The organism is Lysinibacillus sp. AR18-8 (assembly GCF_001705465.1).
GTDB classification, from domain to species: domain Bacteria; phylum Bacillota; class Bacilli; order Bacillales_A; family Planococcaceae; genus Lysinibacillus; species Lysinibacillus capsici.
Map to the genome: position 1 here is coordinate 173014 of NZ_MDGU01000051.1, position 40580 is coordinate 213593.

At 36.5% G+C, this 40580-nt stretch carries 37 protein-coding genes (1 of these 37 running past the window's edge); 10 read left to right on the plus strand and 27 right to left on the minus strand.

The window, feature by feature from the left end:
• The 4 genes from BFM98_RS21605 to BFM98_RS21620 all read right to left on the minus strand — a co-directional run.
• On the minus strand, positions 1–1150 hold the 5' portion of the coding sequence (locus BFM98_RS21605; RefSeq protein WP_048395247.1) for a YycH family regulatory protein. 176 nt of this gene lie to the left of the window's left edge; 1150 of the gene's 1326 nt are visible here — the first part of the coding sequence; it begins with the start codon at positions 1148–1150; the stop codon falls past the left edge of the window.
• A complete protein-coding gene (gene walK, locus BFM98_RS21610) occupies positions 1147–3012 on the minus strand; it encodes a cell wall metabolism sensor histidine kinase WalK (protein WP_048395245.1) in 1866 nt (621 codons plus the stop codon). Before walK ends, BFM98_RS21605 begins: the two co-directional genes overlap by 4 nt.
• Before the next feature lie 5 nt (positions 3013–3017).
• On the minus strand, positions 3018–3731 hold the full coding sequence (gene yycF / locus BFM98_RS21615; protein ID WP_036077923.1) for a response regulator YycF: 714 nt from the start codon (positions 3729–3731) through the stop codon (positions 3018–3020).
• A 214-nt stretch (positions 3732–3945) separates the two neighbouring features.
• Entirely contained in the window at positions 3946–5406 is a 1461-nt protein-coding gene (locus BFM98_RS21620) for a peptidoglycan DD-metalloendopeptidase family protein (protein WP_066038354.1), read from the minus strand.
• Positions 5407–5807: 401 nt separating this feature from the next.
• Here BFM98_RS21620 and BFM98_RS21625 point away from each other — a divergent pair, with 401 nt between their 5' ends.
• Positions 5808–6647, plus strand: a complete 840-nt coding sequence (locus BFM98_RS21625; RefSeq protein ID WP_227744975.1) for a YitT family protein — start codon at positions 5808–5810, stop codon at positions 6645–6647.
• Positions 6648–6691: 44 nt separating this feature from the next.
• Here BFM98_RS21625 and BFM98_RS21630 read toward each other — a convergent pair whose 3' ends face one another.
• The 8 genes from BFM98_RS21630 to rpsF form a co-directional block, all read right to left on the minus strand.
• Positions 6692–7981 carry an adenylosuccinate synthase gene (locus BFM98_RS21630; RefSeq protein ID WP_004233375.1) on the minus strand — a complete coding sequence of 430 codons (1290 nt, stop codon included), beginning with the start codon at positions 7979–7981 and terminating at the stop codon, positions 6692–6694.
• Between the two features lie 244 nt (positions 7982–8225).
• Positions 8226–9587, minus strand: coding sequence for a replicative DNA helicase (dnaB, locus tag BFM98_RS21635; protein ID WP_004233370.1), 1362 nt, complete (start codon positions 9585–9587; stop codon positions 8226–8228).
• 13 nt (positions 9588–9600) lie between these two features.
• Entirely contained in the window at positions 9601–10047 is a 447-nt protein-coding gene (rplI, locus tag BFM98_RS21640; protein ID WP_004233368.1) for a 50S ribosomal protein L9, read from the minus strand.
• Positions 10047–12017, minus strand: a complete 1971-nt coding sequence (locus BFM98_RS21645) for a DHH family phosphoesterase (protein WP_004233367.1) — start codon at positions 12015–12017, stop codon at positions 10047–10049. Before BFM98_RS21645 ends, rplI begins: the two co-directional genes overlap by 1 nt.
• 13 nt (positions 12018–12030) lie before the next feature.
• Positions 12031–12972: a YybS family protein gene (locus BFM98_RS21650; protein WP_066038355.1), complete on the minus strand. Its 942-nt coding sequence runs from the start codon at positions 12970–12972 to the stop codon at positions 12031–12033.
• 250 nt (positions 12973–13222) lie between these two features.
• A complete protein-coding gene (rpsR, locus tag BFM98_RS21655) occupies positions 13223–13459 on the minus strand; it encodes a 30S ribosomal protein S18 (RefSeq protein ID WP_012296211.1) in 237 nt (78 codons plus the stop codon).
• Positions 13460–13499: 40 nt separating this feature from the next.
• Positions 13500–14066 (minus strand): single-stranded DNA-binding protein, encoded by a 567-nt coding sequence (gene ssb / locus BFM98_RS21660; protein ID WP_054548816.1) that lies wholly within the window; start codon positions 14064–14066, stop codon positions 13500–13502.
• A gap of 43 nt (positions 14067–14109) precedes the next feature.
• Positions 14110–14397, minus strand: coding sequence for a 30S ribosomal protein S6 (rpsF, locus tag BFM98_RS21665; protein WP_016992320.1), 288 nt, complete (start codon positions 14395–14397; stop codon positions 14110–14112).
• Positions 14398–14573: 176 nt separating this feature from the next.
• Here rpsF and BFM98_RS21670 point away from each other — a divergent pair, with 176 nt between their 5' ends.
• Positions 14574–15143: a DUF3267 domain-containing protein gene (locus tag BFM98_RS21670; protein WP_054548815.1), complete on the plus strand. Its 570-nt coding sequence runs from the start codon at positions 14574–14576 to the stop codon at positions 15141–15143.
• Between the two features lie 67 nt (positions 15144–15210).
• Here the strand turns inward: BFM98_RS21670 and BFM98_RS21675 are convergent, their stop codons facing one another.
• From BFM98_RS21675 to BFM98_RS21690, 4 genes are all read right to left on the minus strand, one after another.
• A complete protein-coding gene (locus tag BFM98_RS21675; RefSeq protein ID WP_066038356.1) occupies positions 15211–16251 on the minus strand; it encodes an acyl-CoA dehydrogenase family protein in 1041 nt (346 codons plus the stop codon).
• Positions 16252–16336: 85 nt separating this feature from the next.
• Complete coding sequence (ychF, locus tag BFM98_RS21680; RefSeq protein ID WP_016994923.1) at positions 16337–17437, minus strand: redox-regulated ATPase YchF; 1101 nt, start codon at positions 17435–17437, stop codon at positions 16337–16339.
• A 97-nt stretch (positions 17438–17534) separates the two neighbouring features.
• Positions 17535–17735, minus strand: a complete 201-nt coding sequence (locus BFM98_RS21685) for a DUF951 domain-containing protein (RefSeq protein ID WP_048395226.1) — start codon at positions 17733–17735, stop codon at positions 17535–17537.
• A gap of 1 nt (position 17736) precedes the next feature.
• The gene (locus tag BFM98_RS21690) at positions 17737–18609 is read right to left on the minus strand and encodes a mechanosensitive ion channel family protein (RefSeq protein ID WP_054548813.1); all 873 of its coding nucleotides are present in this window, start codon (positions 18607–18609) and stop codon (positions 17737–17739) included.
• 91 nt (positions 18610–18700) lie between these two features.
• Here BFM98_RS21690 and yyaC point away from each other — a divergent pair, with 91 nt between their 5' ends.
• Positions 18701–19333 (plus strand): spore protease YyaC, encoded by a 633-nt coding sequence (gene yyaC, locus BFM98_RS21695; RefSeq protein ID WP_048395222.1) that lies wholly within the window; start codon positions 18701–18703, stop codon positions 19331–19333.
• Here yyaC and BFM98_RS21700 read toward each other — a convergent pair.
• The 11 genes from BFM98_RS21700 to rpmH form a co-directional block, all read right to left on the minus strand.
• Positions 19253–19966, minus strand: a complete 714-nt coding sequence (locus BFM98_RS21700; RefSeq protein ID WP_048395220.1) for a DUF554 domain-containing protein — start codon at positions 19964–19966, stop codon at positions 19253–19255. The two genes, yyaC and BFM98_RS21700, sit on opposite strands and share 81 nt — an antisense overlap.
• 78 nt (positions 19967–20044) lie before the next feature.
• Complete coding sequence (locus BFM98_RS21705; RefSeq protein WP_066038357.1) at positions 20045–20893, minus strand: ParB/RepB/Spo0J family partition protein; 849 nt, start codon at positions 20891–20893, stop codon at positions 20045–20047.
• Entirely contained in the window at positions 20886–21647 is a 762-nt protein-coding gene (locus tag BFM98_RS21710) for a ParA family protein (protein WP_048395216.1), read from the minus strand. Before BFM98_RS21710 ends, BFM98_RS21705 begins: the two co-directional genes overlap by 8 nt.
• 223 nt (positions 21648–21870) lie before the next feature.
• Positions 21871–22770: a nucleoid occlusion protein gene (gene noc, locus BFM98_RS21715; RefSeq protein ID WP_048395215.1), complete on the minus strand. Its 900-nt coding sequence runs from the start codon at positions 22768–22770 to the stop codon at positions 21871–21873.
• A 179-nt stretch (positions 22771–22949) separates the two neighbouring features.
• Positions 22950–23666, minus strand: coding sequence for a 16S rRNA (guanine(527)-N(7))-methyltransferase RsmG (rsmG, locus tag BFM98_RS21720; protein ID WP_066038358.1), 717 nt, complete (start codon positions 23664–23666; stop codon positions 22950–22952).
• Between the two features lie 115 nt (positions 23667–23781).
• Entirely contained in the window at positions 23782–25674 is a 1893-nt protein-coding gene (mnmG, locus tag BFM98_RS21725; protein WP_048395211.1) for a tRNA uridine-5-carboxymethylaminomethyl(34) synthesis enzyme MnmG, read from the minus strand.
• Between the two features lie 27 nt (positions 25675–25701).
• Complete coding sequence (gene mnmE / locus BFM98_RS21730; protein ID WP_066038359.1) at positions 25702–27087, minus strand: tRNA uridine-5-carboxymethylaminomethyl(34) synthesis GTPase MnmE; 1386 nt, start codon at positions 27085–27087, stop codon at positions 25702–25704.
• Between the two features lie 249 nt (positions 27088–27336).
• Positions 27337–28137 (minus strand): RNA-binding cell elongation regulator Jag/EloR, encoded by an 801-nt coding sequence (gene jag / locus BFM98_RS21735; protein ID WP_066038360.1) that lies wholly within the window; start codon positions 28135–28137, stop codon positions 27337–27339.
• On the minus strand, positions 28134–28904 hold the full coding sequence (gene yidC, locus BFM98_RS21740; protein WP_025115704.1) for a membrane protein insertase YidC: 771 nt from the start codon (positions 28902–28904) through the stop codon (positions 28134–28136). The genes jag and yidC overlap by 4 nt, the downstream gene beginning before the upstream one ends.
• Positions 28905–29276: 372 nt before the next feature.
• Positions 29277–29621: a ribonuclease P protein component gene (rnpA, locus tag BFM98_RS21745; RefSeq protein ID WP_048395204.1), complete on the minus strand. Its 345-nt coding sequence runs from the start codon at positions 29619–29621 to the stop codon at positions 29277–29279.
• A gap of 100 nt (positions 29622–29721) precedes the next feature.
• Positions 29722–29856, minus strand: a complete 135-nt coding sequence (gene rpmH / locus BFM98_RS21750; RefSeq protein ID WP_004233310.1) for a 50S ribosomal protein L34 — start codon at positions 29854–29856, stop codon at positions 29722–29724.
• A gap of 547 nt (positions 29857–30403) precedes the next feature.
• Between rpmH and dnaA the strand changes: the two genes are divergently transcribed.
• From dnaA to BFM98_RS21785, 7 genes are all read left to right on the plus strand, one after another.
• Positions 30404–31798 (plus strand): chromosomal replication initiator protein DnaA, encoded by a 1395-nt coding sequence (dnaA, locus tag BFM98_RS21755; protein ID WP_369700628.1) that lies wholly within the window; start codon positions 30404–30406, stop codon positions 31796–31798.
• A 169-nt stretch (positions 31799–31967) separates the two neighbouring features.
• Positions 31968–33104, plus strand: coding sequence for a DNA polymerase III subunit beta (gene dnaN, locus BFM98_RS21760; RefSeq protein WP_004233305.1), 1137 nt, complete (start codon positions 31968–31970; stop codon positions 33102–33104).
• 113 nt (positions 33105–33217) lie between these two features.
• Complete coding sequence (yaaA, locus tag BFM98_RS21765) at positions 33218–33442, plus strand: S4 domain-containing protein YaaA (RefSeq protein WP_054548810.1); 225 nt, start codon at positions 33218–33220, stop codon at positions 33440–33442.
• A 3-nt stretch (positions 33443–33445) separates the two neighbouring features.
• Positions 33446–34561, plus strand: coding sequence for a DNA replication/repair protein RecF (gene recF / locus BFM98_RS21770; RefSeq protein ID WP_048395200.1), 1116 nt, complete (start codon positions 33446–33448; stop codon positions 34559–34561).
• A 93-nt stretch (positions 34562–34654) separates the two neighbouring features.
• The gene (gene gyrB / locus BFM98_RS21775) at positions 34655–36589 is read left to right on the plus strand and encodes a DNA topoisomerase (ATP-hydrolyzing) subunit B (protein ID WP_048395198.1); all 1935 of its coding nucleotides are present in this window, start codon (positions 34655–34657) and stop codon (positions 36587–36589) included.
• Between the two features lie 25 nt (positions 36590–36614).
• Entirely contained in the window at positions 36615–39080 is a 2466-nt protein-coding gene (gyrA, locus tag BFM98_RS21780; RefSeq protein WP_066038361.1) for a DNA gyrase subunit A, read from the plus strand.
• Between the two features lie 141 nt (positions 39081–39221).
• Positions 39222–40304 (plus strand): HD-GYP domain-containing protein, encoded by a 1083-nt coding sequence (locus tag BFM98_RS21785; RefSeq protein ID WP_054548809.1) that lies wholly within the window; start codon positions 39222–39224, stop codon positions 40302–40304.
• The last annotated feature ends 276 nt before the right edge of the window (positions 40305–40580 follow it).

Here is a 40580-nt window from a genome sequence, read left to right on the forward strand (position 1 = left end):
TTTTTAATCTCTCTGCGATCTCCGCACCTGATGCTAACTCTTTGATTTCTTTCTCCAATGATATATCCATATCCAATGAGAAGTATGGACGCTTATAATGGAAAATTCGACTATCTCCCCAAATCGTTGTCATTCGTGTAATGACATGATTGCTATAGACAGGGAAACCTTGCAAATACATTTGATAATCTATTTGATTTTTATTGGTATTGGATGAAGCATAGCGGAAATCTGCGGTAAATCCTCCATGCTCATTAATAAATTCAAAGCTATCCTTTAAAAGCTTGGATGGCTCGACTCTAATACTACTTTCTGCAGCAGGATAAACATAGTTTAATGATTTAAGATTTGTTTCTAAGGTCATTAACGACATACCATCTGTATATTTTTCAGAGGATGCACTTTCCACATTCCGCTGCACAATATTTGGATCTGGGAATAATACATTTTTAAATAGTTCTGGCGTAATATCCTCAATAAAATACGTATATTTTACAGATTCAATATTACTGTTCGCCAAATAAAGAGATGTATAGCCTTCTCTTTCTACTTCTTTAAAAACCTCATATTTTTTGGCAGGCTCTATGACTTCCTGTATAAATTGATTCATGTTTGGCACACTGACATGTGAGCGGAATAATGATTGGTTATTACCACTAATGTAATACAACATCAATTCTTTACTATTGTAATTACTCCAATCTATAATCATACGATTGAACGTTGTTTCTGGTAATTCCTTATCAGTGAACTGAAAGGTTGTGTTAAAAGCTGAAAAAGGAATCTCTCCTGTAAAAAATATTGTCATTCGATGATCTGCGCCAATAATTTGATTCACATAGTTTGCAGAAAGATTATTGTTTACAGACACCAAATCTAAAACATTCCAGCCTTTAAATACTTTCATCATGTCTTTCATAGCTGCATTAGAAACTGTGCCTGTAAACTCTTCTTCAGATCGGAAAATAGCCTTGTATGGTCGAATAATATCCTCCATATCCTTTTGAGGCTTAATTAAAATTTCCTCGCCCTCTGTTTTTTCAATATATTTATAATCAGGTGTATAGGTCCAAATTAAAAAAGTTAAAATCACACTCAGCATAACAAGTAGAAATAATACAACAGATTTAACTGGCTCTATATATTTCATTCCCACTCACCTGCCTCACCAAATTCATCTGCATCATATGGTAATGTGAAGAAAATTGTTGTACCCTGTCCTTCTTCACTTTCAGCCCAAATCTTACCGCCGTGTGCTTCAATCATTTCCCGCGCAATAGCTAGTCCCAAGCCTGTTCCTCCCATAGAACGAGCGCGTGCACGATCCACACGATAGAAGCGATCAAAAATACGGCCAACATTTTCTTTAGGAATGCCCATGCCATCATCTGAAATCATGACTTTCAACATGTCATCCTGTCCCGTAAAGCCAAAGCGAATATTGCCACCATCTGGAGAATATTTAATAGCATTGGAAATGATATTATCAATAACTTGTGTGATTTTATCCGTATCAATTTCTACATAAAAGGAGGTTTCAGGGAATAATCGTTCAAAATGTACCTTGTCAGACTTAGACATTTCAAATCGGTCTATAATGCGGTTAAAGAATGAATTAAATAAGACAATATCTTTATTCAACTCGTAATCTGAACTATCCATTCTTGATAACTGCAGTAAATCATTTACTAGACGAATCATACGCTCTGTTTCGGTTTGTGTCACATTTAAAAACGTAGGAGCAATATTTTCATCTTTCCATGCACCATCTGCAAGTGCCTCTAAATAACTACGCATTGTTGTTAATGGCGTTCTTAACTCATGTGATACATTCGATACGAATTCTCGACGATCCATTTCAATCTTTTCTTGCTCTGTTATATCGTGCAAAACAGTAATCAGACCATTAATAAAGCCTGTTTCTTTTTGAATAACAGAGAAATTAGCACGAAGTATATAGGGAGCATCTGCTGTACTGAAGTTTAAATTCACGGCATCATTCATATGAATTAAGTCTTCAAAACTATATTCCTGATCAATCCCCAATACAGAGGCGATAGGACGCCCTAATGTAATATCCCTTGAAATATGCAGTAATTCCAATGCAGGGTCATTGATGAGAATAATACGTCCCTTACGATCTGTTGCAATTACACCATCTGTCATATTACTCAGAACTGAATCTAGCTTTCGACGTTCAGCTTCTGTGGTCGATTGTGCTTCCTGCAAACGGTTGGTTAGATGATTAAAGGTAATGGCTAGCTGGCCGATTTCATCTGTACCATATACACGTACCTTTCGAGAATAGTTCCCCTTCGCCATTGCCTGAGCCTGCTTTCGCATATCAGCAATAGGCTGTGTAATCGTTCTTGCCACAAGAATACCTAAGAAGATGGTAATGACCAAGGACATTGCCGTACCACCAAGGAAAATCTGATTAATATCATTCATTTGTTCAAAAACTGATTCAATATTGGCTTCAATATAGAGTACACCAATGATTTCATCATCTGGTCCTGCACCCGCACGAATGGGATTCGCTAAAACCCACACACGATTTCTCGTCTTATTGTCCAGCTTAATAATATCAAACAGTGTTTCGGCAGATATCGCTCGACGTACAAGATCAGTATTAGAGCGCTGACCTATTAAATTCTGGTTTTCAAGCTCAGATGTTGCAAGTATTCTTTGTCTATCGTCAATGACACGAATTTCTAAAATATCACCATTTGAAACATCCCTTAAACCAGTAGAAAACTCCATAACAATTGACTTTAGGCTCTCCTCTAGTTTAGGCATGCTTTCATCGCGTTCCTTTAAAATTTCCTCACGAAGACTATATTGCATCAAGTCAACTCGCTGAAAAATGGAATCTTGGAAGTTGCTCTTCAAATTTCTTTCTAATTCACGAGCGAAATAGATACCGATAATTTGTAAAGCAAGCAATATTAATAAAATATAAATCAGCACTAGTTTGACATGAATGGATTTAAAGAAGCTCACTTTCTGCATTCCTATTACTCCTGTTCAGGATTTCGTAAATAATAACCTACACCACGTCGTGTGACAATCCAAGCGGGATGACTAGGATTATCCTCAATTTTTTCACGTAAACGGCGAATTGTTACATCAACAGTTCGTACATCACCAAAGTAATCATAGCCCCATACTGTTTGTAGGAGGTGCTCCCGTGTCATTACTTGTCCAATATGTTTCCCTAAATAATGAAGTAACTCAAATTCTCGATGTGTCAATTCAATTGCTTCATCACGCTTCATTACTAAATAAGCATCTGGTTGAATAACAAGCGAACCTACGACAATCTCATTCGACTCCTCCTCAGCCTCTTCTGCTGCTGGAGCGACTACTTGTAAACGGCGCATATTGGCCTTTACACGTGCAATCAGCTCTCTTGTACTAAATGGCTTTGTGACATAGTCATCTGCACCCATCTCTAATCCTAATACTTTATCAATTTCAGAGCCTTTAGCTGTTAGCATAATAATCGGAAAATCATATTTTTTACGTACTTCTCTACAAACTTCCATTCCATCACGCTTTGGCAGCATAATATCTAAAAGCATTAAATCTGGTTGCTCTTCCTCTACTTTCTTTAATGCCTCATCACCATCATAAGCACAAATAACTTTATAGCCTTCTTTTATTAAATTAAATTGCAAAATATCTGCGATTGGTTTCTCATCATCAACAACTAAAATTGTTTTATTCATACATACTCTCCCTTTCGCTTCTTATCTATTCTTAAACAATGTGTATTTGTAAATTCACTACTCTTAACTCTATCATGCTTTCGGATTCTATGCATTAATCGATATTCAATCCCTCTAATACTGTGACAAAAAGCGATGTAATTCAACAATTATTTCTCGGGAAATAATAGAAAAAGACAGTCCATTATTCGGACTGCCTTCTATTCAACATGTTTTATCGGCCTACATAAGATAACGGATTTTCTAATGAACCGTTCTTTTCAACTTCAAAGTGCAAATGTGTACCTGTCGAATTTCCAGTGGAACCCATAATACCAATCACAGAACCTTTTTCCACTACTTGTCCGACTTCAACATTAATTGAAGATAAATGTCCATAAAGTGTTGTAAAACCATTATTGTGATTAATAACAATCCGATTACCATAGGTGCCAGAAGTGCCAGCAGCAACAACTACACCATTATCAGCAGCTAAAATATTATAGTTACTTGGTCGAGCGATATCAATACCACGATGGAAGGCTCCCCAACGTTCACCCATACCACTTGAAATATAGCCCCCGACTGCTGGCCATGCAAATTCTCCAGTTCCACGTGAAGAAATAACCTTTGTACCAACTACTTCAATTTCATCTACTGGCTGTTGAAGTATTTTTTCCTCTAAGGCAACTTTTGATGTCTGTGTACCATTTTCAGATGTTAATGCATAAGTTGTTTCTTTTTTTCCATTAACACCTTCTTGCTTGATGACCTTTTCACCTTTATACATTGTAGGATCTTCTTCAATTACTTTTTTAAACGGAATGACTTCCGCAACTTTCTTTTCCTTTTTTACTTCAAGTGTCACAAATGGCTTTGCCACAGTAACATTTAATTCTTGTCCAATTTGTAAAACTGTATCTACTGTGATATCCGGATTTAGAGCTAGTAGTTCACTTGTTGTTAAATTATGTTTTTTAGCAACTGACCCTAACACGTCTCCTGATTCAATTTTATATGTTTCTTGCTCAAGATAGCCTGTCATTAAAAACTTCACGGCTTGCTCAGGTGATAATATATCAGTGGGTGTCACTTTTTGTGATAACCCTGAAACTCCTTGTTTAAAGGAAACATTTAGAAGTCTAGACTCACCATCTTTTAATTCTGGTAGATTATTGCTAGCTTGGCGTTTTGATAAGTTATCTAATTCTTGCTGAGAAACATATTGTAGCTTTAACATTTGAACAGTTTTCTCATAAGCTTCCGTATTCTTTAGTGATACTACTGGTTTGTGATTTACTAATAATGTAAAGGCATCTGATTTGGCCACTAAAGATTGCTTAAGTTTTGATAATGTTTCTGCATCTTTTGTTTCATTTGTAAATACTTGTTCTGGGATTATTTTAACAGCTGAGCTAGCATCAATGGATAAACCTTTGAATTGCTGACTTGCCACTTTTTCTTTTGATGCAATTATTTCTTGAATTGCTTTCTCATCAGATACTGCACCAATATATTCATTCCCCACATATACGTGGTAAATTTTATTTAAGTTTTCTTTGTTATATTCCTTAGCAAATCCCATGTTAATCGTTAGGCTTGTCATTAAAACTACAATGATTGAAGCCTTTTTAAAAGAAGAAAAATTGTAGGTGAATCTATTGTTTTCTTCTTTTCTTTTCCAAAACGAATTCATCAATAAAGCCCCTTCCAACTTTACCCTACTGTAGGATGATTTACCCACAAGGATTTTTTGCACCCCTATAATGTACCATAAAGAAAATGACGTTTGAACGATTTCACTCTTTTGTAATGTAAATGTATTATTTATCTACTTATTGTTACATAGAATATATTTTATATAGTTTATAAATACTGTAATTTTATTCATATATTGGTTCTTAAAATTCAATTTAACTATCATTTGTATACTATTCTCAAATTTTTTCAAGTGAATTTTGACTTAATACTTTTTACTTTTTTAATATTCCGATAAAATATATATAGAAGGTACACTATTTGATTGGAGCGATTAAATTGAGTGATTCACAAACCTCTGAGATCACAACAAAAGTGTTGAGACCTCAGAAAAATAGCATGCGTAAAGTTTTTGCAAGAATTATTATGGTTTCGCTAGGCGCGATTATAATGGCATTGGGCTTGGAACTGTTTTTAGTACCCAACCACATTATGGATGGTGGCATCGTAGGTGTTTCCATTATCACATCTCATTTGTTAAAATTACCCCTTGGTATTTTCATCTTCATTTTAAACTTACCTTTTATTTTTTTAGGCTATAAACAAATTGGTAAAACCTTTGCATTGTCCACAGGTCTAGGTATTACCGTACTCTCATTTTCAACACTCGCCTTACATAATATCCATCCATTTACGGAAGACACATTATTGGCAACAGTCTTTGGAGGAATGATTTTAGGAGTTGGTGTCGGAATTGTCATTCGTTATGGAGGTTCATTGGATGGAACTGAAATATTAGCTATTTTAGCTAATAGCAAAACACCTTTTTCAGTTGGAGAAATCATCATGTTCTTCAATATCATTATTTTTACGGTGGCAGGATTTATTTTTAATTGGGAGCAAGCCATGTACTCCATCATTGCATACTATATTGCCTATAAAATGATTGATATTGTTATTCAAGGATTGGAAGAATCTAAATCGGTTTATATCATAAGTGATGACATCGATGAAATTGGACAAACGATTATGGATCGACTTGGTCGTGGTGTTACTTTCCTTCACGGAGAGGGAGCTTATACGGGGAATGACAAGAAAGTCATATTTACCGTTATTACTCGTTTAGAAGAATCTAAATTGAAAACAATCGTCGCTGAAATAGATGACAATGCTTTTCTAGCCATCGGTAATATCGCTGAGGTAAAAGGTGGTCGCTTTAAGAAGAAAGATATTCACTAAAAGAGGGCATGCCGCATTTGGCACGCCCTTTTCATTTTATTTTATTATGCTTCCCAAACGTCCACTAACACGTTTGTTTGCTCACGTGCAGGTCCAACAGAGAAAGTAGCAATTTGAATGCCCGTTAGTTCGCTGATACGCTCCACATAGCGGCGTGCATTTTCAGGTAGCTCTTCTAAAGTTCTGCAGCTTGTTACATCCTCTGACCAGCCTGGAAGCTCCTCATAAATCGGCTCACATTGTTCAATAATATGAAGGTTTGCTGGATACTCTGTGATTGTTTCACCTTTATAGTTATAGGCTGTACAAATTTTTACTGTTTCTAAGCCCGATAAAACATCGATAGAGTTAAGAGCAAGATGAGTAATGCCACTTACACGGCGTGAGTGACGAACAACGACTGTGTCGAACCAGCCTACACGACGTGGACGACCTGTTGTTGTACCATATTCGCGACCAACCTCACGAATTTGTTGGCCTACTTCATCGAACAACTCCGTTGGGAATGGTCCATCTCCTACTCGAGATGTATAGGCCTTAGATACACCAATAACGCTTGTTACGCGTGATGGCCCAACACCTGCACCAATCGCTACTCCCCCAGCAACAGGATTTGAAGATGTTACATATGGATACGTACCTTGATCGACATCAAGTAAAATTCCTTGTGCACCTTCGAATAGCACTTTACCGCCCTCATCTAGGACATCGTTCAAAATTTTAGACGTGTCCGTAACATACTTAGCAATTTCTTGTCCGTAACCATAGTATTCCTCGAAAATTTCTTCGAATGTTACGCCTTCAACTTCATAGAATTTCTCAAATAACTTATTTTTAATGGCTAAATTATGACGTAGTTTTTCCTCAAAGATTTCCTTATCAAGTAAGTCAGCCATACGAATCCCAATACGTGCTACTTTATCTTGATAACAAGGTCCAATACCTTTACAAGTTGTGCCGATTTTATTGTCTCCACGACTTTCTTCATCCGCAATATCTTGTTTAATATGATAAGGCAAAATCACATGTGCACGATTAGAAATACGTAGATTATCTGTATTAATACCACGCTCTTGTAAACCTTTAAGCTCTGTTACTAATGATTTTGGATTCACAACTAATCCATTACCAATTACTGAAGTTTTATCTTTATAGAAGATCCCTGATGGAATTAAATGTAATTTATAAGTTTCACCATCAATTTTAATGGTATGTCCTGCATTATCTCCACCGGCAAAACGAGCGATGGCATCGGCTTTGTGCGAAAGGAAATCTGTAATTTTACCTTTTCCTTCGTCTCCCCACTGTGTTCCTACAACTACTACTGATGTCATAATCAGCACCTCCGTTAGATACCTTTGTATCTCAATTTTCAAGCCTCAATTATTGTAACAATGATAGAAACAACTCGTCAATAAAAAATAGCGAAAAAACACGAACATAAAATCAAAAAATCTGATTCAACGTTCGTGTTTAATAACAGAATGGTATGAATATTATCGAACATTCAGATTAATTTATTCTAAGGGTAATATTTCATTACTAATAGGCAACTTATCTGAATGACGAGTAACTTGACTAATCACGTGGCGGTGGAGGTGGCATTTGTGACCAATCCACATTAATGAATTTATTGAATTCTTTTTTAAAGGCCAATGTAACAGTTCCTGTTGGACCATTACGTTGTTTCGCAATGATAATTTCGATCATATTTTTATTCTCAGATTCTTTATCGTAATAATCATCACGGTATAAAAACGCAACAATATCAGCATCTTGCTCAATACTTCCCGATTCACGTAAATCACTCATCATTGGCCGTTTATCTTGTCGTTGCTCAACACCACGAGATAACTGTGATAACGCAATAACAGGTACCTTTAATTCACGGGCTAATCCCTTTAAGGAACGGGAAATCTCTGATACCTCTTGCTGACGGTTTTCTCCTGGCTTGCCGCTCCCCTGAATCAACTGTAAATAATCAATTAAGATCATTCCTAGTCCATTCTCCTGAGCTAAACGACGACATTTTGCACGGATTTCATTGATACGTACACCTGGAGTATCATCAATAAAAATCCCTGAATTCGATAAACTACCCATTGCCATAGTTAGTTTACCCCAATCTTCTGTAGTTAAAGCACCTGTACGTAAAACTTGTGCATCTATATTTCCTTCTGCACAAAGCATACGCATGACCAGTTGCTCTGCACCCATCTCTAAAGAAAAGATTGCAACATTTTCACGAGCTTGTACAGCAACACTTTGCGCAACATTCAATGCAAAGGCTGTTTTCCCTACAGATGGACGAGCAGCAACAATGATTAAATCGTTGCGTTGAAAGCCTGCAGTAATGTTATCTAAATCACGGAAGCCAGTCGGGATACCTGTTACTTCTCCCTTTTGTGATTGCAGTTGCTCAATATTATCGAAAGTTTCCACTAGCACATCTTTAACATGCTTAAAGTCACCTGCATTCTTTCGATTGGCAACCTCCATCATTTTCTTCTCTGCCTCGCCTAATAATGCCTCTACTTCGTCTTCACGTGTATAGCCGTCCTCGACAATTTTCGTAGCCACTCGAATCAATCGACGTAAGAGGGCCTTTTCCTCAACGATTTTGGCATAATGAGCGACATTGGCAGCTGTAGGGACAGCATTGGCGAGCTCTAGTAAATAAGAAAGCCCGCCAACGTCCTCAATCTCTTTTTTAGCTGATAATTCTTCTGTAACTGTTACAACATCTATCGCTTTTCCTTGATCACTCAAGCGCAACATCGTTTCGAAAATTTTCTTATGGGCATTTAAATAAAAATCATCTGCCAATAAAATTTCTGATGCTGTTATTAATGCCTGTGGCTCAAGGAAGATAGCACCGATAACCGATTGCTCCGCCTCCCGGTTATGCGGTGGAACGCGGTCCATCATCGGTTCACTCATGGATTGTCGCTCCTTATTCTTCCGTTACATGTACTTTTAACGTTGCTGATACTTCATGATGTAGTTTTACAGGAACATTTGTAAAGCCAAGTGAACGAATCCCATCAGGTAAAGTCATTTTACGTTTGTCAATTTTAATACCGTGCACTTTTTGTAATGCATCAGCAATTTGCTTTGTAGATACTGAGCCAAATAAGCGGCCACCATCACCTGATTTTGCTTTTAGCTCAACTGTTAGTGCTTCTACTTTTTCCTTTAATGCTTGTGCTTCAGCTAATTCGGCAGCAGCATTTTTGGCCTCTAATTTCTTTTGCCCCTCTATTTGGCTTAAAGCTTGCGCATTTGCTTCCGCTGCATAGCCATTCTTGATTAAGAAATTTTGTGCATAGCCATCAGCTACGTTTTTAATTTCACCTTTTTTTCCTTTTCCTTTAACGTCTTTTAAAAATACTACTTTCATTAGTCAGAACTCCCTTCAAAGACCTCATTTATGGCCTCTTCTAAATGTTTTTTCACACCATCGATGGATTTAGCATCTATTTGGCAGGCAGCATTCGTTAAATGTCCACCGCCGCCAAGCCTCTCCATAATTAGCTGTACATTGACCTCGCCAAGTGATCGTGCACTTATACCAATTTTGCCATCTGCCCGATGTGCAATGACAAAGGATGCACTAACATCCTTCATCGTTAGTAAAATATCGGCTGTTTGCGCAATTAAGACAGAGTCATACACTTTTGATTCCTCACCTACAGCAACAGCTACTCCTGGTTTTACGAACTTAACTGTTTGCACAATTTTGGAGCGCTCTATATATGTGTCCACGTCCTCCTTCAAGAGACGTTGGACCAATACTGTATCGGCACCATTTGTTCGTAAGTAAGAAGCTGCTTCAAATGTACGTGCTCCTGTTCGAAGTGTAAAGCTTTTGGTATCAACGATAATACCCGCTAGTAATGCAGTAGCTTCTAGCATATTAATTTTTGCACGTTTCGGCTGATATTCTAGTAACTCTGTCACTAGCTCTGCTGTGGACGACGCATATGGCTCCATATAAACGAGTGTAGGATTTTCAATAAAGTCCTCACTTCGACGATGATGGTCGATTACAACCACCTTTTCAGCTAATTTCAATAGGTGTGCATCAATTACTAAATTAGGCTTATGTGTATCAACAATAACGAGCAACGATTTCTCAGTCATTTTACCAGCGGCTTCCTCTGGTGTAAGGAAATTTTCATAGAAATCTGATTTACTCTCTATTTCATTCATTAATCGTGTAACGCTACCATTTAATTCATCAAAATTGATAATGACATAGCCCTTTACATCATTCATTTGTGCCATTTTACGTACACCTACAGAAGCACCAATGGAGTCCATGTCAGGATTTTTATGTCCCATAACAAACACTTGGTCACTGTCTTGAATTAAATCGCGTAATGCATGTGAGATAACGCGCGCTCTAACACGTGTACGTTTTTCGACTGGATTTGTTTTTCCACCATAGAATTTAAGTTTTCCAGTAGGTTGCTTTATCGCCACTTGGTCTCCACCCCGTCCTAATACAAGATCAAGACTGGACTGTGCCAACTCACCAAGCTCCACTAATGAGGATGATCCAGCTCCTACACCAATACTTAATGTTAATGATAAATTCTTTTGAGCTGTTTTTTCTCGAATGGTATCTAATATAGCAAATTTTTTCTTTTCTAGCTCCGTTAAAATGGATTCATTTAATACTGCTAAGAAACGATCTGATGATATTCGTTTGACAAATACACCATGCTCTGCAGCCCATTCATTGACAATTGAAGTAACCATTGTGTTGGTTAAACTACGTGGTTGATCGTCCATGGCTTGCGTGATTTCATCGTAATTATCGACAAACAATATAGCGATTACTGTACGGTCTGCATAGTATTGCTTTTCAATGGCAATCTGTTCAGTTATATCAAAGAAATACAGTAGTCGTTCCTCTTTTTTATAATAAACACGATATTTCCGATCACGTAGTGTAATCGTCGCCTCATTAGTCTCCTCGGTCTTCATTAATACATAGATGTCATCAGATATATTTACAATACCTTCTCCAACTAATGATTCCATATTTAAAATGCCTTGCATATATGGATTAGACCATTCGATTTCATACTGCTCATTAACCAGCAGTATCCCAATTGGCATTTCAAGCAGTGCCTCTTCCCCTACTTTTTTCATACGGAAGGAGATAGATTCAATGTGCTTTTCTGTTTCCTCAAAAGCTATCTTCTCTACTTTCCATGTGTAGGCCATCAGTAAAACAAAACCTACACCATAACCGATGCCTATCCCGATATTCCAAATACATAGAAGCACGAACGTCACAGTTCCAAATATGGAAAGAACAAAAAGCGGATAGCGAATTGGTCGTTTTCTAAATGTCCCCATTACAATCAGCCCCTTATTCTTTAGTCTTCCCCTTTACAAGTGAACGTACGTCAAAACCTAAATCAACAATACCGAGTAAGATCATAAAGGATGATAATGGAATTGCTAATAAAGTTGCTACCCATTTAACTCCATTTGGCATCCCCTTTTTAGAGATAAAATAATGGATAAAAGATATTCCTTGTAAAATCAGTAACAACCATAAAATATAAGAAACATTTAATACAATAATATCTAGCGTAGAGCCAGCCTCAGGACGCATGAATAAATTAATACATAAAACGATCATGTAATACCATAAAATAGAGCGTGGTAATCTCATATTTTGGAATGGAGCAAATTTTGGAACATCTACCCCTAGTCGTTTTAGAGCTGGTAAATTGACTGTAATGATAATAAATGCAGCAAAAAATGCTGAGATTGTTATCGTTGCAGGCATAGTCAGTTCAATTGTTTTAAACATTGCCTCAAGCTGCTCTGGATTAATGGCTACTTGGCCTGTTACATTCTTCGCAAATTCATTAGATTGCTCATAATTTTTACGTGCCATCTCTAAACTCATGCTTATGAAGTCAATCCCTGAAAGCTTTACATAAGCAACATAAACAATTGCCATCGAAAGGAGATTAGCAATCCCCGTTGACATAAATAAATAAAGCTTACTCTTCTTCAAATAAATGGCGTTACCCATAACGACACCTACTAGCCCTAAAATAAAGGCAAATGGCAGCATGGATATTCCACTCGTTATAGTGGTTAGGATACAGCCTACTATTGCTACGAGTATTGATGTGGAACGCTTGTAATTTGCGCTATACCAAGCAATCGGTAGTGGAGCGAATAATAAAGCTACTATAAAGATGAATGGTACATATGCAGAAATTAGCATCAAAATTGTAAAAAGTGCAACCATCATTGAGCCTTGTACAAGCGCTTTTGTTTGATTATTCGGCATTGAAAACCTTCCTTTTTTTCAGTCAAACTTACTACCCTTTATTGTACCATTTTTTCATAGTATTGAACAAAAATCACTTAGATCACTATGTACATTGTCATTATTTTTTCAATTTTAATTCGAACTTTTACCTAACTAGTTGATAATTTTCCTTTTAACCATAACAAAAAACCAGCATACCCGATACGAATATCGTAATATGCTGGTAGTTAAAATTGATGTAAGGTCAGTTACCTTAACGTCATCAATCTTATTTATCTTCTGCTACGAATGGAAGTAATCCCATGATACGAGATACTTTGATAGCTGAAGTTAATTTACGTTGGTACTTAGCGCTAGTGCCAGTTACGCGACGTGGTAAAATTTTACCGCGCTCAGAGATGAATTTTTTTAATAAATCTACATCTTTATAGTCGATATGCGTAATGTTATTAGCAGTGAAGTAGCAAACTTTACGGCGTTTGCGGCCTCCGCGACGTGGTGCCATAGTGTGTCTCCTCCTTATCTTTTTTTATCATTTAGAAGCATTAGAATGGAAGATCATCCTCAGATACTTCTATTGGCCCTTTGCTATTCGCAAATGGATCCTCATCTACACGTGTATAATTCGGCTGATTCATAGGTGGTTGATTTTGCTGATACGAATCGCCGCCATAGGAACCCTGCCCTGGCATAGCGCCACTAAACTGTTGTTGTGGTTGACCACCGCCATATGACGGTTGGTTATTACCGTAAGTTTGTCCACCATATTGAGGAGCAGGAGCACCGCTACCATTACGGGGTTCTAAAAACTGTACGCTATCCGCCACGACATCTGTTGTGTATACTCGCTTACCATCTTGTCCTTCATAACTGCCTGTCTGGATACGACCTTCTACCCCAATTAAACTTCCTTTTCGCATGAAGTTCGCTAGGTTTTCAGCCTGTTTACGCCAAGCAACACAGCTAATGAAATCAGCTTCGCGTTCACCTTGTTGATTTGAGAATGCACGGTTTACAGCTACTGTAAATCTTGTAGACGCAACTCCATTCGGTGTATAACGTAGCTCAGGATCTTTTGTTAGTCTTCCAACTAATACGACACGGTTAATCATCAGAATACAACCTCCTTTTCAGCGTTTTGTAAAAAATTAATTATTAAGCTTCTTCGCGAACTGCAATGTGGCGAATGATGTCTTCGCTGATGTTAGCAAGACGTGTATACTCGTTGATTGCATCTGAAGTAGCGTTTACTTTTACGATTTGGTAGTAACCTTCGCGGAAGTCTTGAATTTCATAAGCTAAGCGGCGTTTGCCCCACTCTTTTGATTCGATGACTTCTGCACCGTTAGAAGTTAACATTTCGTTGAAACGTTCAACTAAAGCTTTCTTCGCTTCGTCTTCAATGTTCGGACGTACGATGTACATTAATTCGTATTTTCTCATCTGTTTACACCTCCTTATGGACTTAGGCTCTCCTAATTAAGGGAGCAAGGAGCAAGTAATTAATTATTACTCACATCAATGAATTGTAACATATAGGTACATGTCTTTCAAGTCACAAACTAATAATTCGTTATATAATGGCAGTATATTTCATTATCTATGAAAGGAGTGCCTTCATGTTAACCAACGATAAGGAGCCTATCGTTATTGAATTAGATTTAAAGAAGTTAATGATCGACAATTTTGTGATTACAAGTGGTCTTGTCATATTATTTATTGCCATTCAATATATTTGCTTTAAAGATTTCCATTTTTCTTTTTGGAAGATGATTGGTGGCACAGCACTATTTGTTGTGCTGTATATAATTTTTATTATCCTACACGAGGCTTTTCATTTAATTGGCTTTATGATTTTTGGCAGAGTTCCCTTTAAAGCTTTAAAATATGGCATAAATTTAGAGCAAGGTATTGCCTATGCAACTACTGAGCAACCTCTCCCCAACCATGCTATGAAAAAAGCTTTATTACTGCCATTCTGGACGACTGGAGTACTTCCAACCATTGTTGGGTTTTATCTTAACAGTACTGTTTTAATATTGATAGGGGCGGTGTTAATAGCTGGAGCTGTAGGCGATTTTGCCATGTATAAAGAGCTACGCAAATATCCACGTAATGCTATCGTACAGGATGATCCTAAATTACCAAAGCTGTATGTTTATCTATTGCGGGAAAAGGATCATCATTAAAATAAGACTACATAATTAAATAGAATCTGTAGATTAGAAATGAACAACTACAGATTCTATTTATACTTTAAGGAGTTAAAAATCCATGCTGGGCTGCTGTATATAAATTTCTCCAAATACGGTTAATCATAGATGTTTCTGTAATAGCATCCATACCGAGACTGCGTATTAAATTATTCGCTATCTCTAAGCAAGCAGCAGCAATATCCTTAGCCAATTGAGTAAATTGTGATAATTCCTCTTCCGTTAATTGTTCACCTTTTTGATGCTGTTGCCAAAAGACAGATAATGTTGCATAAAACTGTTCCTCGCATTGCTTGAAACGTTTATGCTGCTGCATCCATAAAAATTGGAAGGCTCCAATTCGCTCAGTTCTGCTTCCATCATGATTTCGTTGCTTCATTAAAGCAAAAGCTTCTTCTAAAAAATTCTCTGTCATCCCAAGACAAACGCCTAAAAAGGAAGCCTCTGCAAAAGTGGTAAATGGAAAGTTATGTACTGAATTGCCATAATCATTTCTGATGACCCCTAATTGAAAAGTAGCTTCCTGTGGTACCCAAACATTGTTTACACGGATTGTATGACTAGCTGTTGCCTTTAAACCCATTGCAGACCAATCATTCAAAATTTCTACATCATGTGGATTTACTGAGCAGCTAATAATTTTTTCGGTTTTGATACCATCTTCTTCAATTAAACAATTCATCGTAAATGTTGATGCATAATTAGAACCACTACAATACTTCCATTGCCCTGTTACATAATAGCCTCCAATTGTTTTTACAGCTATCCCTGTTGGATATCCACTACCTGCTATAACTGCTTCTTTAGGAGAATAGATTTTTTCACAAATTTCTTTACTGAATGTTGGAATAAATGCGTTTCCACCTGTACCAATAGTAATGAGCCATCCAAAATTGCCATCAAGTGCAGACATCTGTTGAAATATCTTTACACCTTCTACTAAATTTAAATCCATACCACCTAATTCTTTTGGAGTGAACAATTTGAATAATCGTTGTTCATAAATATAATCTAAGACATCTTGTGGTAGCATCCCCAGTTGCTCAAACTCTAAACCACGTTCCTTAATTTGCACAGGATTCATTCATAAGTCGCCTCCATACATTAAAAATTCTGATAACTACGCAATCGAAAAAGGGCAACCATTTTAGATTGCCCTTGTAAGTTTTTTATACATTAAAGCGGAATAACATAATATCGCCATCTTGTACTTCATATTCTTTACCTTCAAGACGTACTTTACCAGCTTCCTTAGCCGCTGCTTGCGAACCTGCCTCAAGAAGATCATCATATGCCACTGTTTCTGCACGAATAAAGCCGCGCTCAAAGTCAGTATGGATAATACCAGCACATTGAGGTGCCTTCATTCCTTTACGGAACGTCCAGGCACGTACCTCTTGTACACCTGCAGTGAAGTAAGTAGCTAGTCCTAATAAGTCATAAGAAGTACGAATTAGTTGATCTAAACCAGATTCTTTAATTCCTAATTCTTCTAAGAACATAGCTTTTTCTTCATCATCTAACTCAGAAATTTCTTCTTCGATTTTTGCACAAATAGTAATGACCTGTGCACCTTCAGCGGATGCATACTCACGTACTTTTTTCACATACTCGTTGTTGTCTGCATCTGCTACTTCATCTTCTGAAACGTTTGCTACATAAAGCATTGGTTTAATTGTTAGCAGATGAAGACCTTTAATTACCTTTAATTCATCATCTGATAGCTCAGCTGCTCTAGCTGGTTTACCGTTTTCTAGTTGCTCTTTAATTTTTAGAAGCACTGGCTCCTCTATCATAGCCTCTTTATCTTTTTGTTTCGCCATTTTGCTAACTCGTTGTAAACGTTTATCCACAGATTCTAAGTCAGCTAGTGCAAGCTCTAGATTAATAACTTCAATATCGTCAATTGGATCTACTGCACCAGAAACGTGAGTAATGTTTTCGTCTACAAAACAACGTACTACCTGACAAATTGCGTCTACTTCACGAATATGAGCTAGGAACTTATTTCCTAATCCTTCACCCTTGGAAGCACCTTTAACAATTCCAGCGATATCTGTAAATTCAAATGCAGTTGGCACAGTTTTTTTCGGTACCACTAATTCTGTTAATTTATCTAAACGTGCATCAGGTACTTCAACTATACCAACGTTTGGATCGATCGTTGCGAATGGATAGTTTGCAGCCAATGCGCCCGCTTTTGTTATTGCGTTAAATAATGTTGATTTTCCAACGTTAGGTAAACCAACGATTCCAGCTGTTAATGCCATGGATGGACACAACCTTTCTATACTCAGTTCAAATTTTCTCTCTTATAACCTTATCTATTATATTGATTCACCCAGAAAAAGTCTAATATGCCTGATGTTACGACTCTTCCGCAGAAAATAAAACCTTTTTCATTTTTTTCTCAAATTCACGACGTGGAATCATGACACTATGCTGACATCCTTCGCATTTGATACGTACATCCGCCCCCATACGAATAATTTTCCATTTATTAGTACCGCATGGATGTTGTTTTTTCATTTCAACAATATCGTTTAAACCAAATTTTTTTGCCTCCATCTTACACACTTCTCCCCTCATCTTTGCCATAGAACATCATTTTTGGATAGGCCATTGGTATATTATTTTCTTCAAAGAGTTTCGTAATATCGCGGCGTATGGTACGTGCTACTCCATATTGTTGCTGCGGTAATGTTTCAGCAGCTATACGAATGGTTACTTCTGTCCCTTTCACGTTTTGCACACCTAGAAATACCGGAGCTGCAATTAATTCTTTATGCATCTTAGGCAATGTCTCTAAATACTTATTAATAACCCCTTCTGCTTTCTCAAAATCAGCATCCGTGGCCATTTGTAAATCTATAAAAATTTTGGAGTTGTTAACAGAATAATTGACGACTTCGCCTATGGCACCATTGGGAATGATGAACTGTTCACCAGTAGCACCATTAATTTTTGTTGTACGTAAGCCAATTTCTACAACTGTACCTTCTGCAGCATTTATTTTTATATAATCGCCTACACCAAACTGGTCTTCAAAAATAATAAAGAATCCAGTAATAACATCCTTTACTAAGCTTTGAGCACCAAAACCTATTGCTAAACCAACAATTCCTGCACCCGCTAATAAACCTGCTACCTTTATATTTAAGGAAGAAAGTATACCAATGATTGCAGAGAAATAAACGACATAGGAAATCACGCTTTGTAATAATCTTGAAATTGTTCGTTGGCGTCGCTCTGAGTGGCTCAATGGTGAACGCATACGGATTAAAAACACCTTTTTAATAAATTTTTTACCTAATCTTACAGCGATCCACGATACTAATAGAATGAGCAAAATTTCTATAGATGCATCAATAACCTTTTCCCAAAGATCCTCAGATGTGAGCTTGTCCCAGTATTTTTCCATTAACTTTTTATTCTTTTCCATCATTACCACCTCTTGAATAACTTGCTAAAAATTTGCGTATACTGCATAAAAATTGAGCACTTCTAAAAATAAAAAGAAAGTGAGTTTTTTTATGAATACTATACCAAATTTGTTACTACCTTATTCCCTTCATCATGAGAGTAAAAATGCTGTTTGGCAATTAAGTACATTATTTTTAGAACATATACCGTTTCATCATGAAAGACTAATTTTTTGTTGTATTGGCAGTGACCGATGTACGGGTGATACACTTGGTCCATTAACTGGTAGCTTTTTAAAAAAATCTGTTAGCTTTCCTTATGAAATTGTTGGTTCCTTAGAAGACCCTTTACATGCTCTAAACCTAGATTCTACAATGCAACAGCTACACAATCATACTACAAAACCATTCATTATTGCGATTGATGCCTGTCTCGGCAGTGAGCAAAATGTTGGTCATATTTCAGTTCAAAGTGGACCCATTTTCCCTGGAAAAGCTGTAAAAAAAGAATTACCCCCAATTGGAGACATTTCCGTGAAAGGAATCGTCAATATTGGAGGCTTTATGGAAATGCTTGTTTTACAAAATACCAGACTTCATATCTCTTATGCAATGGCTGAAAAGCTTTCAAGAGCATTATTACTGGCTGCTCATCGTTATTCACTAAAAAATGTAGAAGATAGCCACCATAATACCAACAATGACGATACCTGGAAGCAAGTTAGCAGCTTTGATCTTAGCTAAGCCTGCAATGTTTAACCCTATTGCCATAATCATAACCCCGCCAACAGCTGTCATTTCTGTAATGAACATTTGTAGTGCGGCATCAGGGATAAAGGAACTTATAACACCTGCAAAAAGAGCTATTAATCCTTGATAAACAAAGACAGGTACAGCGGATAGCATTACACCTATACCTAATGTCGAGGCTAGAATAATGGATGTAAATCCATCTATTAATCCTTTAGTAATGAGTACATTATGATCATTACGAAGACCACTATCAAGAGCACCTATAACAGCCATTGATCCTACAACAAAAATTAGTGAGGCAGTTACAAAGCCTTCTGCTATGCTAATTTGATTTTGGTCATCCCGTTTTGTACGAAATAAACTCTCTACCCATTTACCTAGACGATTCATTTGTTTATCTAAATCTAACCACTCACCTATTACTGTACCTACCACTAAACTTACTACCAATATAATAAAATTATCACTTTCAAAGCCCATTTTTATCCCTAATAATGTGACGGCTAAACCAATAATAGAAAGAACCGTAGATTTCATAGATTCAGGAAGATTTTTAAAAATGCGCCCTACTAATGCTCCTACTATAATTAACACAGCATTTATTAATGCCCCTAGTAATACCACACTTAAGCCTTCTTTCTCTCTAAAAAATAGAGAGCGCCTATTTGCTTGGCGCTCTGATTAAGTTATAGAAATACTATTTTATTCTTCTTGTATGTTTAATATTTCCAATATTCGTTCTAAATCATCTTCAGAATAAAATTCAATTTCTATTTTCCCTTTATTGCTTGTTTTCTTTATTTGAACATTTGTTCCAAAGTAGTCTCGTAATTGTGACTCCTTTGCAGTTACAAAGATATCTTTTTTCTTAGGAGGGATTGTTTCACGTGAAACTTCTTCATTTAAGTTTTGCACTAATAATTCAACTTGACGTACGTTCAATCCTAAATTTATTACCTTATTAGCCACTTCTGATATTCTTCTTTTATTTTTTAAGCCGAGTAATGCCCGTCCCTGCCCCATCGATAGAGTTCCATCATTCATCAATTTACGTACATCTTCTGGTAATGCCAGTAGTCGAACGTGATTGGCAATATGTGGTCTACTTTTTCCTAATCGCTTCGATAACTCTTCCTGAGTTAAATGTAAGTTTTCCATTAAACTCTGATAGGCTTCTGCTTCTTCAATAACAGTTAAATCCTCACGTTGGAGGTTTTCTAAAATAGCAAGCTCCATCATTTGTGCATCTGATAGCTCTTTTATAATGACAGGAATAACCTCGAGGCCAGCTAATAGACAAGCTCTGTAACGACGCTCTCCCGCAACAATTTCAAACTTGCGTGCTTTTTTACGCACAGCAATTGGCTGCAAAATTCCATGTTCTTTAATAGAATCAGCTAATTCTTGTAAACTTTCTTGATCGAAAATTTTACGTGGCTGAAATGGGTTCGCAACAATTAAATCTAATTGGATTTCTTCCACTTGACCACTATGTTCTAAAGACTCTCCTGGAAATAATGCCCCAATACCCTTTCCTAGACCTTTAGCCATTTTTAATCACTTCCCTCGCCATCTCTAAATAAACTTCTGCACCTCTAGATTTTGCATCATAAGTGATGATTGGTTGACCATGACTTGGTGCCTCACTTAATCGCACATTACGGGGGATTATTGTTTTATATACTTTATCTTGGAAATATTTTTTCACTTCCTCAATAACTTGTAAGCCTAAGTTTGTGCGTGCATCTAGCATTGTTAATAAAACGCCATCGATGTAAAGCTGTTGATTCAAATGCTTTTGAACGAGGCGAACTGTTGATAGTAATTGACTTAACCCTTCCAATGCATAATATTCACATTGTACAGGAATAATAAGCGCATCTGAAGCTGTTAACGCATTGATTGTTAAAAGCCCTAAAGATGGTGGACAGTCAATAATTATATAATCGAAATCCTCTTTCACATTTTGTAAAGCATGTTTTAAACGTACTTCTCTGGAAATAGTCGAAACCAATTCAATTTCTGCACCTGCAAGTGAGATAGTTGCTGGCACGATAGATAAATTTTCAACATTTGTTTTTTGAATGACATTTTGAACATCTTCATCATCAATGAGCACATCATAAATACAACCCTGTATTTCTCCTTTATTAATACCAAGTCCACTTGTTGTATTCCCCTGCGGATCAGTATCAATTAAAAGCACTTTCTTACCTAAATATGCTAGGCAAGCGCTCAAATTGACCGAAGTTGTTGTTTTACCTACGCCACCCTTTTGATTGGCGATTGCTATAATTCTACCCATTTAAAAGCACCTGCTTTCATCTATCAAAGTTTACTTTGACAAATCATTTGTAAAATCACTATTTAATCCGCTATCTAACTTTCATTCTATCAAAAAATTTGAAAAGAGTTGTATAAAATATTAAGAATAAATACAAAAAAGGAGATATCTCTATTAATCTTCTGAGATATCTCCCCTGTACAGTGATAAATTTGATCATAAATTATTTTTCTAAAATAATTTATTACACTTTTTTCTTTTTAGGAATCTTCACTGTAATTTGATAGTATTCTTCTGTATCTTCTTCTTCAGTTTTCACCGTAATCCCACTTTTCGTTACCATCGTTAAAGACTGTTTGATGGTATTCAAAGCAATACGTACATCTTTACTTATAGCTTTACGTTTCGGTTTAGCTTTCTTTGGAATTGATTCTTCCTGCTCATCAACTACAGGATGTAATATAGCCTGGATTTGCTCCTCTAACTGTCGCACATTCCAATCATTTTCAATTGCTAGCTGCAAAATTTCTAGTTGCAATGGTTGATCTTTAATAGCAATTAATGCACGTGCATGTCGTTCAGATATTTTTCGCTTCAAAATAGCTTGCTGTACTTCATCTGGCAGCCTTAATAAACGTAATTTGTTGGCTACAGTGGATTGTCCTTTTCCAAGTCTTTGGGCAAGAGCTTCCTGTGTTAGCTCATGAAGCTCTAATAATTTTTGATAGGCTACCGCTTCTTCAATAGCAGTTAACTCCTCACGCTGCAAGTTCTCTATTAACGCAATAGATGCTGTTTCCTTATCAGTTAAATTACGTACAATAGCAGGGACTTCTGTCCATTGTAGCTTTTTCATCGCTCGATAACGACGCTCACCAGCGATAATTTCATATTGATTGTCTGATGTTTTACGTACAACAATTGGCTGAATCACACCATGTGTATGAATGGTTCTTGATAATTCTTCAATTTTTTCATCATCAAAAATAGTACGTGGCTGAAAACGGTTAGGTACAATTTGATCAATAGGCAACTTTATGACTTCTTCCGCTGCATGAACCGCCTCTGCTTGTTCTACTTCATTTTTCACAATAGGCTCTGTTTTACTTCCGCCTCCAAAAAAACGTGAAAAAGGACTTTTCATCCAAGTGGCACCACCTTTAAGTAACTATCTTGCTCTGTGTCATTCTATTATTATTTATTATATTTCTTTAAATGTATATAGTTCATAGATGTCTTTTGCGTGAACCATCCATAACTAGTATGTATGCTCAAAATAGAAAAAATATTTTCCACTTTGAGAAGTTTCACATGAAACACTAATTATTGAATCGGTGTTTTATTTGGTACACCTGGCTTACGCGGATATTTTTTCGGTGTTCCTTTTATTTTATCAAATATATATAAAATGCGTTCACTTTCTTCAACAGGTAGCTTGAAAGAAAATTCCTCTCTCAGTTTAACACCCAATGTTGTTAAAGCTTTTTTAGCATCCTTTAGTTCTTCTGCCCCTGCTGCGGCTTTTAAAGCAACAAAATATCCATCTTGTTTCGCTAAAGGTACACATAACTCTGCTAGAACGGATAAACGAGCTACAGCTCGTGCTGTTACCACATCAAATTGTTCGCGGTATTTTAAATTTTGGCCAAACTCTTCCGCGCGAGCATGTACAAAATGCATATTCTCTAATTGTAACTCATCACTTAAATGATTTAAAAAGGTAATTCTTTTATTTAAGGAGTCGACAATTGTAACTTGTAAATGTGGGAAACAGATTTTAATTGGGATACTTGGGAAACCAGCTCCTGCTCCAACATCACAAACAGTTATGACTTTTGAAAAATCAAAGTAAAATGAAGGACTAATCGAATCGAAGAAATGCTTTAAATACACGCCTTCTAAATCTGTAATGGCAGTTAAATTCATCTTTTCATTCCACTCAACAAGTAATTCAAAATACTTTTTAAATTGAGCAATCTGTATATCAGAAAGTTCGATACCTTTCTCTTTCAGAGCCTCAATAAATTGTTGTTCGTTCATGTAAAGTCTCCTTTGTTGATCTAGCTATACAACTCCAACTAATAGTATAGCTTTAAAAATAGGAAGCGGGCACAATGGTATGCCCGCCTCTTATTCACTTTACTGTTGTTGATGATCAGCTGCTTACTTTCGCAATTTTACCTTGTTCAATATAAACAAGCAGAATTGAAATATCAGCTGGATTAACACCAGAAATACGAGAGGCTTGCGCAATAGATAGAGGTGTAACTTGTTTTAATTTTTGACGCGCTTCTGTTGCTAAACCTGAAATAGCATCGTAATCAATATTCTCAGGAATTTTTTTGTTTTCCATTTTGTGTAGTTTCTCTACCTGTTGCAATGCTTTTTCAATATAGCCTTCATATTTAAGCTGGATTTCAATTTGTTCTTTCACTTCATCCGCCAATTCGATTTCTGCAGGAATTAAAGAAGAGATTAACTCATAATGCATTTCAGGACGTTTTAATAAGTCTGCACCACGTATACCGTCTTTTAATTCACTACCACCAACAGAACGAATAACAGATTGTGTCGCTTCATTTGGCTTAATAATGACTTCACGAAGACGTGCAATTTCATTTTCAATCAGCTCTTTTTTCTCATTGAAACTAGCATATCTTTCTTGTGGAATCATCCCCATATTGTAAGCTAACTCTACTAATCGTAGATCTGCATTATCATGACGTAATAGTAAACGATATTCTGCACGAGATGTTAATAAACGATATGGCTCATTTGTTCCTTTTGTCACTAGGTCATCGATCAAAACGCCAATATAAGCATCCGAACGGCTCAAAATTAATTCGTCTTTACCTAGTACATTAGCAGCAGCATTCATGCCCGCCATTAAGCCTTGCGCGGCAGCTTCTTCATAGCCAGATGTGCCGTTGATTTGACCCGCTGTATATAAGCCTTTAATACGTTTTGTTTCTAAAGTTGGCCATAGTTGTGTTGGCACAATTGAATCGTATTCAATAGCATAACCAGCGCGCATCATTTCCGCATTCTCTAAGCCAGGTATAGATTTTAGTAAACGTGTTTGAACATGCTCTGGTAGGCTTGTTGACAAACCTTGAACATAAACCTCACGTGTATTGCGGCCTTCTGGCTCTAAGAAGATTTGGTGTCTTGGCTTATCATTAAAACGTACAACTTTATCTTCAATAGATGGGCAATAACGTGGACCTGTCCCTTTAATCATCCCTGAATACATCGGTGAAAGATGTAAATTTGCTTCAATAATTTCATGAGTTTCAGGGCTTGTATATGTTAACCAGCAAGGTAGCTGATCCATGATGAATTCAGTCGTTTCAAAACTAAATGCACGTGGAACATCATCACCTGGTTGAATCTCTGTTTTGTCATAATCTATTGTTCGATTATTCACACGTGGTGGTGTACCTGTTTTAAATCGAACTAGATCAAAACCTAGCTCTTTTAAATTATCAGCTAAGCGAATTGACGGTTGTTGGTTATTAGGACCACTTGAATATTTAATATCACCAATAATGATTTCACCACGTAGGAAAGTACCTGTTGTCACGACAACTGTTTTAGCACGATAAACGGCACCAATTTGTGTAATGACTCCTTTTACTTCCCCATCCTCAATAATCAACTCTTCAACCATCCCTTGATGGATTGTTAAGTTTGGTGTTTCTTCTAATACTCGTTTCATTTCTTGCTGATACAAAACTTTGTCCGCTTGTGCGCGCAATGCACGTACAGCTGGGCCTTTCCCTGTATTCAACATTCGCATTTGAATATGCGTTTTATCTATCACTTTCCCCATGACGCCTCCTAAAGCGTCAATCTCACGTACGACAATTCCTTTGGCAGGACCACCAATAGATGGATTACATGGCATAAATGCAATCATATCTAAATTGATTGTTAGCATTAATGTGTTAGCACCCATTTTAGCTGCAGCATGTGCAGCTTCTGAACCTGCATGACCAGCACCAATCACAATCACATCAAACGTGCCTGCCTCATATTTTGTTGGCATGCTCGTACCTTCCTTTCTTTCTGAAAATTATTTTCCTAAACAGAACTGAGAAAATAGTTGATTGATGAGGCTTTCTTGAACAGTATCACCAATGATTTCGCCAAGTATTTCCCATGTTCTTGTTACATCAATTTGTACCATATCAACTGGTACACCATCCTGTGCAGCTGCTATTGCATCTTCTACCGTTGCTTGCGCTTGGTGTAGAAGGGCAATATGTCTTGCGTTTGAAACATATGTTAAATCGCCCGCTTCGATTTGTCCCTCAAAGAACAATGCAGCAATGGCTTCTTCTAGCTCTGTAATACCTTCCTCTTGTAGCAGAGAAGTTGTTACAATGCGATGGTCACCAGCTAATTCCTTGACACGAGCCAAATCAATTTTTTGCGGTAAATCTGTTTTATTGACAATAACGATGTAATCCATCGCTTCAATTGTTTCGAATAGACGCTCATCCTCAGCAGTTAATTCATCTCCATAGTTTAATACAAACAGAATTAAATCAGCTCCACGAAGAGCTTCCCGTGAGCGTTCTACTCCAATTCGTTCAACAATATCTTCTGTTTCCCGAATACCCGCTGTATCCACTAAACGAAGTGGAACACCTCGGACATTGACGTACTCCTCTATAATATCACGAGTAGTCCCTGCAATATCTGTCACTATGGCCTTATTTTCTTGTACTAAGCTATTTAATAGTGAAGATTTCCCTACATTCGGACGACCTAAAATAACTGTTGATAATCCCTCACGTAAAATTTTTCCTTGAGAAGATGTTTGCAAAAGTTTTATAATTTCATTTTTTACCCATGTACATTTCTCTACTAATACAGGTACAGTCATTTCTTCTACATCATCATACTCTGGATAATCTATATTAACCTCTACTTGGGCTAATGTCTCTAGTAAAGCTTGGCGCAAATCACCAATAAGTCTCGATAATTTTCCATCCATTTGACCCAGAGCCACATTCATCGCACGATCTGTTTTAGCTCTTATCAAATCCATTACTGCTTCAGCCTGTGATAAATCAATACGTCCGTTTAAAAAGGCACGTTTTGTGAATTCACCTGGCTCAGCTAACCTTGCTCCATTTGTTAAAGCAAGTTGCAACACGCGTTTGACTGAAACTAATCCACCATGACAGTTTATTTCAACTACATCCTCACGTGTGAATGTTTTTGGCCCACGCATCAGCGATAGCATTACTTCCTCTACTACCTCATTAGTTTTAGGATCGACTAAATGTCCATAATGAATAGTGTGCGAATCTTTGGTTGTTAAACTTTTTCCCCCGGGTGATTTGAATATTTTGTCTGCAATCGTCACAGCCTCGTCTCCACTTAAACGAACGATGGCTATGGCACCTTCACCCATCGGTGTGGATATCGCAGCAATTGTATCGAACTCCATTTAATGACCTCCTCAACGTTATCCACATGTGGATAATCAAAACCGACCAATACTTACTAACACCTTAGACTAACATATTTTCAGCAAAATCTAAAGTAAGGATCATTTCCAAATGTGGATAAAATCAATTTTTCGCTAATCATATTTTCGACAAAATTTGCTACGTTTCATTAAAAAAGGTCATTTTATCTAAAAGATAAAATGACCTTTCAAAATATATTGTCTGTATGATTATGTGAAACAGTCTAATTATTTTTTTACGGGTTCTATTACTAAATAACGATTAGGCTCCGTACCTTCTGAATACGTTTCAAGATCTAGACGATTTGCTAATTGATTATGAATTATCTTTCGTTCGTAAGACGGCATTGGTTCAAATGCCACACGTTGATTTAAGCGTAATGCCTTATCCGCCATTCGATCCGCAAGTAATTCTAAAGCTACTTGTCGACGCTCGCGATAGTTTTCTACATCTAGTTTCACCATTAAGAACTGCTTTGCGCTTTTATTTAATACGAGTTGTGTTAATTGCTGTAAGGAATTTAATGTTTGACCTCGTTTCCCTATAAGCAGGGCAGCTTTCTCACTTTTTAGTTGAAATAATACATATTTCCCTTCGCGTGTCGTAGCAATCTCAAGATCATGAATAGCCAATTGTTCAGCGATACTACTTAAATAAGCCTTTGCCTCTTCAATTGGATTTGCTGAGTCTCCATCCTCATCTTGTTCTTTAACGACTTGTTGAACTTCTTCCATTTCACTTGGTTGTTCAGAAACTTGTGAACTTAGTGTTTCAACATCATCTACTTCTATTGGTTCATATAATTGAGTTACTACCTGCAATTGCGCATTGTCGCTTTCAATTGTCGGAACCTGAACTTCTTTTACTGTTACACGTATCTCTGCAGAACGTGCACCAAAACCTAAAAATCCTTTTTTACCTTCTTGTAAAACTTCAACATCTACTTGTTCACGGGTTTTGCCAAGTTTCTGTAACGCCAATGAGATCGCTTCTTGTGTTGTTGCGCCTATTTGCGTAAGTTGTTTCACTTTTTAGCCCCTCCATTTTGAGCAGGTTGTGTTTTATCTTTATTCCAAGGTTTATAAATGTACAAGTTTTGGAAAATCGAAATAATGTTTCCGATTACCCAGTATAATGATAATGCAGCTGGTAAGGCCATACCAAAACCAATAATCATGAATGGCATAATATACATCATAATTTTCATTTGAGGATTATCCATTGCTGGTCCTGTACGTAACACGATAAATTGCATTAAGCCCGCTGTAATAGCTAATGCAGGTGCTGGATCTGCTAGCGGGAAGATAAAGAAATTCCCTAAATCAAATGTTGATGTTGCATTCATACGGCTAATTGCATGATAGAAACCAATTAAGATTGGCATTTGAATGATTACTGGTAAGCATCCTGCAAGTGGATTTACTCCAGATTCACTCATTAACTTCATCATTTCTTGCTGATATTGTTGTTGTGTCTGAGCATCCTTAGAAGCATACTTCTTTTGCAGTTCCTTCAATTTTGGTTGAATTTCTTGCATCTTTTTAGAACTCTTTGTTTGTTTGATCATCAATGGCAAAATTGCTAAACGAATAATAATCGTTACGGCAATAATCCCCCATGCATACGTACCTAGCAGATCAGCAAAGTATTTTATTGCTGATACCAACGGCCAAACAATGAATTCATTCCAGAAGCCTGTGCTATCTTTGGAAATTGGTTCATTGAATTCTGTACAACCAGAAAGTAGTAAGGCTACCGATACTAGTGACAAAATTACCCAATGTTGTTTTTTCAACCTTCTTCCCCCTACAATTACTATTCACTTTTTCTTATTCTTATGGTTCTTTTTGTACCGACAGTTTCCTATCACATAATCGGTTTAACGTCAGTAGCCTTATCTTTAATTCAGTCCACTTTTGAGAGTCCTCGATGAAGATAAAGTTATCAGTTATTTTATCATGCCTATAACATTCACTCTACTAAATATTCTAATTACACACACTTATTCCTAAGATAAGTTGTGAATTTTACATATTTTTAAGCGAAAACTCTCGCCACAAATACCCCCGTGTGTATAATTCTCTTACATATAATTTTATGCAAAATCACATATTATTTATTCTATTGCTAACAGTACAGGCGTAATTTCACCACTTGGTTGCATACATTACACTTTTTTCATTACCTTTGCGATTCGTAGTACATGCTGCAAACTTTGTTTCACTTCATGAAAATCCATAGTGGCCGCCGGATGTCTGGCGATAATAACATAATCCATATTCGGCTTTAGCTCATCTTTTAATTCATGAATACTTTGTCGAATATAGCGTTTTACTTGGTTGCGTGTTACCGCATTCCCAAGCTTCTTACTAACTGATAAACCTACACGAAATTCCGTTTGTCCCTCTTTTACTAAAAAATAAACAACAAACTGACGATTAGCGAAAGATTTACCTTTTTTAAACACCTTTTGAAAATCATCATTCTTCTTCACTCGTTGGCGTTTTTTCATTTCTTTCACCTGCTATTAGATAATATCTTTTGATCCTCATTTCTAGGTTTACCAAAAATAAAGAAAAAAAAGACCACTGATGTGGCTCAGTGGACTTATTTTATGCTGATAAAACTTTTCTTCCTTTACGACGACGAGCAGCAAGAACTTTGCGACCGTTTTTCGTGCTCATACGTGCGCGGAAACCGTGTACTTTGCTGTGCTTACGTTTTTTTGGTTGGTAAGTACGTTTCATTTATATAGACACCTCCTGATATGAGTTGAATTTTTCAACATACAGACTCGAATATTATATAAAGTATCTAGTTATTTTGTCAATGAATTTCACAAATTTCTTTTAATCCGTCGAACTATCTATTTATTCTATTCTCAATTTTCTAGTGTTTGGATCTCTACTAGAAATTTTTTTTTCTACATAAACATAAAAATATTTATCCACAGAGTACTTGTTTTTTTTACACAGAGTTGTGTATAGTATTTTTTGCATTATTTTTTATCCACAACAATTATCTACAGGTTTCTCACATAAGCAGTGCTTGTGGACAACTATAAAGTGCATAACTGCAAGCTATGTGGATAAGTTTCACAAACTATTGAAATAGCTTTGTTTTTCTGATACGATTACTGTGCTTCACTTTGTTGAAAACTAAAACGAACATTTTAATTATCCACAACTGTTAATATGCTGTGGATAATTTTCATCACAGCCTTTGGTTAACTTTTATCCACAACTTGTGATTATGTGGACGAGTTATAAAATGAACGTATTTACAATTCTATAAATGCGATTTTTTTTTGTATTGAACACTGTAAAGGAGATTAGTAGCTTGGAACATTTAGAAGAACTATGGAACAATGTCCTGGCTCAAGTTGAACAAAAAATTTCTAAACCAAGCTTCGAAACGTGGCTAAAGTCTACGAAATTACTATCTTACAATGGTAGTGGGTCCACTGTGACAATTGCTGCGCCAAATTCGTTTGCTCGAGACTGGCTTGAAAATCATTATATTCATTTGATTACAGGTATATTAACGGAGCTAACAGGCGAAGACTTGCTTATTAAATTTGTTGTTCAAAAAAACCAGGATTCGGACGATTTTGATTTGCCAGCGCCGATTATCCAAGCAAAAAATAATGAACATCATGATATTTCACCAGGTATGTTAAACCCGAAATATACTTTTGACACGTTTGTTATTGGCTCTGGTAACCGCTTTGCACATGCAGCTTCGCTAGCTGTAGCTGAAGCACCTGCTAAAGCATACAATCCATTCTTTATTTATGGGGGAGTAGGGCTAGGTAAAACGCACTTAATGCACGCTATTGGTCATTATGTATTAGAGCATAATCCAAATGCTAAAGTAGTGTACTTATCATCCGAGAAATTTACAAATGAATTTATTAACTCAATTCGTGATAACAAAGCACTTGATTTTCGCAATAAGTACCGCAACGTGGATGTACTGCTAATTGATGATATTCAATTCCTTGCTGGAAAAGAATCAACTCAAGAAGAATTTTTCCACACTTTTAATACTTTACATGAAGAATCCAAACAAATTGTTATATCAAGTGACCGACCTCCTAAGGAGATCCCAACTTTAGAAGATCGGCTCCGTTCACGTTTCGAGTGGGGGTTAATAACTGATATTGCGCCACCCGATTTGGAAACTCGTATCGCTATTTTGCGTAAAAAAGCAAAAGCAGACGGTCTAGAGGTACCAAATGAAGTAATGCTTTATATTGCGAACCAGATTGACTCCAATATTAGGGAGCTTGAAGGTGCGCTTATTCGCGTCGTTGCCTACTCATCTCTTGTAAACAAAGATATTACAGCGACATTAGCTGCCGAGGCATTGAAGGATATCATTCCAAATTCAAAACCGCGAACAGTGACAATATTAGACATTCAAAATGCAGTAGGGGAACATTTTAGTATACGTTTGGAAGATTTCGCTGCTAAAAAACGTACTAAATTAATTGCTTTTCCACGTCAAATCGCTATGTACTTATCGCGCGAGTTGACAGATTTTTCGCTGCCCAAAATTGGCGAAGAATTTGGTGGCCGCGATCATACGACTGTCATCCATGCGCACGAAAAAATATCTTCTATGTTGAAAAATGACGTTCAACTTCAACAAGATGTTAAACAAATTCGTAGTATGCTAGGCAAGTAATTGCTGTGGACAAACTAACTATTTAAACACAAACTTATACACAGTCTATCTACATGTGGATAGACTGATTTTATTCATAAAAATATACTTATCCACAAATCCACAGGGCCTATTACTATATCTTTTTATTTTATATAAATAAATAATATAAATATGTGAGGGAAAACGAATGAAATTTGATATTTTACGTGACCGTTTATTAGAAGGTTTAAATGATGTCATGAAAGCAGTAAGTTCAAAAACAACTATTCCGATTTTAACTGGTATTAAAATTGACGTAACAGAGGAAGGGATCCGCTTAACTGGTAGTGATGCTGATATAACTATTCAAACATTTATTCCAGTAGAAGAAGATGGACAACAAATTATTCACATTACAGAAACAGGTTCAATTGTTGTACAAGCACGTATGTTTAATGAAATCGTACGTAAATTACCAACAAACGATGTTGAAATTCAAGTAACACCAGGTTTCCAAACGCATATTCGTTCAGGGAAATCGGAATTCCATTTAATTGGCTCAGATGCAGCAGAGTATCCTTTATTACCAGAGCTTACAGAAGATCAAAAATTTACTATTCCTGCTGATCTCTTAAAAACAATTATCCGTGAAACAGTATTCGCTGTTGCCACTTCAGAAAGTAGACCCGTGTTGACAGGTGTAAACTGGCAGATCAAAAATGAAACATTAATCTGTGTTGCAACAGATAGTCATCGTTTAGCAAGACGTAAAGTGCAACTCGAAAATTTACCAGAAGTTGAACATAGTGTAGTAATTCCAGGGAAAAGTTTGAATGAATTAAATAAAGTACTTGAAGATTCTACAAATCTTGTCCAAATCGTTATTACAAGTCAGCAAGTATTATTTAAAACTGGTGATGTATTATTCTTCTCTCGCTTACTGGAAGGAAATTATCCTGACACAACTCGTTTAATTCCTGAAGAGTATCAAACAAATGTAACAATTAATGGTAAATCTTTATTACAAGCTATTGACCGTGCATCACTTGTTGCACGAGGAGATCGTAATAATGTTGTCCGTTTTGAAATTTTAGATAACCAAGCAGTTGAGGTTTCTTCTAATTCTCCTGAAATCGGTAAAGTACAAGAAGAAATTCCTGTGGAAGCATTAGAAGGGGAAGGTTTGAAAATCTCATTCAGTGCAAAATATATGATGGAAGCATTAAAAGCAATAGATGGACAAGACGTAGTTATTCAATTTACTGGGGCAATGAGACCGTTTATTTTACGTTCCGTTCATGATGATGCTATTTTACAATTAATTTTACCTGTACGAACTTACTAAAGAATATAAGATCTGTTAAGATAGTCGCTCATTGTGACTATCTTTTTTTACTTATGGCGTAATTTTAGGTATGATAGAGAGATAGACAGTCTGTATTCGGAGGGGAACACACTATGCAGGACATTAAAATTGATGAGGAGTTCATCACGTTAGGGCAACTTTTAAAAATTACTGATGCCATTAGTTCAGGTGGAATGGCCAAGTGGTTTTTACAAGAACATGCTGTATATGTAAATGGAGAAGTAGACGATCGTCGAGGTCGTAAATTACGTAACGGAGATGTTGTAAATATTCCTGGATGTGGTCGTTTTCAAATTATAGGACCAACTGGACAATAAATTATGTATATTGAGCAAATAAAACTTACAAATTACCGTAACTATGATGCCTTAGCTTTAAACTTCTCTCCAAAAATTAATGTTTTCATTGGTGAAAATGCACAAGGAAAAACAAATGTTATGGAGTCCATCTATGTTTTAGCAATGGCTAAGTCCCATCGAACAACGAACGATAAAGAATTGATACGTTGGGATTCAGACTATGGTAAAATAGAAGGGGCCGTTAAAAAAAGGCATGGTATTTTACCGATCGAACTTACGATTACAAAGAAAGGTAAAAAGGGCAAGATAAATCATATAGAGCAAAGTCGCCTTAGTCATTATATTGGTCAAATGAATGTCGTTATGTTTGCGCCAGAGGATTTGAACGTTGTAAAGGGAAGTCCGCAAATACGTCGGCGTTTTATTGATATGGAGATTGGGCAAATTTCGCCTGTCTATTTACATGATTTATTAACCTTTCAAAAAGTTTTAAAACAACGTAACCATTTTTTAAAAATGAACCAAGGCAAGTCCATGCCAAATGATGTGATGTATGAGGTCTACAATGAACAATATATTCACGCTGCTACCCAAATTATTCGTAAAAGATTTCAATTTATGGATTTATTGCAAGAGTGGGCGGAACCCATACACGCAGGTATATCGCAAGGTAAGGAAACACTGGTTATAAAATATCGTACGGTAGCTGGTATTGAAAAAGAACACTCTACTAGTGAAATTGAAAATACTTTACATCAAAAATTAATTGAAGCGAGAGAACGTGAATTTGATAGAGGCGTGACATTAGTTGGTCCACACCGAGATGATTTACAATTTTTAGTGAATGGCTATGATGTTCAAACTTATGGTTCACAAGGACAGCAGCGTACTACTGCATTGTCTTTAAAGCTTGCTGAAATTGAATTAATTAAACAAGAAACAAATGAAACACCCATACTACTTTTAGATGATGTTTTATCGGAACTCGATGATTATCGCCAATCGCATTTATTAAATACCATTCAGGGTGAAGTCCAAACCTTTGTTACAACCACAAGTGTGGAAGGAATTCATCATGAAACGATGGAACAGGCTCAACTGTTCCACGTGAAACAAGGTGCGATTGAAAGAAGTTAGCCAGGGTAGTTTTTTAGATTACAAAAAGAATGGTAATAGTCAGCTCGGTTGACTGTTCATTCATTTACACACAATGATGTTATGAAGGAGTAGATGAAAGCCGTGGCTATAGAGAACGAAGGTTTACAAAACCAAGCTTATGAGGCCGATCAGATACAGGTATTAGAAGGTTTAGAAGCAGTACGTAAAAGACCAGGGATGTATATCGGTTCAACTAGCTCTAAAGGGCTTCACCATTTAGTATGGGAAATTGTTGATAATAGTATCGATGAAGCACTTGCAGGATTTTGTACAGATATCAAAGTAACAATTGAAAAAGAAAACTGGATTCGTGTAGAAGATAACGGTCGTGGTATTCCAGTTAGTATTCAAGAAAAAATGGGTAAGCCTGCTGTTGAAGTTATTATGACTGTTTTACATGCTGGTGGTAAATTTGGCGGTGGAGGCTATAAAGTTTCTGGTGGTCTTCATGGAGTTGGAGCATCAGTAGTAAATGCACTTTCTGTTGAAACAATTGTTCAAGTACATCGTGAAGGTCATATCCATGAAATAAAATTTGAACGTGGAAAAACAGTTCAAGAGTTAATGGTTATCGGTGACACCGATCATAATGGTACAACAACGCGTTTTAAAGCTGACCCAGAAATATTTAAAGAAACTACTGTTTATGAATATGATATTTTAGCTCATCGTATTAGAGAATTGGCTTATTTAAATCGTGGTATTAAGATTACGATTGCTGATGAGCGTGAAGAAGAGATTCGCTCAACAACATACCACTATGAAGGTGGTATTCGCTCTTATGTTGAGCATTTAAATCAATCTAAAGAGCCAATCCATGATCCAATTGATGTCCTTGGGGAGAAGGATGGCATCACAGTAGAAATTGCTATGCAATATAATGCTGGATTCTCTTCTAATATTTTTTCATTTGCTAATAACATTAATACGTATGAGGGCGGTACACATGAGTCAGGGTTTAAAACAGCCCTTACACGCGTTATTAATGACTATGCACGAAAAAGTGGATTACTAAAAGAATCTGACGCTAATCTTACAGGTGAGGATGTACGAGAAGGGTTAACAGCTATAGTTTCTGTAAAACACCCAGATCCGCAATTTGAAGGACAAACAAAAACAAAGTTAGGGAATTCAGAAGTAAGTCAAATTACCAATTCTTTGTTCTCAGATGGCTTTGAGCGTTTTATGTTAGAAAATCCAACGGTTGCACGAAAGATTGTGGAAAAAGGATTAATGGCAGCCCGTGCTCGTGTAGCTGCGAAAAAAGCACGTGAGTTTACTCGTCGTAAAAATGCCCTTGAAGTATCTAGCTTACCGGGTAAATTAGCTGACTGTTCTTCTACTAACCCAGCTGATTGTGAAATTTATATTGTTGAGGGTGATTCTGCCGGCGGTTCGGCTAAATCTGGACGTGATCGACACTTCCAAGCAATTTTACCTTTACGTGGTAAAATCCTTAACGTTGAGAAAGCTCGTCTAGATAAAATTTTATCGAATGCGGAAATCCGTGCGATGATAACAGCATTCGGTACTGGTATTGGTGAGGAGTTTAATTTAGAGAAAGCTCGTTATCATAAAATCATTATCATGACAGATGCCGATGTCGATGGGGCACATATTCGTACATTACTTTTAACATTCTTCTTCCGTTTCCTTCGACCACTTATAGAAGCAGGCTATATTTATATTGCACAGCCACCACTTTATCAAGTAAAACAAGGTAAACATATTGAGTATTGCTATGATGAAGAGACATTAAAAGAAATTTTAGAACGGCTACCAAAAATGCCAAAGCCAAATGTGCAGCGTTATAAAGGTCTTGGAGAAATGAACGCTGAGCAGCTTTGGGAAACAACAATGGATCCTGAGTACCGCACATTATTACAAGTAGAATTAGATGATGCAATTAAAGCAAACCAAGCATTTGAACGTTTAATGGGCGATGAAGTTGAACCTCGTCGTCAATTTATCGAGGAAAATGCCGTATACGCTAATTTAGATATCTAATTTTTCTTGAGAGGAGGTCTACACTTTGTCAGAACAAGAACGCTCCGGTGTTAAAGGAGTTAATATAACAGAAGAAATTGAAACATCCTTTCTTGATTATGCAATGAGTGTAATTGTATCACGTGCATTACCTGATGTACGTGATGGATTAAAACCAGTTCATCGTCGTATTTTATATGGGATGCAGGAATTAGGTAATACAGCAGATAAAGCCTACAAAAAGTCAGCACGTATCGTTGGGGATGTAATGGGTAAGTACCATCCACATGGTGACTCTTCCATCTATGATGCAATGGTACGTATGGCACAGGATTTTAGCTATCGCTACATGCTTGTTGATGGTCACGGAAACTTCGGTTCTGTTGATGGTGATGGCGCAGCAGCCATGCGTTATACAGAATCACGTATGTCTAAAATAGCAATGGAAATGCTCCGTGATATTAATAAAGATACAATTGACTATACAGATAACTATGATGGATCAGAAAAAGAACCAATAGTTTTACCGAGTCGCTATCCAAATCTTTTAGTCAACGGTGCAGCAGGGATTGCTGTAGGTATGGCAACAAATATTCCACCACATCAATTGGGCGAAACAATTGATGCTGTTATAGCACTTTCTGAAAATCCAGCCATTACGACTGAAGAGCTAATGGAAATCATTCCTGGCCCTGATTTTCCTACTGGTGGATTAATTTTAGGACGTAGTGGTATTCGTAGAGCCTATGAAACTGGTCGAGGTTCCATTATCATCCGTGCGAAAGTGGAAATTGAGCAAAAGGCAAATGGTAAGGAAACTATTCTTATTCATGAATTGCCTTACCAAGTGAATAAGGCTAAGCTTATTGAAAAAATTGCAGAGCTTGTACGTGATAAAAAAATAGATGGAATCACAAATTTACGTGATGAATCAGACCGTCGTGGTATGCGTGTAGTGATTGAAGTTCGTAAAGATGCAAATGCTAATGTTGTACTAAATAATTTATATAAACAAACAGCTATGCAATCTAGCTTCGGTATCAATATGCTATCTTTAGTAAACGGTCAGCCTAAAGTATTAGGCTTAAAAGAAATGCTATACCATTATTTAGAACACCAAAAAGTAATTATTCGTCGTCGTACAGAGTTTGATCTTCGAAAAGCTGAAGACCGCGCTCACATTTTAGAGGGCTTACGAATCGCACTCGATCATATTGATGAAATAATCGCTATTATACGTGGTTCACGTAGTGGTGAAGAAGCAAAACCTCAATTAATGGAACGCTTTAGCTTATCGGAGCGTCAGGCTCAAGCTATTTTAGATATGCGACTCGTTCGATTAAGTGGCTTAGAACGTGAAAAAATTGAAGCAGAATATCAAGAGCTTCAAGTTCTTATAGCTGAATTAAAGGCAATCTTAGCAGATGAAGAGAAAATTGTAGATATTATTCGTACTGAAATCTTAGAGTTGAAAGAACGTTTTAATGATACACGCCGTACTGAGATTACATCAGGTGGAATTGAAATGATTGAGGATGAGGATTTAATTCCTGTTGAAAACTCAGTTGTTACTTTAACACATAATGGCTATATCAAGCGTTTAGCTGCGAATACATATCGTAGTCAAAAGCGTGGTGGTCGTGGTGTACAAGGAATGGGTACAAATGAAGACGACTTTGTAGAGCATCTAATGAATACTTCTACCCACGATACAATTTTATTCTTCACGTCTAAAGGTAAAGTATTTAGAGCAAAAGGATATGAAATTCCTGAGTTCGGTCGTACTGCTAAAGGGTTACCAATCGTAAACTTGCTTAATATAGAAAAAGGCGAAAAAGTAACAGCTATGATTCGTGTTGCGTCGTTTGATGAAGATGCTTACTTTATCTTTACCACAAAAACAGGTATTACAAAACGTACCCCTGTATCACAATTTGCTAACATCCGAACAAATGGTTTAATCGCAATCAGCTTGAGAGAAGACGACGATCTTATTTCGGTACGTCTTACAGATGGAGAGAAACAAGTGATTATTGGTACTCGCGATGGTATGCTCGTTCGTTTCCAAGAAGACGACATTCGATCTATGGGCCGTACAGCTGGTGGTGTTCGAGGCATTAAGCTACGTGATGGTGATGAAGTAGTTGGCATGGAGATTGTTGAACCAGGGCAAGAAATATTAGTAGTAACTGAAAAAGGTTACGGTAAACGTACTTCTGAAGAGGACTATCGTTTACAAAGTCGTGGTGGAGTAGGACTGAAAACTATTCAGATTACAGATAAGAATGGTCCAATGGTGGCTGTAAAAACCGTCGATGGTTCTGAGGATTTAATGCTTATAACTATTAATGGTATGCTTATCCGTATGGATGTAAATGATATTTCATTAATTGGGCGCAGTACGCAAGGTGTACGTTTAATTCGACTAGGAGATGACGAATTGGTTGCAACTGTCGCTAAAGTGGAAAAAGCAGAAGAGTCTTTTGAAGACGAAGAGGAAGTCGAAGAATAATATAATCCGATGACGACATTATTGAATGTCGTCATCGGTTTTTTTACGTAAATAATGAAAAATAAGTAATTATTTTGAATTCCATGATAAAATGATAATACCTTATTTTGAAGCAAGAAATAGTGGAGAGGTGTTCATTCTGTGGAAACTATACATGTTCCAATTTCAGAGCTAGGTGTTGGCAAGGTAATTTCTGAAGATATATTTGCTAATACACAGTATCCGATTATTTTCAAAGATACAATGATTTCTTATGTACACTTGCAAGTTTTTCATGCATTTAATATTTTCACCGTCCCCGTTTATAAAAGTGAAAATGATATGCGTGTAGAAAAGAATGAAAGTGATGTCGAAGTTATAATAGAAGAACTTCCGACTTTTAGGAAAATCTATAATCATTCTGTTGAACAGTTTAAAAAAGAATTTAAAAACTGGGAAGCGGGCGCCAAGGTAGATATTGCAAAGGCCAGAACAATTATTTTACCTTTAGTAGAGATGGTACTAGAAGATCGTACTATTATTTTTGATTTAAATGAGTATTCAAATCCAAAAGACTACCTGTATCATCATTGTGTAGCAACTGGTCTGATTGCCTCAGTTATTGCTCAAAAACTTGGTTATGATAGAGGAACCACTATTCAAGTAGCCATCGGTGGTTTATTGGCTGATTGTGGTATGGCTAAAGTACATCCTCGTATCAGGGATAAGAAGACACCATTAACAGAGCAAGAATATGATGAGATATATAAACACCCGATTTATAGCCATAATATGGTGAAAGATTTGACCATTTTAAAAGAAACGATGAAAGAAGCAATCTTCCAACATCATGAACGTTTAAATGGTAGTGGATATCCGAAGAACGAAAAGATCGCCAATATTTCTATATTTGCACAAATTATTGCTGTTGCAGATGTTTTTCATGCTATGACATGTGAACGAGTATATAGAACGAAACAATCTTCATTTAAAGTAATTGAAATGATTAATGAATCTGAGTTTGGTAAATTTGATATTAAAGTAGTACGTGCATTAATTGATATTGTTGCAGATCTTCCGATAGGTACAATTGTAGAGCTTTCTAATTTAGAACGTGGGGAAGTAATGTTTGTAAATAAATTTGCCCCAACAAGACCACTTATTAAATTAATTCATTCAGGGGAAATTTTTGATTTAGGGAAAAATCGCAGTTTTTATATTTCACGTATCATAACTAATTTATAGATAGACGGGCAAACTATATTATGTGGTTTGCCTTTTTTTATTAGGTAAGAGATGTACTCTACGCAAGTGCTAATATAATTTTTTCTTAACAAACACTTCGCAATAATAGTAATCAATTAAATAGTGAGCATTTTAACCATAATTGTTTTTTGAAACATTTATATATTGTATTAAAATATTTTTGGAGAAACTGTTGACTTTGTTTTGGAATCTTGATATTATAAATGAGTCGCCAAGAGGTGACAACGAAATAAACAAAATGAACCTTGAAAACTG

Bases quoted from the DNA above. Each gene is read 5' to 3' on its own strand.
- walK (WP_048395245.1), bottom strand. From the start codon at position 3,012: ATGCAGAAAGTGAGCTTCTTTAAATCCATTCATGTCAAACTAGTGCTG.
- yycF (WP_036077923.1), bottom strand. From the start codon at position 3,731: ATGAATAAAACAATTTTAGTTGTTGATGATGAGAAACCAATCGCAGAT.
- BFM98_RS21620 (WP_066038354.1), bottom strand. From the start codon at position 5,406: ATGAATTCGTTTTGGAAAAGAAAAGAAGAAAACAATAGATTCACCTAC.
- BFM98_RS21625 (WP_227744975.1), top strand. From the start codon at position 5,808: ATGCGTAAAGTTTTTGCAAGAATTATTATGGTTTCGCTAGGCGCGATT.
- BFM98_RS21630 (WP_004233375.1), bottom strand. From the start codon at position 7,981: ATGACATCAGTAGTAGTTGTAGGAACACAGTGGGGAGACGAAGGAAAA.
- dnaB (WP_004233370.1), bottom strand. From the start codon at position 9,587: ATGAGTGAACCGATGATGGACCGCGTTCCACCGCATAACCGGGAGGCG.
- rplI (WP_004233368.1), bottom strand. From the start codon at position 10,047: ATGAAAGTAGTATTTTTAAAAGACGTTAAAGGAAAAGGAAAAAAAGGT.
- BFM98_RS21645 (WP_004233367.1), bottom strand. From the start codon at position 12,017: ATGGGGACATTTAGAAAACGACCAATTCGCTATCCGCTTTTTGTTCTT.
- BFM98_RS21650 (WP_066038355.1), bottom strand. From the start codon at position 12,972: ATGCCGAATAATCAAACAAAAGCGCTTGTACAAGGCTCAATGATGGTT.
- rpsR (WP_012296211.1), bottom strand. From the start codon at position 13,459: ATGGCACCACGTCGCGGAGGCCGCAAACGCCGTAAAGTTTGCTACTTC.
- ssb (WP_054548816.1), bottom strand. From the start codon at position 14,066: ATGATTAACCGTGTCGTATTAGTTGGAAGACTAACAAAAGATCCTGAG.
- rpsF (WP_016992320.1), bottom strand. From the start codon at position 14,397: ATGAGAAAATACGAATTAATGTACATCGTACGTCCGAACATTGAAGAC.
- BFM98_RS21670 (WP_054548815.1), top strand. From the start codon at position 14,574: ATGTTAACCAACGATAAGGAGCCTATCGTTATTGAATTAGATTTAAAG.
- BFM98_RS21675 (WP_066038356.1), bottom strand. From the start codon at position 16,251: ATGAATCCTGTGCAAATTAAGGAACGTGGTTTAGAGTTTGAGCAACTG.
- ychF (WP_016994923.1), bottom strand. From the start codon at position 17,437: ATGGCATTAACAGCTGGAATCGTTGGTTTACCTAACGTTGGAAAATCA.
- BFM98_RS21685 (WP_048395226.1), bottom strand. From the start codon at position 17,735: ATGGAGGCAAAAAAATTTGGTTTAAACGATATTGTTGAAATGAAAAAA.
- BFM98_RS21690 (WP_054548813.1), bottom strand. From the start codon at position 18,609: ATGGAAAAGAATAAAAAGTTAATGGAAAAATACTGGGACAAGCTCACA.
- yyaC (WP_048395222.1), top strand. From the start codon at position 18,701: ATGAATACTATACCAAATTTGTTACTACCTTATTCCCTTCATCATGAG.
- BFM98_RS21705 (WP_066038357.1), bottom strand. From the start codon at position 20,893: ATGGCTAAAGGTCTAGGAAAGGGTATTGGGGCATTATTTCCAGGAGAG.
- BFM98_RS21710 (WP_048395216.1), bottom strand. From the start codon at position 21,647: ATGGGTAGAATTATAGCAATCGCCAATCAAAAGGGTGGCGTAGGTAAA.
- noc (WP_048395215.1), bottom strand. From the start codon at position 22,770: ATGAAAAGTCCTTTTTCACGTTTTTTTGGAGGCGGAAGTAAAACAGAG.
- rsmG (WP_066038358.1), bottom strand. From the start codon at position 23,666: ATGAACGAACAACAATTTATTGAGGCTCTGAAAGAGAAAGGTATCGAA.
- mnmG (WP_048395211.1), bottom strand. From the start codon at position 25,674: ATGCCAACAAAATATGAGGCAGGCACGTTTGATGTGATTGTGATTGGT.
- mnmE (WP_066038359.1), bottom strand. From the start codon at position 27,087: ATGGAGTTCGATACAATTGCTGCGATATCCACACCGATGGGTGAAGGT.
- rnpA (WP_048395204.1), bottom strand. From the start codon at position 29,621: ATGAAAAAACGCCAACGAGTGAAGAAGAATGATGATTTTCAAAAGGTG.
- rpmH (WP_004233310.1), bottom strand. From the start codon at position 29,856: ATGAAACGTACTTACCAACCAAAAAAACGTAAGCACAGCAAAGTACAC.
- dnaA (WP_369700628.1), top strand. From the start codon at position 30,404: ATGCGATTTTTTTTTGTATTGAACACTGTAAAGGAGATTAGTAGCTTG.
- dnaN (WP_004233305.1), top strand. From the start codon at position 31,968: ATGAAATTTGATATTTTACGTGACCGTTTATTAGAAGGTTTAAATGAT.
- yaaA (WP_054548810.1), top strand. From the start codon at position 33,218: ATGCAGGACATTAAAATTGATGAGGAGTTCATCACGTTAGGGCAACTT.
- recF (WP_048395200.1), top strand. From the start codon at position 33,446: ATGTATATTGAGCAAATAAAACTTACAAATTACCGTAACTATGATGCC.
- gyrB (WP_048395198.1), top strand. From the start codon at position 34,655: ATGAAAGCCGTGGCTATAGAGAACGAAGGTTTACAAAACCAAGCTTAT.